This is a genomic window from Pseudonocardia sp. OZ21 (assembly GCF_059359135.1).
Genome location: NZ_JCADBN010000017.1, coordinates 115344 through 158969, shown reverse-complemented (window position 1 = coordinate 158969; position 43626 = coordinate 115344). Strand labels below are relative to the sequence as shown.

Annotated in this window: 42 protein-coding genes and 1 pseudogene; 21 read left to right on the top strand and 22 right to left on the bottom strand. The window is 72.3% G+C overall.

The window, feature by feature from the left end:
* The coding region (locus AC5L35_RS30875) for a cbb3-type cytochrome c oxidase subunit I (protein WP_495063252.1) at positions 1-1101 on the bottom strand (1101 nt) is incomplete at its 3' end.
* A 167-nt stretch (positions 1102-1268) separates the two neighbouring features.
* Positions 1269-2078 (bottom strand): PIG-L family deacetylase, encoded by an 810-nt coding sequence (locus tag AC5L35_RS30870; protein WP_495063251.1) that lies wholly within the window; start codon positions 2076-2078, stop codon positions 1269-1271.
* Between the two features lie 133 nt (positions 2079-2211).
* Here AC5L35_RS30870 and AC5L35_RS30865 point away from each other — a divergent pair, with 133 nt between their 5' ends.
* On the top strand, positions 2212-3021 hold the full coding sequence (locus tag AC5L35_RS30865) for a TIGR03619 family F420-dependent LLM class oxidoreductase (protein WP_495063250.1): 810 nt from the start codon (positions 2212-2214) through the stop codon (positions 3019-3021).
* 56 nt (positions 3022-3077) lie between these two features.
* On the opposite strand, the gene AC5L35_RS30860 is transcribed toward AC5L35_RS30865, so the two are convergent.
* Entirely contained in the window at positions 3078-4943 is a 1866-nt protein-coding gene (locus tag AC5L35_RS30860; RefSeq protein WP_495063249.1) for an AAA family ATPase, read from the bottom strand.
* 91 nt (positions 4944-5034) lie between these two features.
* Entirely contained in the window at positions 5035-6156 is a 1122-nt protein-coding gene (locus AC5L35_RS30855) for an NDMA-dependent alcohol dehydrogenase (RefSeq protein WP_495063248.1), read from the bottom strand.
* A gap of 214 nt (positions 6157-6370) precedes the next feature.
* Between AC5L35_RS30855 and AC5L35_RS30850 the strand changes: the two genes are divergently transcribed.
* Together AC5L35_RS30850 and AC5L35_RS30845 are read left to right on the top strand one after the other, a co-directional pair.
* Positions 6371-7975 carry a benzoate-CoA ligase family protein gene (locus tag AC5L35_RS30850; protein WP_495063247.1) on the top strand — a complete coding sequence of 535 codons (1605 nt, stop codon included), beginning with the start codon at positions 6371-6373 and terminating at the stop codon, positions 7973-7975.
* Positions 7972-8391 carry a GNAT family N-acetyltransferase gene (locus tag AC5L35_RS30845; protein WP_495063246.1) on the top strand — a complete coding sequence of 140 codons (420 nt, stop codon included), beginning with the start codon at positions 7972-7974 and terminating at the stop codon, positions 8389-8391. The genes AC5L35_RS30850 and AC5L35_RS30845 overlap by 4 nt, the downstream gene beginning before the upstream one ends.
* Positions 8392-8410: 19 nt before the next feature.
* On the opposite strand, the gene AC5L35_RS30840 is transcribed toward AC5L35_RS30845, so the two are convergent.
* From AC5L35_RS30840 to AC5L35_RS30830, 3 genes are read right to left on the bottom strand one after another with little or no spacing between them, the layout of a single operon-like run.
* Positions 8411-8641: a ferredoxin gene (locus AC5L35_RS30840; RefSeq protein ID WP_495063245.1), complete on the bottom strand. Its 231-nt coding sequence runs from the start codon at positions 8639-8641 to the stop codon at positions 8411-8413.
* A 5-nt stretch (positions 8642-8646) separates the two neighbouring features.
* Positions 8647-9945 carry an NADH-ubiquinone oxidoreductase-F iron-sulfur binding region domain-containing protein gene (locus tag AC5L35_RS30835; protein WP_495063244.1) on the bottom strand — a complete coding sequence of 433 codons (1299 nt, stop codon included), beginning with the start codon at positions 9943-9945 and terminating at the stop codon, positions 8647-8649.
* On the bottom strand, positions 9942-10520 hold the full coding sequence (locus AC5L35_RS30830; RefSeq protein WP_495063243.1) for a ferric reductase-like transmembrane domain-containing protein: 579 nt from the start codon (positions 10518-10520) through the stop codon (positions 9942-9944). Before AC5L35_RS30830 ends, AC5L35_RS30835 begins: the two co-directional genes overlap by 4 nt.
* Positions 10521-11388: 868 nt before the next feature.
* On the opposite strand from AC5L35_RS30830, the gene AC5L35_RS30825 reads away from it, so the two are divergent.
* The 5 genes from AC5L35_RS30825 (at position 11389) to AC5L35_RS30805 (ending at position 16754) form a co-directional block, all read left to right on the top strand.
* Positions 11389-12735, top strand: a complete 1347-nt coding sequence (locus AC5L35_RS30825) for an ABC transporter substrate-binding protein (protein ID WP_495063242.1) — start codon at positions 11389-11391, stop codon at positions 12733-12735.
* Positions 12732-13718, top strand: a complete 987-nt coding sequence (locus tag AC5L35_RS30820; RefSeq protein ID WP_495063241.1) for a carbohydrate ABC transporter permease — start codon at positions 12732-12734, stop codon at positions 13716-13718. Before AC5L35_RS30825 ends, AC5L35_RS30820 begins: the two co-directional genes overlap by 4 nt.
* Positions 13715-14605, top strand: coding sequence for a carbohydrate ABC transporter permease (locus AC5L35_RS30815; RefSeq protein WP_495063240.1), 891 nt, complete (start codon positions 13715-13717; stop codon positions 14603-14605). Before AC5L35_RS30820 ends, AC5L35_RS30815 begins: the two co-directional genes overlap by 4 nt.
* A complete protein-coding gene (locus AC5L35_RS30810) occupies positions 14602-15801 on the top strand; it encodes a Gfo/Idh/MocA family protein (protein ID WP_495063239.1) in 1200 nt (399 codons plus the stop codon). The genes AC5L35_RS30815 and AC5L35_RS30810 overlap by 4 nt, the downstream gene beginning before the upstream one ends.
* A gap of 125 nt (positions 15802-15926) precedes the next feature.
* Complete coding sequence (locus tag AC5L35_RS30805; RefSeq protein ID WP_495063238.1) at positions 15927-16754, top strand: sugar phosphate isomerase/epimerase family protein; 828 nt, start codon at positions 15927-15929, stop codon at positions 16752-16754.
* Positions 16755-16853: 99 nt separating this feature from the next.
* Here AC5L35_RS30805 and AC5L35_RS30800 read toward each other — a convergent pair whose 3' ends face one another.
* A complete protein-coding gene (locus AC5L35_RS30800) occupies positions 16854-17705 on the bottom strand; it encodes a sugar phosphate isomerase/epimerase family protein (protein WP_495063237.1) in 852 nt (283 codons plus the stop codon).
* A gap of 36 nt (positions 17706-17741) precedes the next feature.
* Positions 17742-18740 (bottom strand): LacI family DNA-binding transcriptional regulator, encoded by a 999-nt coding sequence (locus AC5L35_RS30795; protein ID WP_495063236.1) that lies wholly within the window; start codon positions 18738-18740, stop codon positions 17742-17744.
* Positions 18741-18900: 160 nt separating this feature from the next.
* On the opposite strand from AC5L35_RS30795, the gene boxC reads away from it, so the two are divergent.
* Complete coding sequence (gene boxC, locus AC5L35_RS30790) at positions 18901-20598, top strand: 2,3-epoxybenzoyl-CoA dihydrolase (protein ID WP_495063235.1); 1698 nt, start codon at positions 18901-18903, stop codon at positions 20596-20598.
* Between the two features lie 14 nt (positions 20599-20612).
* Complete coding sequence (boxB, locus tag AC5L35_RS30785) at positions 20613-22025, top strand: benzoyl-CoA 2,3-epoxidase subunit BoxB (RefSeq protein WP_495063234.1); 1413 nt, start codon at positions 20613-20615, stop codon at positions 22023-22025.
* Between the two features lie 72 nt (positions 22026-22097).
* On the opposite strand, the gene AC5L35_RS30780 is transcribed toward boxB, so the two are convergent.
* The 3 genes from AC5L35_RS30780 to AC5L35_RS30770 form a co-directional block, all read right to left on the bottom strand.
* Complete coding sequence (locus AC5L35_RS30780) at positions 22098-22529, bottom strand: VOC family protein (protein ID WP_495063233.1); 432 nt, start codon at positions 22527-22529, stop codon at positions 22098-22100.
* Between the two features lie 80 nt (positions 22530-22609).
* Positions 22610-24178 carry an alpha/beta hydrolase gene (locus AC5L35_RS30775; RefSeq protein WP_495063232.1) on the bottom strand — a complete coding sequence of 523 codons (1569 nt, stop codon included), beginning with the start codon at positions 24176-24178 and terminating at the stop codon, positions 22610-22612.
* A 279-nt stretch (positions 24179-24457) separates the two neighbouring features.
* Positions 24458-25504 carry a D-2-hydroxyacid dehydrogenase gene (locus AC5L35_RS30770; RefSeq protein ID WP_495063231.1) on the bottom strand — a complete coding sequence of 349 codons (1047 nt, stop codon included), beginning with the start codon at positions 25502-25504 and terminating at the stop codon, positions 24458-24460.
* A 128-nt stretch (positions 25505-25632) separates the two neighbouring features.
* Here AC5L35_RS30770 and AC5L35_RS30765 point away from each other — a divergent pair, with 128 nt between their 5' ends.
* The 6 genes from AC5L35_RS30765 (at position 25633) to AC5L35_RS30740 (ending at position 32226) form a co-directional block, all read left to right on the top strand.
* Positions 25633-26694: an alpha/beta fold hydrolase gene (locus tag AC5L35_RS30765; RefSeq protein ID WP_495063230.1), complete on the top strand. Its 1062-nt coding sequence runs from the start codon at positions 25633-25635 to the stop codon at positions 26692-26694.
* Positions 26695-26794: 100 nt separating this feature from the next.
* Complete coding sequence (locus AC5L35_RS30760; RefSeq protein WP_495063229.1) at positions 26795-27328, top strand: RNA polymerase sigma factor; 534 nt, start codon at positions 26795-26797, stop codon at positions 27326-27328.
* Positions 27325-28632 (top strand): VOC family protein, encoded by a 1308-nt coding sequence (locus AC5L35_RS30755; RefSeq protein ID WP_495063228.1) that lies wholly within the window; start codon positions 27325-27327, stop codon positions 28630-28632. Before AC5L35_RS30760 ends, AC5L35_RS30755 begins: the two co-directional genes overlap by 4 nt.
* A 156-nt stretch (positions 28633-28788) precedes the next feature.
* Complete coding sequence (locus AC5L35_RS30750) at positions 28789-29154, top strand: metalloregulator ArsR/SmtB family transcription factor (RefSeq protein WP_495063227.1); 366 nt, start codon at positions 28789-28791, stop codon at positions 29152-29154.
* Positions 29154-30575 carry an ABC transporter substrate-binding protein gene (locus AC5L35_RS30745; RefSeq protein WP_495063226.1) on the top strand — a complete coding sequence of 474 codons (1422 nt, stop codon included), beginning with the start codon at positions 29154-29156 and terminating at the stop codon, positions 30573-30575. Before AC5L35_RS30750 ends, AC5L35_RS30745 begins: the two co-directional genes overlap by 1 nt.
* A 103-nt stretch (positions 30576-30678) precedes the next feature.
* Complete coding sequence (locus AC5L35_RS30740) at positions 30679-32226, top strand: amidase (protein ID WP_495063225.1); 1548 nt, start codon at positions 30679-30681, stop codon at positions 32224-32226.
* Between the two features lie 60 nt (positions 32227-32286).
* Here AC5L35_RS30740 and AC5L35_RS30735 read toward each other — a convergent pair whose 3' ends face one another.
* Both AC5L35_RS30735 and AC5L35_RS30730 read right to left on the bottom strand, forming a co-directional pair.
* Positions 32287-32520: a hypothetical protein gene (locus tag AC5L35_RS30735; protein ID WP_495063224.1), complete on the bottom strand. Its 234-nt coding sequence runs from the start codon at positions 32518-32520 to the stop codon at positions 32287-32289.
* 25 nt (positions 32521-32545) lie between these two features.
* A complete protein-coding gene (locus AC5L35_RS30730) occupies positions 32546-33019 on the bottom strand; it encodes a GNAT family N-acetyltransferase (RefSeq protein WP_495063223.1) in 474 nt (157 codons plus the stop codon).
* A 63-nt stretch (positions 33020-33082) separates the two neighbouring features.
* Between AC5L35_RS30730 and AC5L35_RS30725 the strand changes: the two genes are divergently transcribed.
* From AC5L35_RS30725 to AC5L35_RS30715, 3 genes are all read left to right on the top strand, one after another.
* Positions 33083-33709 (top strand): class I SAM-dependent methyltransferase, encoded by a 627-nt coding sequence (locus tag AC5L35_RS30725; protein ID WP_495063256.1) that lies wholly within the window; start codon positions 33083-33085, stop codon positions 33707-33709.
* A 10-nt stretch (positions 33710-33719) separates the two neighbouring features.
* On the top strand, positions 33720-34547 hold the full coding sequence (locus AC5L35_RS30720) for an MOSC domain-containing protein (RefSeq protein ID WP_495063222.1): 828 nt from the start codon (positions 33720-33722) through the stop codon (positions 34545-34547).
* Positions 34548-34715: 168 nt separating this feature from the next.
* Positions 34716-35582 carry a metallophosphoesterase gene (locus AC5L35_RS30715; RefSeq protein WP_495063221.1) on the top strand — a complete coding sequence of 289 codons (867 nt, stop codon included), beginning with the start codon at positions 34716-34718 and terminating at the stop codon, positions 35580-35582.
* Positions 35583-35698: 116 nt separating this feature from the next.
* Here AC5L35_RS30715 and AC5L35_RS30710 read toward each other — a convergent pair whose 3' ends face one another.
* The 5 genes and pseudogenes from AC5L35_RS30710 to AC5L35_RS30690 all read right to left on the bottom strand — a co-directional run bounded on the left by AC5L35_RS30710 (position 35699) and on the right by AC5L35_RS30690 (position 38351).
* Positions 35699-36130 carry a hypothetical protein gene (locus tag AC5L35_RS30710; RefSeq protein WP_495063220.1) on the bottom strand — a complete coding sequence of 144 codons (432 nt, stop codon included), beginning with the start codon at positions 36128-36130 and terminating at the stop codon, positions 35699-35701.
* 6 nt (positions 36131-36136) lie between these two features.
* Positions 36137-36199, bottom strand: a pseudogene (locus tag AC5L35_RS30705) (TetR family transcriptional regulator); the annotation flags it as partial.
* A 3-nt stretch (positions 36200-36202) separates the two neighbouring features.
* Positions 36203-36328, bottom strand: a complete 126-nt coding sequence (locus AC5L35_RS30700) for a hypothetical protein (protein ID WP_495063219.1) — start codon at positions 36326-36328, stop codon at positions 36203-36205.
* A gap of 89 nt (positions 36329-36417) precedes the next feature.
* Positions 36418-37617, bottom strand: coding sequence for an alpha-D-ribose 1-methylphosphonate 5-triphosphate diphosphatase (locus AC5L35_RS30695; RefSeq protein WP_495063218.1), 1200 nt, complete (start codon positions 37615-37617; stop codon positions 36418-36420).
* Positions 37614-38351, bottom strand: coding sequence for a GntR family transcriptional regulator (locus tag AC5L35_RS30690; protein ID WP_495063217.1), 738 nt, complete (start codon positions 38349-38351; stop codon positions 37614-37616). The genes AC5L35_RS30695 and AC5L35_RS30690 overlap by 4 nt, the downstream gene beginning before the upstream one ends.
* Before the next feature lie 614 nt (positions 38352-38965).
* Here AC5L35_RS30690 and phnC point away from each other — a divergent pair.
* Together phnC and AC5L35_RS30680 are read left to right on the top strand one after the other, a co-directional pair.
* Positions 38966-39793 (top strand): phosphonate ABC transporter ATP-binding protein, encoded by an 828-nt coding sequence (gene phnC / locus AC5L35_RS30685; protein ID WP_495063216.1) that lies wholly within the window; start codon positions 38966-38968, stop codon positions 39791-39793.
* The gene (locus AC5L35_RS30680) at positions 39793-40662 is read left to right on the top strand and encodes an HD domain-containing protein (protein WP_495063215.1); all 870 of its coding nucleotides are present in this window, start codon (positions 39793-39795) and stop codon (positions 40660-40662) included. Before phnC ends, AC5L35_RS30680 begins: the two co-directional genes overlap by 1 nt.
* 7 nt (positions 40663-40669) lie before the next feature.
* On the opposite strand, the gene AC5L35_RS30675 is transcribed toward AC5L35_RS30680, so the two are convergent.
* The 3 genes from AC5L35_RS30675 to AC5L35_RS30665 form a co-directional block, all read right to left on the bottom strand.
* A complete protein-coding gene (locus AC5L35_RS30675) occupies positions 40670-40987 on the bottom strand; it encodes a hypothetical protein (RefSeq protein WP_495063214.1) in 318 nt (105 codons plus the stop codon).
* Positions 40988-41138: 151 nt separating this feature from the next.
* A complete protein-coding gene (locus AC5L35_RS30670; protein WP_495063213.1) occupies positions 41139-41897 on the bottom strand; it encodes a crotonase/enoyl-CoA hydratase family protein in 759 nt (252 codons plus the stop codon).
* The gene (locus tag AC5L35_RS30665) at positions 41894-43423 is read right to left on the bottom strand and encodes an AMP-binding protein (protein ID WP_495063212.1); all 1530 of its coding nucleotides are present in this window, start codon (positions 43421-43423) and stop codon (positions 41894-41896) included. Before AC5L35_RS30665 ends, AC5L35_RS30670 begins: the two co-directional genes overlap by 4 nt.
* Between the last annotated feature and the right edge of the window lie 203 nt (positions 43424-43626).

Genomic DNA, 43626 nt, shown 5'->3' with positions numbered 1-43626 from the left:
CAGGAACGTGACCAGGAAGCCCAGCGCGAACAGCATCGGGGCCTCGAAGGTCATGTGCCCCTTCCACAGCGTCCCGATCCAGTTCACGAACTTGACGCCCGTGGGCACCGCGATCAGGAACGTGGTGAAGGAGAAGAAGGCCAGCAGCACCGCACCGGTGGCGTACATGTGATGTGCCCATACCGCCACCGAGAGAGCCCCAATTCCAATTGTGGCGTAGATCAGGCCCTTGTAGCCGAAGAGCGGCTTACGGGAGAACACCGGGAAGACCTCGGACACGATGCCGAAGAACGGCAACGCGACGATGTAGACCTCCGGGTGCCCGAAGAACCAGAACAGGTGCTGCCACAGGATCGCCCCGCCGTTGGCCGGGTCGAACACGTGCGCTCCGAGTTGCCGGTCGGCCAGCAGGCCCAGCAGGGCGGCGGTGAGCACCGGGAACGCGATGAGGATCAGGATCGCGGTGACGAAGATGTTCCAGGTGAAGATCGGCATCCGGAACATCGTCATGCCGGGCGCGCGCATGCAGACGATCGTGGTGATGAAGTTGACGCCACCGAGGATCGTGCCGAGCCCGGAGATCGCCAGGCCCACGATCCACAGGTCGGCACCCGCTCCCGGGGTGTGGATCGCGTCGGACAGCGGCGTGTAGGCGAACCAGCCGAAGTCGGCGGCACCACCCGGGGTCAGGAAGCCCGAGAGCACCGTGAGCCCGCCGAACAGGAACAGCCAGTACGAGAACGCGTTGAGCCGCGGGAACGCGACGTCAGGAGCCCCGATCTGCAGCGGCACGATGTAGTTCGCGAAGCCGAACAGGATCGGCGTCGCGTACAGCAGCAGCATGATCGTGCCGTGCATCGTGAACAGCTGGTTGTACTGCTCGTTGGACAGGAACTGCTGCCCCGGCTCCGCCAGCTCCGCTCGCATCAGCAGTGCCATGGCTCCGCCGGCCAGGAAGAACCCGAACGACGTCACCAGGTACAGGATGGCGATGTCTTTGGGATCCGTGGTGTGCAGCATCTTGAGCAGCGTGGATCCCTTGGCCGACCGGCGTGCCGGGTACGGCCGCGCCGTGATCGGCTTGGGGGCGACGGCTGTCACTGAGCCTCCTGAGACTGCCTGGCGACTGCGTTGGTCTTGCCGAACTGGTGGGCCACTGGTCATCTGAGCCCGCCGGAATCGTAGCTCTACCCGTCGTCGAAGGCGGCGCCCGGGCCTGGTCTGCGGGCATGACCCACTCCGCGTGGGGGCGGTTTTTCCGGCATCGGCTACCGGAGCGGGATGAACAGCTCCTCGAACAGCTCCGGGGTGGACGCCGGGCTCGGCAGCGGGTCGACGACGTAGAACTCCACGCCCATCCCCATCGCGAACAGCGGGTCGGGCATCGTCAGCAGGAAGTGGTCGGGCCCGATCTGGCTCGCGTGGGCGCGCATCGACGCCTTCTTCTGCTCGACGAAGTCCACCGCGTCGACGCGGTGGGTGATCTCGGACTCCGGCTTGCCGAAGGTCGGCTCCTCGATGAGCGGTGCCTCCCAGCCCTCCGGCAGCTGCCCGGACTTCGCCATGCCGCGGACGCCGCGCGTCATCCAGTCGCGGTTGACGGTGCTCTGCGCCACGACCGGCACGGCCGCGAGCTCGGCGGCGCGCCTGCCCACGCGGTGCACCTGGATGTGGTCGGGGTGCCCGTAGCCGCCGTTGTCGTCGTAGATCGTGAGGACGTCCGGCTCCTCCTCGTCGAGGATCACCGCGAGCTCCCTGGCCGCGTGCTCGACGTCGGCGCGCCAGAAGCAGTACGGGGCGTCGTTGGCGGGCTCGCCCATCATCCCGGAGTCGGTGTAGCCGAGGAACTCGACGCGCTTGGCCCCGAGCGCCTCGGCGGAGGCGTAGCACTCCGCCGAGCGGCGCAGGACCAGCTGCTCTCCCGGCTCGAGGACACCGGGCACGGGTTCGCCCAGCTCACCGCGAGTGGCGAAGACGAGCACGACCCGGTGCCCGGCGGCCGCGGCGCGAGCGAGGGTGCCTGCCGACCCGATGGACTCGTCGTCGGGATGTGCATGGAAGGAGACGATGGTGCCCACGCCGCGAGCCTATCCGCCGCCCGGAACGGGACTTCCGTCGCGATGACGTCGATCATCCGGGCGCCGCCCTGCGCGTGACCCACCTCACGCCGCTCTTGACCACCACGTCGATGTCAGCGCAGATCATCGCTTCATGGACCTCCAGGTGGTGCTGCCCGACGAGTCGCCGGACATGGCGCCGGAGACGCTGATCGCGCTCGGGGAGGCAGCCGAACGGCTGGGCTACCAGACGGCCTGGCTGCCCGACCACCTCCTGCCGCCCGCCCCGTACGGGGACCCCTACGGCGGGGTCTACGAGCCTCTCGTGACGCTGTCCTACCTCGCCGCCCGCACATCGACGATCCGGCTGGGCACGTCCGTGCTCGTGCTGCCGATGCGCAACCCGTTCGTCGTGGCCAAGCAGGTGGCGACGCTGCACCGGCTCTCGGGCGGCCGCGTGACGCTCGGGGTGGGTGCCGGGTGGGAACGGGCCGAGTTCTCCGCTGTCGGCGCCGACTTCACCACGCGCGGAGCTCGCACCGACGAGGGGATCGCCCTGCTCCGGCACCTGTTCGGCGGGGGCGGCCCGTTCGCCGGCCGCTTCCACGGCTACGACACCGGTGTCTTCGCCCCCGACCCCGGGCCGGACGTCCCGATCATGGTCGGGGGCATGTCCGAGCACGCGCTGCGCCGGGCCGCCACGCTCGCGGACGAGTGGCAGGGCTTCGGGCTCGGACCCGAACAGTTCGCCCGCCACGTCGCCCGCCTGCGGGAGCTCACGGACCGTCCGCTGCGGGTGGGCACCCGGATCGAGTGGTGGGGCGGGCGCCCCGCGCTGCAGACGGCCGTCGACGAGACGCGTGCGCTGGCCGAGGCGGGTGCCGATGCCGTGGCGGTCTGGTTCGGCGCGGCCGCTGGGGCCGAGGAGCGGATGGCCGAGTTCGCCACGGCCGTCCGCGGCTGACCGCGCGCAGAAGGGGCGACTCGGGCGCACGGAACGGGCGACTCGCGGGGGTGGGGTCAGGCCAGGATGCGGGTGAGGGCCGGGCCCACGTCGGCGAGCCTGCGCACGGTCTGCGCCCGGCCTGCCGTCCGGGCCGCCAGCCCGGCTGCCGCGGCCTCGGCCTCCGCTCCGCCCAGCGGCACGAGCACGTGGAGGCGGTCGATGCCGGCCAGCGCCGTCGCGGGCTCGCCGCCCACGGTGTGCTTGCAGTCGGACAGCAGCACCACGAGCCGCTCGTCGGCCACCGCGCCTGCGAGCTGGCGCGACGCCTCCCGCAGCGCCGACGCCAGATCGGTGAGGCCGTGGCCGCGCAGGGCGACGAGGTCGGACAGCAGGTCCTCGGGCGGGCGGCGGACGCCCTGCGCCTGCAGCACGCGAACCCCGGCGCCGAACGCGAGCACCGAGGGCTGGAGCTTCCCCTCGGCCGCGACGACGACCCCGGCCGCGGCCACGGCGGCCAGCGCGACGGCGAGGCCCTGCATCGACCCGGAGATGTCGACGAGGAGACAGATCGCGCGGCGGTGCGCCGTCCAGGTGCGGGTGATGATGTCGTCGTGCTCCGGCCGCCGCGACGGGCCGGGCGCCCAGCCGTCGAGGGTGCGGTCGAGGTCGAGGTCGCCGTCGGCACCCTTGGCCGGTCCGAGCCTGCGGGTTCCGCGGGCCCGCGCCGGCCCGACCCGGCCGAGCTGGATGAACACGCGCCCGGCCAGCCTCCTGGCCGCGGCCCGTAGCTGCACGTCGGTGGCCACGGCGAGGTCCGCCAGCAGGGCGGCCGCCGCCTCGGGGGAGGCCGCGAGCGCCTGGTCGAAGGCCTCGGCGTCGAGGGCGCCGAGCTCCGGTGAGACCTGCGCGAACTGCTCGTGACGGGCACGCAGCTCGCCACGGCCCAGCGTCCGGTCGGCGCGGTTGCGGTGCGGGCGATCCCGGGGCCGGCCCGCCGCACCGGGCGGCGGGCCGTCAGCTTTTCCCCGGCGATCCCCGGTCTCCGGGGAGTCGGCCGGATCCGCGGGAGCCGGTCCGTCCTCGGGCCACAGCGCGTCGAGGAGTTCGTCGATCACCGACTCCGGGGTGCGGTCGACGCCGTCGGCCACGCGGATCCGCCCGGACAGAGCCGCGTAGGCGGCGTCGCGGGCCGTCTCGCGCGCCGCCACCTGCTCGCCGCGCAGCTCAGCCAGACCCGTGAGCACGAGTGCGAGGTCGATCGCCCCGCGCACCGACGACCCCATCCGCACGTCGCGGTGGGTGCGGGTGGCCCGGGTGAGCGCCACGGCGAAGTCGGTGACCCATCCGGTCACCCGGCTGACCGAGCCGGTGATCTCCCGTTCCCCGGCCTCGTCCTGGTAGCCGAGCACCACCCGGCACATCCGGTCGGCGATGGCCTGGCTGACCCGCGCGGTGCCGACCGCGTCGAAGGGGTTCATCGCGGCGATGAGCCGGAAGCGCGGGCCGGCGCGCACGGTCCCGAGCCGCGGAACCGCGATCTCGCCCTCGGTGAGCACCGTGATGAGGACGTTCAGCGTCTCCTCGGGGACCCGGTTGAGCTCCTCGAGATAGAGTAGCGCTCCCCCGCGCATCGCGGTGAGCAGCGGGCCGTCCACGAAGCTCGCCGGCAGGTAGCCCTCGGCCAGCACCTGTGACGGGTCGAACGCCCCGATCAGCCGGGCAGGTGTCAGCTCGGCGTTCCCCTCGACGAACACGACCTCCTGGACCGCGTCGCGGGCGATCGAGCGCAGCAGCGTGGACTTCCCGGTGCCGGGCGGCCCCTCGATGACGACGTGCCTGCCGGTGGCGAGCGCGACCGTCAGCACCTCCCGTTCCCGGCGCAGGCCGACGACGGGTGCGGGCACGGCAGCGTGCGACGGCGGCGCGGTCGCTGGCGTCACGGGCGGTACCACCTCCGGAGACGGCCGCGCCGGGCAGCGCGGTGGACGGTGCCCGGCGCGACCACGACTGCTGACGGTCGTCCGGCGGCGGTCAGGCGTCGGGGTCGTGGATGATCACGCCGCGGATGTTCACGCCGTTGACCAGGTCCTCGTAGCCCTTGTTGACGTCGTCCAGGCTGTAGGTGTTGGTGATCAGCTCGTCGAGCTTGAGCTGGCCGGCCTGGTACATGTCCACCAGCCGCGGGATGTCCTTGAACGGGTCGCCCGAGCCGAACAACGAGCCCTGGAGGCGCTTCTCGAACAGGGTGAGCAGGGCCCCGGGGATCTCGATGGTGGTCTTGGACGGGTCGGCCAGGCCCGTGATGACCACGGTGCCGCCCTTGCGGATGGCGTGGAACGCGCTGGTGGTGACCGCGGAGTCGACGACGCCGACGGTGATGATCGCCTTGTCGGCGCCCACCCCGTTGGTGAGCTCCTGGATCACCGCGTGGGCCTCCTCCGCGGTGGGGCAGGAGTGGGTGGCGCCCATCCGTTCGGCCATCTCGCGCTTGTTCTCCAGCGGGTCGATGGCCACGACGTTCGCCGCGCCGGCCAGCGCCGCGCCCTGCACCGCGTTGATGCCGATGCCGCCGATGCCGTAGATCGCGATGGTGTCGCCCGGCTCGGTGGCGGCGGCGTGCACCGCCGAGCCGAAGCCCGTGGGGACGCCGCACCCGATCAGCACGGCCTTGTCGAGCGGAACGTCGTCTGCGACCTTGACGCAGGAGTTCTCCGAGATCGTGGCGCGCTCGGAGAACGTGCCGAGCATGCACATCCCGCCGAGGTCCTCGCCGGAGTCGGAGTGGAAGCGATAGGTGCCGTCGGCCAGCATCCCGTCGAGGATGGTGGCGCCCATGTCGCAGAGGTTGGTCATGCCCGCGGCGCAGAACCGGCAGTGCCCGCAGACCGGCAGGAACGAGCAGATGACGTGGTCGCCCGGCTTGAGGCGGGTGACCCCGGGGCCGACGTCCTCGATGATCCCGGCACCCTCGTGGCCCCCGACGATCGGGAACCGCGGGACGATGTCGCCGTGGCGCAGATGCTCGTCGGAGTGGCAGAGCCCCGCGGCGACGTACTTGATCAGCACCTCCCCCGCCTTGGGCGGGTCGAGGGTGAGCTCCTCGATCACGAAGGGTTGGCCCACCCCGCGCAGTACCGCTGCCTTGGTCTTCATCGACCCTCCAGACATCAGCCGCCGTTGGCTGATCGTGAGTGTGAGTGGCTCCGGCATTGGTAGCAGCACGGGCAGGTCAGGGGAAGGGGCCGGAACCCGACGGAGGGGGCCGTTCGGAGGACATCCCGGCCCGAATCGATCTTCTACTGATCTGTAACGGCAATGGATCTGGATGTAGAGTCCGCCCACCCGAACCGGCAGGGGAGCCGCTTTCATGACCGACCTCTTCAACGCCGCCGAGTACCTGGTCGGACGGCGGGTGGACGCCGGCGACGGCGACCGCGTCGCGATCATCCACTCCGGCGGCACCCTCACCTACGGAGAGCTCTCGGCCGAGGTCCGCCGGGTCGCCGCCGGGCTCGTCGCGATCGGCGTGCGCCCCGAGGAACGGGTGCTGATGTGTATGGCCGACGACGTCGAGCTCGCCACCGCGATCCTCGCCGCCATGTACGTCGGGGCGGTCGCCGTGCCGTCGTCGACGATGCTGACCGGCGGGGAGCTGCGCAAGCTGGTGCTCGACTCGCGCGCCCGCGTGCTGCTGGGTGACGCCCGGTTCTCCATCGCCGTGACGGCCGCCGCGACCGACGCCCCCGACCTGCGGCACGTCGTGCTCACCGGCGACACGGCCCCGGCGGTGGCCGGTCCGGCCGCGCTCACCTGGCACGGCCTGCTCGATGCGGGCGCAGGCACCCCGGTCCCCGCGCCGTACGCGACGTGGGACGAGTCGCCCGCGCTCTGGCTCTACACCTCGGGCACCACGGGCACCCCCAAGGGCGCCATGCACCGGCACACCGACATCCGCTACGTCTGCGAGACCTACGGCACCCAGGTGCTCGGGGTCGGACCCGACGACGTCTGCCTGTCGGTGGCCAAGCTCTTCTTCGCCTACGGGATCGGCAACTCGCTGTTCTTCCCCCTGGCTGCGGGCGCCACGGCGGTGCTCGAACCGTCGCGGCCGAACCCGGCGCTGTACGCCGACCGGGTGGCCGAGCACGGCGTCACGCTCTTCTTCGGCGGCCCGAGCTTCTGGGGCCCCCTGATGGCTGCCGACCTGCCGCGGGAGCGGTTCGCGACCGTCCGCAACGGGGTCTCCGCCGGCGAGACGCTCCCGGCGCGGATGTTCCACGGCGTGCGCGAGCAGTACGGCTTCGAGATCCTCGACGGCATCGGCTCCACCGAGGCGCTGCACATCTTCATCTCCAACGTGGCGGGCAAGGTCGTCCCGGGCAGTTCCGGGTTCCCGGTGCCGGGCTACCGGGTGGAGCTGCGCCGCGGCGACGGCACCGTGATCGAGGGCCCGGGCGAGCCGGGGATGCTCTACATCGCGGGCGACTCGATCTGCACCGGGTACTGGTGCCGGACCGACGTCAACCGGGCGGTGTTCCAGGGTGAGTGGATGCGCACGGGCGACCAGTACGTGCGTGGCGAGGACGGCAGCTACACGTGCCTCGGCCGGGCCGACGACGTGTTGAAGGTGGGAGGGATCTGGGTGAGCCCCACCGAGGTGGAGACCAGGCTCCTGGAGCACCCGGCGCTGGCCGAGGCCGTGGTCGTCGGCGTGCCGGACGCCGACGGGCTCGACAAGCCGGTGGCCTATGTGGTCGCCCGGCCCGCGCAGCGGGTCGACCCGGACGAGGTGATCGCGTTCTGCCGGGCCGGGCTCGCCTCGTTCAAGCGGCCGCGGCTCGTGGTCGAGGTGGACGAGCTACCGAAGACGGCCACCGGCAAGATCCAGCGTTACCGGTTGCGCGCGCTGGCCGCCGCCACCGAGGCCCCCGTGCCCACCACGGCGGCCGACGTCGAGGAGGTGCAGTCATGAGATGGGTGCGCGACACACCAGCGCACTGGGACGCCGACAAGCAGCGGGTGCTCGGCGACCTGCCCCCTGAGCTGTTCGGGTTCGGTTCCCCCACCGACGGCGACGTGCTCGGCGACGAGTGGTGGCGCGTGGAGGACGGTGACCGCGTCGTCGGCTACGGCCGGCTCGACGACACCTGGGGCGACGCCGAGATCCTCGTACTCGTCGACCCGGAGCGGCGCGGGTCGGGGGTGGGCGCGTTCATCCTCGATCGGCTGGAGCACGAGGCCGCGGCCCGGCACCTGAACTACATCTACAACGTCGTGCCCGACCGCCATCCCGACCCGGAGCCCGTGACGGGCTGGCTCAGCGCCCACGGGTTCGTCCCGAACGACGTGGGTGAGCTGCGCAAGCAGGTACCGGCCGGAGCCGCCTGACCACACCCACCGCGCCGGCTCAGGAAGGGCGGTCCTCTGTGAGACGGCGCAGCCGGAGGGCGAGAGTGGGGCAGGCGCTCACCGCGGCCCGCGCCTGTGCCCTGAGCGACGGGGGCACCTCCTGCGAGGCGAGATGGGGATAGCCCCATTCGTCGAGCAGGACCTGCTCGGGGAGAAGCTCGGCGCAGAGCCCGTGGCCGCGGCACATGATGGGATCCACGTCGAGGCCGAGCCGCGTGTCGTCCCCCATCACTCTCACGCGCCCGGACGGGTCGGGGCGGGCACCGGCATCCACCGTGCGGCGTCCACCCACGGGCAGGGGCGGCCGGCGACGTGGTCGGCGATGTCGTCGGCGAACACGCGCAGAGCCGCGGCGGCGAGCCGGCTGGCACCGTCCGGATGTGCGCACGCGCCACGGCCCTGGATCATCCCCAGCCGGTTGCGTAGCCGGTCGAGCGTCTCCCCCGACGGGTCGCCACCACGCACGAGGGCGTCGACGTCGTCGGCGACCGCCGGCAGCCCGAACATGCACGGCCCACACTGCCCGGCCGACTCGACCGCGAGGTAGCGCAGGGTGCGGGCGGTCTCGGCGATGCCGCAGGCGCGTTCCGGCAGGGCGACGAGCGCTGCCGTGCCCATCACCGTGCCCGCTTCCCGGCAGTCCTCGTGCGCGAGTGGCAGCGCGTGCGTCTGCTCGATCGGCATCCAGCTGCCACCCAGGCCGCCCATCTGCACCGCCTGCAACGGCTCGGACTCACCGCCCGCCTCGGCCAGTACCGCACCGACCGGAGTTCCGAGCTCGACCTCGTACACGCCCGGCCTGCGCACGGCACCCCCGACGGTGACCAGCGTGGTGCCCGGGGACTCCGCCGTGCCCGCCGCCCGGAACCACTCCGCGCCGAAGCGGGTGATCAGCGCCAGGTGCGCCAGCGTCTCGACGTTGTCCACCAGCGTCGGTCGGCCGCCGACCCCTCGCTCCGCCGGACGGGGCGGTGTGACGGTGGGCCGGGCGTCCCCCGTGTTCAGGAAGTTGACCAGAGCCGACTCCTCACTGGCCACGTACCGGTGCGGCACCTGCGCCACCCGGATCGTGATCTCCTCGTGGCGCCGCGCCTGGAGGGCTGCGTAGACGTACCAGGCGTGGGCATCTCCCTCACCCACGCAGATGGTGGCCTCTTCCGCGCCGACGGCATGGCAGGCGAGCAGGACCCCGTCGATGACCAGATGGGGCGCGAACTCGAGCAGCTTCGCGTCCTTGACGGTGGCCGGGTCGCCGTCGCAGCCGTTCGCGACCACGACCGGTCGCCCCCGCCCGGCCGCGACCGTCCGCAGCTTGCGGCTCATCGGGAAACCCGCCCCGCCGCGGCCACGCAGGCCCGACCGGTCGACCAGATCGATCAGCTCAGCAGGCCCGTCCACGCCCACCGGGAGCGGGCCGTAACGGGCGAGGTGGTCGGCCCACTTGGCAGGGGCCCCGCTCTCGACCGAGCCGGCCAGCAGGCGCACGCTCCCGGTCGGCGCGTCCGGACGGGGCATCCGCGCAGCCGCGGTCATCGCCTGGCCGCCTTCGCGGCCCGTCGCGCGTCCCGGTCTGCGTCGACGCTCAGCCATCGCCGCACGATCGCTGCCGCGACCGCCACCCCGCACCCGGTGTAGATCGCCACCATCCAGCCGAGTCTCCTGTCGTTCGTACCGAGACCCAGCCCGTGCGCGATCGCCAGCGGCCAGCTCGCATACGCCATGACGTGCACGGCCCGCCAGTAGCGGAAGCCGATCCTGGGCCGCAGCACGCTGGTGACGATCGCGGCGAGCAGCAGTTCGAGCGCCACGGTTCCCATTCCGAGCCAGATCGGGTGGGGGACGGCGGAGGAGTACGGCACCAGTGCGACCGGCCAGGAGAGGCCGGAGTGGGGTTTGCCGATGGCGATCACGACGTGCATGAGGAGGAAGCCGACCGCCAGCAGCGACGCGTTGCGGTGTACGGCGTGCATGGCGAACCGGGGAAAGCTCGCGCTCGAGGCCCGTCCGGCGTGCATGGTGCCGAGCACCACCGTGACCGTCAGGAGAAGGGTCGCGACGAGCCCCGTGGCATGGCCTGCGGCCGTGAACACGTCCTCCGTCGCTACCACGCCGGTCGGGCGCGTTCCGGTTCTGCAGAACCAGTGGGGAGCAGAACTGTCGACATCCATCGGGTTGGGGTCCTGGTCATGATCGAGGGGGAGGTCCATCCGCGCGAGGGACCGACGGGGGTGCGGAGCGGGGCGCTGCTCCGCCCGGGACCACCGCCGCGGATGAGGGGCTGTCGACCCGTATCTCGTCTCGTGGGGGCGAGTAGGGCGACGCCGCGGACAGCCCCGTCTGCGTGAGCACAACCCAGAACAGGATCGCCAGCGCTGCGCTGGTGACCGCGCTCGCGGCAGTGACGAGCGCGATCAGTTTTCGGGCCCGGGCGCGGCGGAAAATGCGGCCGTGCAGGGCCGCATTCGACGGTGGAGAGTTGTCGTGACAACTACTCTCTCGCGATTTCGGGGAGCGCATTTCAGCGCCGTCGGGGAGGAGACCAGCCGGTCGGGGAGCGGCCACCACTCGATCTATATCCGGTACGTGTTCGCGCTGCCACTCATATCTCAAGCTCCTTTCTTCGATTCAGCACAACGTCCATGAGGTTAGCAACGGGTGGCCGATATCGAAAGTCTGAAGTCGATTTGATCATTCCTCCGAGCAATATTTCCAGATCCGAGGTAAAAATACTCCGACGATTTCGGCAGAATTGGGAGATTCGTCTGCAGTGCGGCCGATTCGCCCGAAGTCCAGGCCGCTGCCGGACTGCCGCCGACCACCGGGAGGGCCGGGGGCGGGCTCGCCGCGCACGCCCGGCACCGGGCCGCCACGCCGCACTGCAAATTCCTGCAAGGGATTGTGCCCGCGATGCACCCTGCCTATCTTCGGGCCAGCAGAGGCGGGTACGCGGCTGCGATCAGACAAGGAGGTCTGACGATGTCCACTCGCAGGTTCCTGGCGGTGGCGGGGGCGCTCACGGTGGCGATGTCCCTGGCAGCGTGCGGTGGCGGGTCGAGCGGCGGGGGCGACGGTGACCACGCCGGACAGACCCTGCAGGTCTACCTCAGCAGGCAGTCGCAGTACCCCGACGAGCAGCAGCAGTGGATGCAGCGCATCAAGGACGAGTTCCGGAAGAAGACCGGCGCCGACGTCGAGTTCGAGACCTACACCTCGGCCACCGAGGAGCAGCAGAAGATCCAGACCTCGGTGGTCTCGGGTCAGGGCCCCGACATCTACGAGATCGGCACGACGTTCACCCCCACCGCCTACTCCAGCGGGGCGTTCCTGAAGTTCGGTGACGAGCAGTGGAACGCCGTCGGGGGGCGGGACCGGTTCGTACCCTCCACCCTCGCGATGTCCGGCCCGGACGAGGCCGACCAGATCGCCGTGCCGTTCTCGTCGATCCCGTTCGTGCTCGTCTACAACACCCAGATGTTCGCCGCCGCCGGCATCGACGGCCCCCCGTCCACCTGGGACGAGCTGGTGGCGGATGCGAAGAAGCTGACCCAGGGCGACACGTACGGCCTCGCGATGGACTACAAGGACCCGTTCTCGCCCTGGAAGTACATCTGGATGTTCGCCCAGCAGTACGGCAACCCGCTGGTGCAGGGCACGACCGCCCGGATCGACGACCCCACGGTCGCCTGGGCCTACGACGCCTACTTCGGGTTCCTCACCAAGGACAAGATCGTGAACCCGGACGCGGTCAACTGGGCATCGGCCGACGCGACAGCCAACTTCGCCTCCGGCAAGTCCGCGATGTTCACCATGACCAGCGCGAGCGTCATCCCGACGCTCGCGAAGTCGCCGGTGGCGAGCTCGTACGCGTTCGCACCGATGCCGACCGTCCCGCCGGGTGAGAGCGCGCTGCCCGCAGGCGGAGTGCCCGCCACCACCATCGTGTCCGGCCAGAACCTGGTGGTCGCCTCCTACTCCACGCAGCAGGACCTGGCGCTGCAGTACGTCGACCTGGTCACCTCCGAGGCCGAGCAGCAGCACTTCTCTGAGGTGTTCGGGGTGCTGCCGGTCAACGCCACGGCCGCCGGCGCGGTGGCGAGCGGGAAGGAGCAGTACGCGCCGGTGCTGGAAGCGGGCAAGCAGGCCAAGCCCACCCCGTTCACCGGTGCGTGGTCGGAGATCCAGCTGGGCCTGACGAACATCACGGTGCAGGCGCTCGCCGGCCTGAGCTCCGGTTCGGTGCCCCCCGACCAGGTCCAGCGGCAGCTCACCGAGCTCCAGCAGACGGCCCAGACGGCGGTCGACAAGGCGGCGGCCGCCCGGTGAGCCTCACCAGCCCGACGGACCGCCGGCCCACCGGGACCGGACCGACCGGTGACGCGGACGGGCCGGCGCGGGCCCGCGTCCGTCCGGCCGGCCCGGCGCGGCGCCGCCAGGGACCACTCTGGTTGCTGACTCCGGGCGGCCTGCTGCTGCTCGTGGTGGTCGTCGTGCCGTTCGTGCTGGCGCTGTGGATGTCGGTCACCGACCTCGACCAGTACACGCTGCGACAGTGGGCGGGGGCGCCGTTCCTCGGCCTGGGCAACTACGCCGAGGCCGTCACCACCGGCCCACTCCTGCACAGCGTGTGGCTGAGCGTCGCGTTCAGCGTGCTGACCACCGTGCTGACGCTGCCGCTCGGGCTCGCCGCGGCGTTCGCCGCGCACGACCGGTTCCGGGGCCGGGCGCTCGTGCGCTCGATCTTCCTCATCCCCTACGTGCTGCCGACGTTCGTGGTCGGCACCGTGTGGCGCATCGCGCTCGGGCCGGACGGCGCCGTGAACACCGTGCTCGGTTCCGTCGGGATCGAGGGGGGCAACTGGCTGATCGGCGACCGCACCTTCTGGACCCTCGTGCTGGTCGACACCTGGGCGGCGTGGCCGTTCGTGTACCTGCTCTGCCTGGCAGGCCTGCAGTCCATCGGCCGGGAGGTGCACGAGGCCGTGGCCGTCGACGGGGCGACGTGGTGGCAGAAGACCGTGCACATCGTGCTGCCGAGCCTGCGCGGTCCGCTCCTGCTGGCCGTGATCATCGCGACCCTGCACCACCTCAACAACTTCACGCTGCCGTTCGTGCTGTTCGGCTCGCCCGCCCCCGACCAGGTGAACGTCCTGCCGATCGCGATCTACTCGGCCTCGTTCCAGACGTTCCGCTTCGGCCTGGCCGCGGCGATGTCGGTGGCCTCGCTGGTGCTCGTGCTGATCCCGCTGCTGTTCTACCTGCGCGCCGTGCGGCTCGACACCGGCCTGGAGAAGGGGGCACCGGCATGACGGCCGACCTGCAGACCCGCGGACGCAGGCGTTCCGGGGTGGACGCCACCGCGATCCTCCCGCCGGGCCTGCGCCGCGCGGTGATCGCCGTGCTGGTGCTGCTCGTGCTGGCGCCGTGCGCCTACATCCTCGTGGCCTCCCTGATGCCGGACATCGAGGTGGCCTCCGGCGCGGTGATCCCCAGCAGCGTGACCCTGGAGAACTGGGTCGCGATCTGGACGACAGTGCCGCTGGCGCAGGGGCTGGGCACCAGCCTGCTGGTCTGCGGGGTCGTCGCCGTGGTCTCCGCGCTGCTGGCGGTGGCCACCGCCTACGTCCTCGTCCGGTTCACGTTCGTCGGGCGCGTCACGTTCCTGCGGGCGCTGGTGGGCCTGCAGAGCGTGCCGGGCACGCTGCTGCTGCTCCCGCTGTTCGTGGTCTACGCCTCGGCGCCCACCTACCTCGGGATCACGGTGGTGGGCACGACGTGGGGCCTGATGATCACCTACCTGACGTTCGCGCTGCCGTTCGCGACCTGGGTGATGGTCACCTACCTCCGCGGCATGCCGGTCGAGCTGGAGGAGGCCGGGCTCCTGGACGGCCTCGGCCGCATCGGGGTGCTCCGCCGCATCGTGCTCCCGCTGAGCGCACCCGGTCTGATCGTCGCCGCGATCTTCTCCTTCCTGCTGGGCTGGAACGACGTGCTGTTCGCGAGCGTCCTCACCCAGCCCCGCACCCGCACCGCGGCGGTCGTCCTGCAGGCGTTCGGGGCCTCGCAGGAGGGTGGGGCGCTCCCGCTCTACGGGCAGGTCATGTCGTCCGCCCTGGTCTGCGCCGCGCCCGTCGTCGTCCTTTACCTGATCTTCCAGCGCTACCTCGTGGGTGGCCTGACCGGAGGGCTGAAGTGAACGATTCCGTGCCTGCACCCGTGCGGTTCGCCGTCGTCGGCTGCGGGGTGATCGGACGCCTGCACGCTGAGGTCATCGCCGCGGGGCACGACACCGCGCTCAGCGTGCTCGTGGACACCGACCTCGCTGCCGCCGACGCCGTCGCCGACCACGTGGCGGGGCTGTTCGGCGAGCGTCCCGCCGTCACCACGTCGCTGGCCGAGGCGCTGGCCCGCGACGACGTCGACGCCGTGGCCGTCGCCGTGCCCAGCGGCGCGCACGCCGCCGTCTCGATCCCGGTGCTCGAGTCCGGGCGCCACCTCGTGGTGGAGAAGCCGCTCGACGTCAGCGTGGCCGCCGGCCGCGACGTCGCCGAGGCCGCGGCGCGGCACCCCGGTCTCGTCGCCGCCGTGATCAGCCAGCACCGGTTCGACCCGGCGAGCATCGCCGTCCACGACGCCGTCACGCGCGGGGAGCTGGGGCGGGTCACCTCGGCCGTCGCAACGGTGTCGTGGTGGCGCAGCCAGGGCTACTACGACTCGGGCGACTGGCGCGGCACCTGGGCGCTCGACGGGGGCGGCGCGCTGATGAACCAGGGCGTCCACACCGTCGACCTGCTGCTGTGGTTCCTCGGCACACCGATCGACGTGGTGGCCCACACGGCGCTGCTCGCCCACGAGCGGGTGGAGGTGGAGGACACGGTGGCCGCCGTGGTGCGCTTCGAGTCCGGCGCGCTCGCGACGCTGCACGCCACCACGGCGGCCTACCCCGGCCTCACCGTCCGCCTGCAGGTGATGGGGGACGCCGGCTCCGCGGTCGTGGACAACGACCGGCTCTACTACTTCCACAGCGCCCGTCGCGCCACCGAGGAGGCGGCGGGCGACGCCGGCGTCGGACCCAACCGCGGGGTCGGCGGCGACGGCAACCAGGCGGCCCAGCTCCTCGCCGAGGAGGAGACCGGGCGGCACGTCGGAGGCGGGCCGGGCACCAGCGCCATGTTCGACGGTCACCACCGCCAGTACCTCGACGTCCTCGAGGCGATCCGGACGGGCGGCACGCCCGGCGTGACCGTGGCCGACGCCCTGCTGGCGCTGGCCACCGTGCAGGCCGTCTACGAGTCGGCCCGCACCGGCGCCCCGGTCCTGATCGCCGACGTCCTGGAGGGGCGGGTCGTGCCTGCCCCCGAACCCCCTCGGCGGCCCGCCGCCGTCAGCTAGTGCGGTGGCCACGAACGTTGCCGGGTTGATCGCGGGATCCAGGTGGTTCCTCGCAAGGCGCCGCCCGCAGCTCATACCCGGGGTATTTCCGCACTAACCCCGACCCCGACCAGAGGAGCCCAGCCGTGTGGACCCTGTCCGGCTTCGCCGACGAGATCTCCCCCGACCTGGACGAGCAGGTCCGCGTGCTCACCGAGCTGGGAATGTCCCAGCTGGAGCTGCGCGGCGCCTGGGACACGAACGTCGCCGACTTCGACGACGAGCAGGTGGAGCGCATCGCCCGCACCCTCGACGGCGCCGGCATCGCGGTGTCGTCGATCGGCTCCCCCATCGGCAAGGTGCCGGTGACCGCCGACCTGGACGAGCACGTGGCCCGCTTCCGCCGCTGCGCGCAGGTGGGTCGCCGGCTCGGTGCCCCGTACGTGCGGGTCTTCTCCTTCTACCCGAGCGACCCGAAGGACCCCGCCGCCGACCGTGACACCGTGCTGAGCGGCATGTCGGCGCTGGCGGCAGCGGCCGAGCAGGAGGGCGTGGTGCTGCTGCACGAGAACGAGAAGGCGATCTACGGGGACGTTCCCGAGCGCTGCCTCGACCTCGTCGAGTCCGTGGGCTCGCCCGCGCTGCGCCTCACCTGGGACCCCGCCAACTTCGTGCAGTGCGGCGTCCGGCCGTTCACCGAGGGCTACGAGATGCTGCGCCCGTACGTGGACTACATCCAGATCAAGGACGCGATCGCCGCGACCGGCGAGGTGGTGCCCGCCGGGAAGGGGGACGGCGAGGTGGCGCAGACCGTGACGGCCCTGCGCGCCGACGGTTTCGACGGGTGCTTCTCGCTGGAGCCGCACCTGGCGCAGGCCCACACCCGCGGCGGTTTCAGCGGGCCGGAGCTGTTCGCCACGGCCCACGCGGCGTTCACCGGGCTGTTGCGCGAGCAGGACATCCCGTTCCGCTGACGCGCTCCCGCGTTGCGGCGCCCTCCCTCGTCGCAGCAAAGCCACTTTGCTGCAACGAGGTTGCGGCAACGTGGCTTTGCTGCAATCCGGCGGCCCCGGTCAGGCGGGCACGGCCGCCCGGGCGGCGCGCAGGTAGGCGAGGTTGGCGGCCGTCCGCTCGGCCAGCGGCCGGTCGGTGGAGAAGTCCTCGACGGTGACCCAGCCGTCGTAGCCCAGCTCCGTCAGGTGCCGCAGGTAGTCGGCCACATCGGCCTGGCCGGTGGGCAGCTCCGCCCACGCGTGCTCCCAGCGGACGGTGCCGTCCACCTCCGTCTCCGCCGGTCGCCAGGCGCAGTTCTTCACGTGCACGTGCGCCAGGTACGGGCCGAGCATCTCCAGGCCGGCCCGGATGTCCTCCCCGCCCTCGATCACGAGGTTGCCGAGGTCGTGGATCACCCCGACGGCGTCCGGGTCCACCCCCTCGAGCAGGCGCAGCGCGGCCGAGGAGCTGGAGACGACGGTCTGGTGGTGCAGCTCGACGAGGACCTTGACGTCGTGGCGGGCGGCGCGCACGGCGATGTCGGCGAAGCTGCGGCGGGCCTGGGCGAACAGCTCGGGGTAGGGCGCCGCCCCGAGGGCGGGCGTGCGCACGCGCACCTGCCCGGCACCGAGGGCGGCGGTGGCGGCGAGCAGCCGGTCGACGTCGGCGTGCTCGTCGCACAGGGCGTAGCCGCCGATCCCGGAGAACGCCAGGCCGGCGCCAACGGTCAGCTCGCGGATCCGCGGCACGTCGTCCTCGAGGGTGGCCAGCGGCCAGGTGCAGCGGTTCCCGGCCCAGAAGCCCGGTTGCAGGGCGTCCTGCTGGTCGACCACGCGCCACTCGATGCCGTCCCAGCCCTGCGCGGCCAGCTGCTCGACGGCCTCCTGGGGCGTCCACTGCGGCAGTGCTGCGGTGAAGACCGAGAACCTCAAGGTTCCTCCTGTGTCACTGAATCCTGATCCGGGGTGTCACTGCTGTCGTGTCGTCCGGGTGGGGGCGGGTCCGGTCGAGCCGCGGATCGTCAGCACGGCGGGCACGGTGTGCACGCGCGGCGGGGGCGGCACCGGCCGCAGCTGCTCCAGCAGCATGTCCGTGGCCAGCCGCCCGACCTGCTCGATGGAGGCGGTGATGGTGGTGAGCGGGGGGTGGCAGAAGTCGGCGCCGAAGGTGTCGTCGCACCCCACCACGCTCATGTCGTCCGGCACCGCGAGCCCGCGGGCGAACAGCCGCTGCAGCACGCCCAGCGCGATGAGGTCGTTGAAGGCCAGCACCGCCGTGACCCCGGCGTGCACGGCGGCGTCGGCCGCGGCCGCACCGGCGGCCCGGGTGGGCGGGAACGGCCCGAGGCGCCGGACCGACAGCCCGTCCCGGCGCGCCGCCATCTGCACGGCCCGCCAGCGGCGCCCGTTGGACCACGAGGAACGCGGGCCGGAGAGGTAGGCGACGTCGCGATGACCGAGCGAGGCCAGGTGGTGCAGGGCCTGGACCATGCCGGACGGGGTGTCGATGACCACCGAGGCCACGCCGGGCGTGCTGCGGTTGACGGCGGTGAGGGGTACCGACCTGGCCGCCTCGCGCAGCGCGTCGTCGCTCAGCCGCGACGCACCCAGCACCAACCCGTCGGTGCCCCTCGCCGCGGTCGCGATGTGGTGGTGCTCCAGCTCCACCGACTCGTCGGTGTCGATCAGGATCTGGCTGTAGCCGGCGGCGGCCGCCTGGGCCTGGGTGCCGCGGACCAGGTCGAAGAAGAACGGGTTGGTGATGTCGGGGACGAGCAGTGCGAGCGTCATGGATCGGCCCGTCATCAGCGACCGGGCGGCGGTGCTCGGCCGGTAGTCCAGCTCGGCGACCGCGGCGAGCACCCGCTCCCGGGTGGCCGCGTTGACGAGGTCCGGCCGGGAGATCGCGCGCGAGACCGTGGAGATGGAGACGCCGCAGGCGCTGGCCACGTCGTGGATGGTCGCCATGCCCCCGCCCTGCTCGCGTCATTGCGACGAGCGGGAGAGGGTCCCGCCCGTGACTGCACGTTAGTGCAAGCGCTTGCCTCGGGTAACCCTCTTCAAGTTCTACAGCTATAGCACGCTTCGACTTGATGTTGTAGAGTATCGACGACCTCCGGAGGAGCCGATGACGACCACCGCAGATCCCGACCAGGCCGCGATCCCGGCGGTCTCGTTCGACACCGACCCGTCGTCCTACCGGCACTGGGCGCTCGACATCGACGGCGAGGTCGCCTACCTGCGCCTCGACGTCGACGAGTCGGGCGGCATCGTCCCGGGCTACGAGCTCAAGATGAACAGCTACGACCTGGGCGTCGACATCGAGCTCTACGACGCCACGCAGCGGCTGCGCTTCGAGCATCCCGAGGTGCGTGCCGTGGTGGTCACCAGCGCGAAGGACCGCAACTTCTGCGCAGGCGCCAACATCCGGATGCTCGCGCAGAGCTCGCACCCGTGGAAGGTGAACTTCTGCAAGTTCACCAACGAGACCCGCAACGGCATCGAGGACGCCGGGGAGAACTCCGGCCAGACCTACCTCGCGGCCGTCAACGGCACCGCGGCGGGCGGCGGGTACGAGCTCGCGCTCGCCTGCGACCAGATCCTGCTGATCGACGACAACTCCTCGGCGGTGTCGCTGCCCGAGGTACCACTGCTGGGGGTGCTCCCCGGCACCGGCGGGCTCACCCGCATCGTCGACAAGCGGCGGGTGCGCAAGGACCGCGCCGACGTGTTCGCCACGAGGTCCGAAGGTGTGCGCGGCAAGCAGGCGGTCGAGTGGAAGCTCGTCGACGAGGTGATCCCGAAGCGGGTGTGGGACGAGACCGTCCGCGAACGGGCTGCCGCCGCGGCGGCGCGCTCCACCCGGCCCGCCGGCGCACAGGGCATCTCCCTCCCCCCGCTGCAGCGGGAGGAGACCGAGCAGGGCATCCGCTACCGGCACGTCGAAGCCCGTTTCGACCGTGACCTGGGCGTCGTCGAGATCACCGTCCACGGCCCCGAGGGCGACCTGCCCGACACGGTCGAGCGCGTGCACGAGCTCGGCGCCGGCTTCTGGCCGCTGGCCATGACCAGGGAGCTCGACGACCTCGTCCTGCGCCTGCGGGCCAACGAGCTCGAGCTGGGCACCTGGCTCATCCGCACGAAGGGTGACGTCGAGGACGCGCTGGCTTTCGAGCGGGTGATCGCCGAGCACTCGCGCGGCGACTGGCTGGTCAACGAGATCCGCCACTACTTCAAGCGCGTGCTCAAGCGCCTCGACGTCACCTCGCGGTCGTTGATCGCGCTGATCGAGCCGGGGTCGTGCTTCGCGGGTGCGCTGCTGGAGCTGGCGCTCGCGTGCGACCGGCAGTACATGTTGGAGGGCTTCCTCGAGGAGGACGCGCAGGAGGGTGAGCCGGCGCAGATCGTCCTGTCGGAGTCCAACTTCGGCGCGTTCCCGATGAGCAACGGGCTCTCCCGGCTCGGGTCGCGGTTCTACGGCGATGACGACCACGTCGCCAAGCTCCACCAGGAGACCGGACGCCGGATCGAGGCCGTGGAGGCGATGGAGCTGGGCCTCGTCACCGACGCGCCGGACGACATCGACTGGGAGGACGAGATCCGGATCATGCTGGAGGAGCGCGCCTCCCTCTCCCCCGACGCGCTCACCGGCATGGAGGCCAACCACCGGTTCGTCGGACCGGAGACCATGGAGTCGCGCATCTTCTCGCGGCTCACCGCATGGCAGAACTGGATCTTCGTTCGACCCAACGCATCGGGCCCCGACGGCGCGCTGCGCAGGTACGGCACGGGACGCAAGGCCGACTTCGACCGCAAGCGAGTCTGAGAGCAGAGCGAATCATGTCAATCGACTACTCCGAGAAGATCCCGAACAACGTCGATCTGGCCGGTGACCGCAAGCTCCAGCGCGCGCTGGAGAGCTGGCAGCCCAACTTCCTCACCTGGTGGAAGACGATGGGGCCCGCTGTCCCGACCGAGGACGTCTACCTGCGCACGGCGGTCGCCGTCGGACGGGAGGGATGGGCGCACTTCGACCACGTCGCGATGGAGGAGTACCGCTGGGGCGTGTTCCTCGCCGAGCGCAACGCCGACCGTCGCATCGCGTTCGGGGAGCAGAAGGGCCAGCCCGTCTGGCAGCAGGTCCCCGGCGAGTACCGCGCCGACCTGCAGCGCCTCATCGTCATCCAGGGCGACACCGAGCCCGCGTCGGTCGAGCAGCAGCGCAGGCTCGGCGAGACCGCGCCGTCGCTCTACGACCTCCGCAACCTCTTCCAGGTCAACGTGGAGGAGGGCCGCCACCTCTGGGCGATGGTCTACCTGCTGCACGCCTACTTCGGGCGCAACGGGCGCGAGGAGGCCGAGGCGTTGCTGCAGCGCAACTCCGGCGACCTCGACAGCCCGCGGATCCTCGGGGCGTTCAACGAGGAGACGCCGGACTGGCTGTCGTTCTTCATGTTCACCTACTTCACCGACCGCGACGGGAAGTACCAGCTCGGCACGCTGAAGGAGTCCGCCTTCGATCCCCTGAGCCGCACCTGCGAGTTCATGCTCAAGGAAGAGGCGCACCACATGTTCGTCGGCACCACGGGTGTCGACCGCGTGGTGGCGCGTAGCGCCGAACTCATGCGCGAGCACGACACCGAGGACATCGCCCCGCACGGCGGCATCCCGCTCGACGTGATCCAGAAGTACATCAACTTCCACTACTCGGTGTCGCTGGACCTCTTCGGCTCCGAGCAGTCCACCAACGCCGCCAACTACTTCACCGCGGGCCTCAAGGGGCGCTGGCAGGAGGAGCGGCGCAAGGACGACCACGTCCTCACCGAGGACGCGGCCCAGATCGAGCTCGTGCGCGACGGCGAGCTCATCACCGACGAGTTCCCGGCACTGCTGGCGCTGAACAACGACCTGCGCACGGAGTACGTCTCCGACTGCCAGAGCGGGCTCAAGCGCTGGAACCGGGTGCTCGAACAGGGCGGCGTCGACCGGCGGCTGTCCTTGCCGCACGTCGGCTTCAACCGGGACGTCGGCCTGTTCTCCGAGCACCACATCACGCCGAAGGGCGACCTCGTCGGCCCCGACGTCTGGGAGGCCAACCGCGACCGGTGGCTGCCCACCGAGGCCGACAAGACCCACGTCCGGTCCCTGATGCGGCCGGTCTACGAGCCCGGCAAGATCGCCGGCTGGATCGCCCCGCCGTCCCACGGGATCAACGACAAGCCCTTCGAGTACGAGTACGTGCACTTCCCCTGACCCCCGCCCCGTTGCAGCAAAGCCACGTTCATGCCATCTGGTTGCGTGAACGTGGCTTTGCTGCAATCCGGGCTAGAGGGGTGCCGTGAGCTCGAGGTGGACGCCGTCCGGGTCGTCGAACGACAGGATCGAGATCCCGAAGTCGGTGAGGTCCTTGACCGAGCCGTGCGGGACCCCGTGCTCCTCCAGCCGGTCCGCGGCCTCCACCAGGGCCTCGCGGGTGGGCACGGTGAAGCTGAGGTGGTCGAGCCCGACCCGCTCGGCCACGAACCGGTCGGTGCCGGACGCGACGGGGCGCAGCCCGAACAGCATCCCGTGGTAGCGGAGCACCACACCGCCGTAGAGCCGGCCGGGATCCCGCAGCACCGCGGGATCGTCCGGGCTGCCGTCCGACTCCGCTGCCACCTCGAAACCGAGCACCTCGGAGTAGAACGCCCGGGAACGCTCCAGGTCGGTGACGGTGAGCCGGAGATGGTGGATGCCGGCGGTGTCGATCAGTCCCATCACTCCAGTGTCCGCCCGCCCGGCACCGGGCCGGGTCGAGCGGCGTGTGGGACCGGGTACACCCGACGGCCGGGGTACCCCTAGGCGGGGCCTGCTGCCGCCGACGCCGTGGGGGTCGGCTGCGGGAGCGGGTCGCACCGCGCGTCGGATCCGTCTCCCGGCACGCGCTTGGGCAGCACGCCCTTGCCGAGATAGTCGGCGACGTGGTTGTCCACGCACTGGTCACCCGAGAGCGACGCCGCGTGCGTGGTGCCTCCCACCCCCTCGACCAGCGCGGAGTTCGGGAACAGGCGGCGCGCCTCGAGACTGCCCTCGAACGGCGTGGCGCCGTCGAGCGTCTCGCTGATCAGCAGCAGGCTCTTCACCTTGCTGCCGTCGATCTGCACCGGCTTGCCCGGCTTCACGGGCCAGAAGGCGCACGGCGCGTTGTACCAGGCGTTGGCCCAGGTCTCGAACGGCGCTTGCACGTCGACCTTCGCGTTGTCCTCGCGCCACTGGTTCCAGTCGGCCGGCCACGGAGCGTCGGTGCACTGCACGGCGAGGTAGACGGCGTAGTTGTTGTCGTCGGTCGGCGACGCCGACCCGTCGTAGACGGCCTTGAGCGGCGCAGGGTCACCGCTCTTGACCCACACGGAGAACGCGCTCGCGACCTTCTCCCAGTTGCGGACGTCGTAGCCGGCGGCGAGGAAGAGGTCGGTCCACTCGGACGGCCCGATCAGCCCACCGGCCGGCTTCTGGCGCAGCTTGTCCTTCTCGCTGTAGAAGAGCTTCTCGATGTCCTCGCCGTTGTTGCCCAGCCGGTAGATGTCGTCGTGCTTGGCGATCCAGTCGAAGAAGATCTTGATGTTGCGGTCGAACGCGACGTCCTGGGCGAGGTTGGCCTGGTACCAGACGTTCCGCTCGTCGACCACGCCGTCGAGGACCATCCGCCGCACCCGGTCCGGGAACAGCGTGGCGTACACCTGGCCGATGTAGGTGCCGTAGGAGTAGCCGTAGTAGTTGATCTGGTCGGCGCCGACCGCCTTCCGGATGCTCTCCATGTCGTCGATGGTGTCGACGGTCGTGATGTGCTTGAGGAGATCGCCGCCCTTCGCGCCGCACGCCTTCGCGTAGGACTCGGCGCGTTTCAGCCAGGCGGACTCGGCGCCGGGGGTCTCCGGGTCGTAGTCCGGACGGTTGTAGCCGGCGTAGTCGGGCACGCAGCTCAGGGCCGGCCGGCTCGAACCCACGCCGCGCGGGTCGAAACCGATCCAGTCGTAGCTCGCGCCGACGTTGTCCGGCACCGCGGAACCGAGGAGGGAGAGCCCGAACCCGGAGCCGCCCGGCCCGCCGGGGTTGACGAGCATGACGCCCTGGTACTGGCTCTGCGGGGTGGTGTGCTTCACCATCGACACCGCGAGCTTGATCTTCGTCTGCTGGGGTGCCGAGTAGTCGAGCGGAACCTCGACGAAGCCGCACTGGGCCGAGACGGCCTGGAGCTGGACCGCGGAGCAGGGGCCCCACGCGATGGGCGGGGGCGTGTAGTCGGGCTCGGGATCGGCGGCGGCCGCGACCTCCGTGACCGGGGCCGCCACGGCATGCGCCGTCAGATCGGGACGCGCCGTGGGCGCGATGGCCGCGCCGACCAGCACGAGGCCGACAGCCGCCATGATCGTCACAATTCTCCGCACGCATGCCCCCCAGTCCCGCCCGGGAACGAGCGGAAAGACCCCTCAGACGAGTGACTTGTCACTGTGCGCTATCAACCGTCAAACCTCAATCGGGGGCGGGACCGCACGAGAGTGTTCAGCGCCACGTAGCGCGCAGACGTCCGGTCCGGTCCGGACAACAGGAACAAACCGCCGGTCAGGGGGTCGGGACGGCGCACAGAGGGGTGCGCGGCCGGGGCCGTAGCGATCACGGTGGCCCCCGGTCGCGCCGTGGAGCACCTAGTAGAACTCGACGGTGTTGACCACGTTCCGCAGCGGCCGCCCGTCGAGCAGCCTGCCGGCGTTCTCGGCGAAGAGCTCGGCGATCCGGCGGTCCTCGGCCGGTGTCAGAGTGGCGGTGTGCGGGCTGATCAGCACGTTCGGCAGGTGCCACAGCGGGCTCGCCGGGTCGAGGGGCTCGGCGGCGAACACGTCGAGCGCCGCGAAGCCGATCCGACCGTCATCCAGTGCCTCGACCAGCGCGTCCTCGTCGATCACCGTGCCGCGCCCGACGTTGACGAGTGTGGTGCCGGGCCGGACGGCCGCGAGCACCTCGGCGCTCACCAGCTTCTCGGTGGCGGCCGTGCCGGGCAGGGTGACGACGACGGCGTCGACCCGCGGGACGACGGTGGCGAGCTCGTCGGGGTGCACCAGTTCGTCGACGCCGTCGACGGGTTCGCCGCGCCTGCTCGTGCCGATCACCGTGGCGCCCAGCGCCGCGAGCACCCTGGCCACCTCGCTGCCGATCCCGCCGAGCCCGACCAGCAGCACGGTCTGCTCGCGCAGCTGACCCATCGGCCAGCGATCCCACTGGCGCGTTGCCTTGTCGGCGAGCAGCTTCGGCAGGTTCTTCGCCCCCGCCAGCAACCCGAGGAGGGCGAACTCCGTGAGCGGGGCCGCGTGGACCCCCGCCGACGTCGTGAACGTGACGCGGTCGAGCTGCTCCTGGGTGAGCTCTGCCGCCTTGACGTGGGCACCGCCTCCGGCGGCCATCGTCTGCACCCACCGCAGGCCGGGATTGGCCTCGACCGCCCGGCGCAGCTCGGCGGGCTTGTCGTCCGGGATCCCGTAGAGCGCCTCCGCCTCGGCGAGCATCTTCTCGAAGCGCTCCTGCTGCTCCGGGGTGCGGACGAACGACGGGTCGCCGGAGTGGTCGGCCGGGTACCGGACGGGCGGCAGCAACTCCTGGTCGCGCACCAGTTCGATGCGCGGTTCCAGCTGCTCGATCAGCCCGCACAGCTCCTCGCTCAGGGGTGTCGCCACCGCGACCCGGAGCCGATCCTGCACCTGCCACCTCCCGTTCGGACCACCGCTGCCGACCACGGCAGCGTGCACAAGCCTGACACGACCGGCCGCCCTCGCCACCGGCCGCTCCCGACCTTGCCGGGGGCGCCGGGACCGACGAGCATCCGGACATGACCAAGTCCCCGGTGCCGTTGCTCCCCGGCGTCCGTTCCGCGACCGTCGACACCGGCCGCATCCGGACGCACTACCTGGAGTCGGGCCCGGCCGATGCCGCGCCGATCCTGATGGTGCACGGCAACCTCTCCACCGGCCGCTTCTTCGAGCACCTGATGCCGGAGCTGCCGCAGTACCGCGTCATCGCCCCGGACATGCGGGGCTTCGGCGACTCCGAACCCGCTCCGGTGGACGCGACCCGCGGCCTCGGCGACTGGGCGGACGACCTCGTCGCGCTGACCCGCGCCCTGCGGATCGACCGGCCACCGCATCTCGTCGGCTGGTCGACGGCGGCCGCGGCGATCGCCCGGTACGCGATGGAGCGGCCGGTCGCGTCGCTGACGTTCCTCGACCCCGTCCCGCCCCACGGCTACGGGGGTGTCCGCGCCGACGGCACACCGTGCTTCCCCGACTTCGCCGGGTCCGGCGGCCGCACCGTCGAGCCGGAGATCGCGCGGCGCATCGCCGCGGGCGACGACTCCGCCGACAGTCCCTTCTCCATCCGCAACGTGCTGAACACCTTCTACTTCGCACCGACCCACCGGGAGCCGCCGGAACGCGAGGACCTGCTCGTCGCGGAGATCCTGAAGACCGTCACCGGGGACGCCAACTTCCCGGGCGACTCCACCGCCTCGCCGAACTGGCCGGGCATGGCGCCCGGCACCTCCGGCCTCATCAACGCCCTGTCGCCGAAGTACTGCGACTGGACGGGCATCGTCGACATCGACCCCAAGCCACCCGTCCTGTGGACGCACGGCAGCGCCGACCTCGTGGTGGCCGACGGATCGCCGCTGGAGCTGGGCACCCTCGGCGCGTCGGGTGCCGTCCCGGGGTGGCCGGGGCCGGACGTGTTCCCCCCGCAGCCGATGGTGACCCAGATCCGGGACGTGCTGCAGCGCTACGCCGACGCAGGCGGGGTGGTGCGGACCGAGATCTTCGACGGCGCGGGGCACGGCCCCCACCTCGACTCCCGCGAGAAGTGGCTGGCGGTGTTCGCCGAGTTCCTCACGTCCGCCTGACCCGCGAGTCGCCCGTTCTGCACGCGCGAGTCGCCTCTTCTTGCTGCTCCGATGGGGTGAAACACCGTCGGAGAACCGGCGCTTCGGCCGATGAAGAGGTGTGCAGAACAGCAGCGGGAGGACCCGGCCGGACGCCGGCTCCGCGCTGCTCGATCTGTACGACGAGGCGCTCCGCGAGGTGTACGGATATCTGCTCGCCCGCTGCGGCTGGCAGGCCCTCGCCGAGGACCTGACGGCCGAGACGTTCCTGAGCGCCGTCGCCGCCTGCCTCGGCGACCGGCCCCCGACGCCCAGCACGGCATGGCTGGTGGGCATCGCCCGGCACAAGCTCGCGGACCACTGGCGCGCGGCCGAACGCGAGCAGCGGAACCTGCGCTCCGTCGACGGCGGGCCGACACCGGTCGACGACCCGTGGGACGAACGGCTCGACGCGATGCTCGCGCACGAGGTGCTGGACGCGCAGTCCGGCACCCACCGCGCCGTGCTGACCCTGCGGTACCTTGACGGGCTGCCGGTGCCGGAGGTGGCACAGGTGCTGGGACGCACCGTGCACGCCACCGAGGCGCTGCTCGTGCGGGCCCGAGCGGCATTCCGCCGCAGCTACTCCACTCGGGGGGAGGACGGCCCGCGATGACCGACGCCTTCGACGCCCTCCGCATCCCCGACGCCCCGGCCACCCCCGACCCGGAGTTCGCCGACGGCCTGCGCACCCACCTCGAGCGAGCGATGCTGGACCAGCCGGAGGACACCGTCCCCGCCACCGAGGCGACCGCCGGCGGAGCGACCATCACCGAGGCGACCGGCCCCGAGCCGACCACCATCACCGACACCACCGCCGGCAAGGCCGCGGCCCTGCCGCTGCACACCGTCACGCCCTACCTGGCGGTGTCGGACGCGCGCGCCGCCGTGGAGTTCTACGTCGGCGCGTTCGGAGCGGCACGCCGCGGCGAGCCGGTGCTGATGCCGGACGGCCGGATCGGCCACGTCGAGGTCATGCTCGGCGACAGCGTGCTGATGATGGCCGACGAGTTCCCCGAACTGGATCTGCTGGCCCCGGTGACGCGCGGTGGTTCCACCCAGTCGCTGCGCCTCGAGGTCACCGACCCCGACGCGGTGGTCGAGCGTGCGCTCGCGGCCGGTGGCGTGCTGGAGCGTCCTGTCACCGACTCGCCCTACGGCCGCGGCGGCGTCGTGCTCGACCCGTTCGGGCACCGGTGGATGGTGTCGCGGGAACCGGCGAGACCGCGTACCGGCGACGTCGTCCACGCCAGCATCTGGACGGTCGACGTCGAGCGCGCCGAACGCTTCTACGCCGCCGTACTCGGCTGGACGGTGGAGCCAGGCTCCGGGCCGCAGCACCGCCGGGTGACGAACGCGGGCACCCGGCTGGGACTGTCCGGCGGCCACGACCGGAGCACGCTCATGCTCTGCTTCGCCGTGCCCGACGTCGACGCCGCCGTCGCGGTGGTTCGCGCGGCGGGCGGCACGGCGGGCGAACCGGAGGACCAGCCCTACGGCCGCGTCGCGGACTGCGTGGACGACCTGGAGGTGCCCTTCGCGCTCTGGAGCGGACCGCCCGGTCCCCCGCCCGAGGCCGACGGCGCGATCGCCCACCTCGTGCTGCGGGTGCCCGAAGCCGCCCGGGCCAGGGCGTTCTACGGCACGGTCCTCGGCTGGGGGTTCGCGCCCGCCCGCGTCGCCAACGGGTGGAACGTGCGCACGGCGGCAGGTGAGCCGCGACCCCGCACGTCGATCTGGGGCGGGCGGTCCGAGCCCGCGGTGGTGGTGCCGTCGTTCGCCGTTCCGGATCTCGCCGCCGCGGTGCAGGCCGTCCGGGCCGCGGGCGGCACCGGCGCCGAACCCGAGCGGCGCCCGTTCGGCAGGGCGGCCGAGTGCGCCGACGACCAGGGCGGCCGGTTCCAGCTCGTCGAACGCTGAGATCGGCTCGGTCGTCCGGTCCGATCGGACTGGGAGGAGGCCACCGGGACCCGATCGGGCTACCCTCATCCGGCGGGGCCGGCGGACGCTCGCTCCACGGCACCACATCAGGGGAGCGCTCAGGGGGTGCGGTAGTGGCCAGGGGGGACGACCGACATGGGTGCTGACGCGGCGTTCGACGCCCTCGCGGATCCGGTTCGCCGCGAGATCCTCACGCTGTTGGCCCAGCGCGACGAGTGCAGCGCGGGCGAGCTGTCCGAGCACATCAACCGGGTGGGACGCACCGCCGTGTCCAGCCACCTCCGCGTGCTGCGCACCGCGGGCCTCATCACCGAACGCCGCACCGGCCGCTTCCGCTACTACTCCGTGGACGCCACCGGTCCCGCGCAGGAGGTGATCCAGCTGCTGCAGGAGCTGTTCCAGGGGTCGCTCGACGCCACCAAGGCCGCCGCGGAACTGGGCGCGGCGAACGATCTGGACACCGGTACCGCCGCGGACGGGCCTGTTCGCAGAGCCATGTGATGAGTCAGCTCGCCCTCACGGCCGAACAGCACGTCGACGCAGCGCCCGAGGCGGTGTTCGCCCTGTTCGGCGCGGGCACGGGCGCGGGGTGGGTCTTCGACGCCGTGTGCGACCGGGTCGGGGTGGGTGCTGTCGTCACGTTGAACGCGCCGATGTTCGGTGCGACCGCCGGGCCCGTGGAGATCCTCGGCCGGATCTCCGCCGTCCGTTCGCCGTCGCGCATCGAGATCCGGCACGACCAGCCGTGGCGCGGGCGCCTGCGGGTGCACATCGACCCGAACGACGGCGGCACCAGGGTGCGCCTGATCGCCGACCTCGACGATGCGGGTCTGCACTGGCTGATGCGCCGCCGCGGCTTCCCCGTGCCCGACGGGCCCGTGGCGGGCACCCATCCGGTGGGCCTGTTGACGAGCAAGTCCGGCTCGGCCAGCGTGTTCGCCTCGGCCACCGAGAACCTCGCGGCGATGGCCGTCGAGGAGATCAACGCCGACGGTGGCATCGAGGGCAGGCCGATGCGGCTCATGGTCGGGGACGACGCCACCGACCCCCGGCTCGGCACCATCGAGGCGTGGCGGCTGGTGCACGCGGGCTGCCGGGTGATCATGGCGAGCACGACGTCGGCCACCTTCGCCCGCGCCGCGCACGAGCTGCGCGACTCCGGCGTGCTGATGGTGCAGCCGGTCATGAACGAGGGTGGCATCGGCGGCGGCCTGCGGGTCCAGCTCGGGGAGCGCCCCGAGCACCAGCTGCGCGCCGCGGCGGGCCCGATGATGCAGGTGGCAGGTGGGAGGCGCTGGTTCCTCGCCGGCAACGACTACGTGTGGCCGCGCGCGGTGCACACGGCAGCCCGGCGGGTGCTGGTCGACGACGGCGGCACGGTGGTGGGCGAGGGCTTCGCGCCGCTGGGCACCCGCGACTTCGCGCCGCTGATCGAGAGCATCCTGCGTTCGGGTGCGGACGTCGTCCTGTCCTCCTTGGTGGGTGCCGATCTCGTGCACTTCGAGCGGCAGTGCCACGCGATGGGGGTCCGCGACCGGTGCCGGTCGCTCGCCCTCGCCCTCGACGAGCCCACCCGCGAACGCATCGGCGACGACGCCGCAGCGGGGATGTGGGGCGTCTCCGGCTACTTCGAACAGCTCCCCGGCCCCGTCAACGAGGCGTTCCTGCAGCGCTACCGCACCACGTTCGGGCAGTTCGCGCCGCCGGTCTCGAGCATCTCGGAGTCGGTCTACGAGGCGATGCACCTCTACGCGGCGGCCGTCCGGCGGACCGGTGCCGACCATCTCGACACCACGGCGCGGGAGCTGCGCAACGGCCGGGAGGACTTCCCCCGCGGCGAGACCGCCGCCGGCCCGGAGGCGCAGCGCATGTTCCTGGCCGAGGCCACGACCGGCGGTTTCCTCGTGGATCCCCCGCGGTGACGACCGCGTGACCCACCCTGCCCGATCACGTGCCACCTTTCGTTGACGAGTTGATCTCCCGGTCATTACGGTGCGTAGGCCACCGACCGCGAGGAGACCGCCGATGCCCGTTCAGCCCCCTGACCAGTCGGAGATCGCCGAGGTGGCCGCGGGCTACGGCCTGGGCCTGACCGACGCCGACGTCGAGTCGTTCGCCCCGCTGGTGCACGGGGTGCTCGCCTCGTGGGACGCCGTCGAGGCGCTCCACGCGGAGGTGGAGCCCGTCCGGCCCGACCGGGCCTGGGCGCGGCCCGAGGCCGCCGACAACCCGCTGAACGCCTGGTACGTCACCTGCAGCGTCACCGAGAACAGCGAGGGACCGCTCGCCGGCCGCACCGTGGCGGTCAAGGACAACACCGCGGTGGCCGGTGTGCCGATGATGAACGGCTCCGCCACCCTGGAGGGCTTCGTCCCCTCCTGGGACGCCACGATCGTGTCCCGGATGCTGGCAGCGGGCGCCACGATCGCCGGCAAGGCCGTCTGCGAGGACCTCTGTTTCTCCGGCGGCTCGCACACCTCGCGTACCGGCCCGGTGCAGAACCCGTGGGACCCCAGCCGGACGTCGGGCGGGTCGTCGAGCGGAAGTGCCGCGCTCGTCGCGTCCGGCGTCGTCGACTTCGCCACGGGCGGCGACCAGGGCGGATCCATCCGCATGCCCGCCTCCTTCAGCGGGATCGTCGGCCACAAGCCCACCCACGGTCTCGTGCCCTACACCGGCGCGTTCCCCATCGAGCAGACGATCGACCACGTCGGCCCCATGACCCGCACGGTGGCCGACGCCGCGCTGCTGCTCGGTGTCATCGCCGGACCCGACGGGCACGACCCGCGCCAGCCGGGCGACCTCGTCGTCCAGGACTACGTGGCCGCGCTCGCGCAGCCGGCTGCCGGGCTGCGGGTCGGTGTGGTCGGCGAGGGATTCGGCCACCCCGGCTCCGACCCCGCCGTGGACGACGCGGTGCGCGCGGCGGTCGAGACGCTGCGCGAGGCGGGCCTCACCGCCGAGGACGTCTCGATCCCCTGGCACCTGCACGGCCTGAAGATCTGGGACGTCATCTCCATCGAGGGCGCCACGGCGCAGATGGTGGACGGCAACGGCTACGGCCTGAACTGGCAGGGCCGCTACGACCCCGAACTCATGGAGTTCTACGGCAACAAGTGGCGCGAGGACGGCAGCCGGTTCTCCGAGACCGTCAAGCTCGTGCTGCTCTCCGGCCGCTACGCGCTCGACCGCCACCGCGGCAAGCACTACGCGATGGCCCGCAACCTGGCCCCCCGGCTGCGCGCGGCCTACGACGAGGCGCTGGCCCGCTACGACGTGTTGGTCATGCCCACCACACCGATCCAGGCCTCGCTCATCCCGGCCGGGGACGCCCCGCGCGCTGAGCAGATCGCGCGGGCGCTGGAGATGGTGACCAACTGCGCGCCGCTGGACGTCTCGGGGCACCCGGCGTGCAGCGTGCCCGCCGGGCAGGCCAACGGCCTCCCGACCGGGATGATGATCATCGGCAAGCGTTTCGACGACGCCACCGTGCTGCGCGTGGCCCACACCTTCGAGCAGGCGGTCGGGGGGTTCCCGGTGCCGCAGGCCGCAGCGGTGGCCGACGCGAGCTGACGAGCTACGGCATGCTCGCCCGTCCCCTACCGGGCGAGCATGCCGTTCCCCGGCGACAGCTCAGCTGCGGGCGAACCACGGAGTGCCGGGCCTGCCCGACCCCTCCGGGTCGGGCTCCTCGGGCTCCTGGGCTTCCGCCGGCCGCGGCGGCGGCACCACGGCGAGCAGCGGAAGCTGACCGTCCTCGGCGATGGTGGGGCGCCGGACGTGGGCGACCACCCAGCCGGTGGCCCGCGCGTGCCCGTGGACGAACGACACGGTCATCACCTCCCTGCCCAGTGGAGCACGGGGCACCGACAGGACGCTCGACCGGACCTGCCTATCCCAGCGTGCGGGCCATGCAGAGGCTCAACGGCGAGTCGGCGTACTCCCCGAAACACTCGATCTCGGCGTACCCGGCGCGCCGGTAGAGCTCGACGGCCTCCACCTGCCGCGCACCGGTCTCCAGCACCACCCGGTCGGCGAACAGCGCCGCCGCCTCCGCCTCGAGCGCGGCCAGCAGCGCCCTGCCGACCCCGCGGCCCCGTGCCTCCGGCCGGACGTACATCCGCTTGATCTCGCCGACGCCGGGCTCGCGCAGCCGCACGGCTCCGCACCCGAGCAGGGCGCCCGTCGTGTCCTCGACCGCGCCGAGGAGCACCCCGCTGCCCGGCGCCACCTCGGCCGGGTCGAGACGGTCGTGGACCGCACCCTCCTCCGGATAGATGTCATGCAACTCGGCGTCGAGCTCACCGATCAGCTCCCGGACCACCGGCTCGTCGAGGGCGACGGACTCGATCCGTACGGACGACATCGGCGCAGGATATCGAGGCGACCATGAACCCGAGGGTCACCTACCATCCCGCCGGTGACCGACATGGCTGCCGCCTTCGACGCCGCTGCCCCCACCTACGACGACGACCTGCACCACGTCACGATCGCCGACCGGTTGGTGCGCGGACTGCAGCCGGCCACCCCGCCTGCCCTGGTCGTCGACGTCGCCACCGGCACCGGGTTCGCCGCCTTCGCCGCCGTGGCCCTGCTCGACGCGCGCCGGGTGGTGGGCGTCGACATCTCACGGGGCATGCTCGAACGGGCGCGGGCGAAGGCCGTGCACGACGATCCCGACGGCCGGATCGAGTGGCGACACTCACCGGCGGTGCCGCTCGATCTCGGTGACGGCGTTGCCGATGTGGTGCTCTGCGCGTCGGCGCTGCACATCGTCGGCCGCGACGCGTTGCACGAGTGGCGGCGTGTGCTGCGTCCCGGTGGGCAGGTGGCGTTCAGCGTGCCGATGGCGGCCGACTTCCACCCGTCTCCCGAGTTCCGCCGCGTGGTCGAGGGCCACCTGGCCATCCCCGCGGACGATCGAGCCGCGGCCGAGATCGCGATCGAGGCCGGGTTCGTCACGGCCCGGACACAGATCACCGCCCCGGCAACGGGCGAGCGCACCCGCCGGTCGTTCCTCGTATGGGCCCAGGTCCCTGCGGCTCCGCGACGGTAGCGTGGTCGGGGTGGCCAGGGTCGCGTCGCTGCTGCATTATCCGATCAAGGGCTGTGCCGGCACGGCGGCGCACGAGTCCGTCCTGACCGCCGCGGGGATCGCCCACGATCGGTCCTTCATGATCGTCGACGCTCAGGGCGTCTTCCGCTCGCAGCGCCGGGAACCGCGCCTTGCGCAGATCCGGCCGGAGGTCGACGGCGACGTCGACCTGCTCACGCTCAGCGGCCCCGGCATCGACGCGCTGCCCGTCGAGGTGCGCACCGACGGGCCGCGCACCGCCGTCGAGCTGTTCGGCGTGCCGTACACGGGCATCGACCAGGGCGAGCGAGCTGCCGAGTGGGTGACGGCGGTGCTCGGTGCCCCGAGCCGGCTGGTGCGGGTGCCGCCCGAGCACGGCCGCGTCACCGGCGGGGAGACCCCGGGCACCGCGGGCTACGCCGACAGCTCAGCCCTGCTCATGACCAGCCTCGCGTCGTTTGACCTGCTGCACGCGCGGCTCGTCGAGCAGGGCGGGGAGCCGGTGCCGATGAACAGGTTCCGGCCCAACATCGTGGTCGACGGATGGGACGAGCCGCACACCGAGGACCAGGCCCGGCAGGTGGCGATCGGCGACGCGCTGCTCGGCTACGCCAAGCTCGCCGTCCGGTGCGCCGTCACGACGGTGGACCAGGAGACCGGCACCCCGGTGGGCCCGGAGCCGCTGCGCACGCTCGCCGGCTACCGCCGCGCCGAGGGCGGCGGGGTGACCTTCGGCGCGAAGTTCGCCGTGCTGCGGCCGGGCAAGCTCTCGGTGGGTGACGAGGTGCTCGTCGAGCGCTGGGCGGAAGCGGAGCGCTAGCCCCGACGGCACACACCCCGTGGCCACCGCACACACGTCCTGCGGTGTGCGCCGTGGCCACCGGATGTGTGCGGTCACTGCGCGCCTGTCGCGGGGCACGCGGCGGACGCCGGGAGTTCATCCGGAGTCGCTTGTCCCCGCTCGTCACCGCGGCCGAGGATCGACGCCGTGACGCCGGCGCCCGAGCACACGCTGATCCAGTTCACCGACCTGCATCTCGTGGCCGACGGCGTCCGCCACGCCATCGACCCGGCCGCAGCGCTCGCCCGCGCCCTGGCCGCCGTGGAGGAGTCGGGGGTGGCACCGACCGCGCTGCTGTTCACCGGCGACCTCACCGACGAGGGCGAGCCCGCCGCGTACGAGCGGCTGCGGGAGCTCGTCGAGCCGGTGGCCGCACGCCTCGGTGCGCCCGCCCTGTTCGTCATGGGCAACCACGACGACCGCGCCGCGCTGCGGACGCACCTGCTGGGCATCCGCCCCACCGGCGGACCGGCCGACACGGCCCCGCTCGACCACGTCACCCGGATCGGCGGCCTGCGGATCATCGTGCTCGACAGCACCGTGCCCGGACACGCCCACGGCGAGCTCACCCCTGACCAGCTCGCCTGGCTGGAGGGCGAGCTGACCGAGCCGGCGCCGGCAGGCACCGTGCTGGCGCTGCACCATCCGCCGCTGCCGTCACCGTCGCGGCTGACCGCGGCCATCGAACTGCAGCGCCGCACCACGCTGGGCGCGGTCATCTCCGGCACCGACGTGCGCATCGTGCTCGCCGGCCACACCCACCTCGTGAGCGCAGGCGCGGTGGCCGGCGTCCCGGTGTGGACCGGTGGGGCCACGTCGTACGTGTCCGACGCGCTCGTCCCGACAGGCGAGGAGCGGGCGCTCGACGCACAGACCGTCAGCCGGATCGACCTGTTCGCCGACTCCGTGGTGGCCGCCGCCGTGCCCGTCGGCGCGGTCCGTCGCGGCACCCTCTCCGCCGCCGAGGTGGAACAGCGGGTCGCGGACCTCCGCTCCCGGACAGACGCCGCCTGACCCGCCCCCGCCCCCCGCGAGTCGCCCGTCCCAACCCCGCGAGTCGCCCGTTCCAGCCCCGCGAGTCGCCCGTCCCAACCCCGCGAGTCGCCCGTTGTGCGGGCGGTTCTCCGTGGTCAGCCCGACGGGCGGCGGAAGACCCCGTACCACTGGGAGAGGGCGAGCTCCCGAGCGATCACCGCGTCGGTGCTCGGATCTCCGCCCGCGACGTGCCGGGAGACCACCTGCGCACCGCCCACCGAGAGGGTCCAGCCCGCGACCACCGGGTCGACGTCCGGCGCCAGCCGGCCCGCCTCCCGCTCCTCCTGCAGGTGAGCCACCGCCCGCTTGGAGAACCGGTCGATCTCCTCGGTCCAGTAGTCCCGCACGACCGTGTCGTAGGCGGCCGTCTCGCTGATCGCGGCGAGCACCGCGCCGTGGTCGCGGTGGTAGCGGATCATGCGCTCGTACAGCGCCGTGAGCTCGTCCGGGCCGCCGCCCGGCCCCATCGGGCGCCAGTCCTCCCCGAGGTCGAACAGCTGCTCCTTGAGTGACCCCGCGAGCCGCACCAGCAGCTCCGTCTTGTCGCGGAAGTAGAGGTAGAACGTCGAGCGGGCGATGCCGGCCTCGGTGGCGATGCGCTACACGCCGAGCTCGGTGAACGGGGCACCCTCGACGAGCAGCTTCTCCGTGGCGGCCAGCACCTGGGCCCCGACGGCAGCGCGACGGCCGGGCCCCTGCGGGCGTGGTCGCGTGATCGAGGGCACCCGGGGATCCTAGGGCGACCGCGCACACCGGACGGCCACCGTGCACACGTCAGGACGTGTGCACGGTGGCCACGAGGTGTGCGCGGTGGCTAGGGCGTCTCCGCGCGCAGCACCGACCGGACAACCGGCCACGGTTCTCCCGACTCGACCAGCACGAGGTCGGCCCGTGTCCCGGCGCCGAGCCGGCCGCGGTCGTCGAGCCCCGCCACCTCCGCGGGCCCCGCCGTCACCAGCGCCACCGCGGCAGGCAGCGACACCACGCCGCGGGCGGCGAGCAGGAACGCGGCCGGGACGAGACCGGACGGGAGGTAGTCCGATGCCAGCGCGGTGAGCAGGCCGCGGGCCGCGAGCTCACCCCCCGACACGTTGCCGGCGTGCGACCGGCCACGCAGGACGTTGGGCGCCCCGGCCACCACTGGCAGGCCCCGCTCCCGTGCCGCCGCCGCGGCCTCCAGGGTGGTCGGGAACTCGGCGACCGCCCCGCCCCTCGCCACCAGGCCGTCGATCTCGGCGGCAGTCGCGGGGTCGTGCCCGAGCAGCCGGATCGCCCCCGACCGCGCGAGCCCACCGAGCCAGTCGAGGGCCTCCGCGCGGATCGGCAGCCGGTCGTCACGCTCGACGATCAGCCGGTCGACGTGCTCCCTCGCCTCACCGTCGGACAGGCCGCGGGTGCCCGCCACGTACCGCTCGTAGTGGGTGCGGTCGACGTACTGCCCCTGCCCCGGGGTGTGGTCCTCGTGGGAGACCAGCGCGGGCACGTCACCCGGGGACGCCCCGGCGAGCCGCTCCTGCAGCGCGGCCAGCCCTTCCGGGGAGCGGACGTCGAGGCGGTGCAGGATGCGGTGGTCGACGGCCGCGACCCCGCGCTCCGCGACGGCGGCGCACAGCTCACGCGTGGTCGCGACCGTGCGGACGGTGGACGGTGAGGTGCCCTCCTCGAACGACGCGCCGTGGAACACCGTGGTGACCCCCGCGGCGCGCAGCTTGCCCTCGAAGGACAGGATCGCGAATTCCCACGGCAGCCGCGCGCCCGGCCGGGGCAGCACCTCCCGCTCGAGTCCGTCGGAGTGCACGTCCACCACGCCGGGCACGCACAGCAGGCCGGCCCCGTCCACATCGGCCTCCGACCCGGGCGGATGCGGCCCGACCTCGGCGATCCTGCCGTCGCGGACGGCGACCCGGGCGTCGTCGACGACCCGGTCCGGCAGCACGGCCCGGACGTGGCCGAGCACGTAGTCGAGCGGGGGCGCCCCGAGCGTCCACCGCACCGCGGTACCGGCGTGACTCATCCCCGTCCTTCCCCGAGCTCCACGACCACGCGGAGTGCGTCCGCGCGCATCCATGAACTGCTGCACATCACCGGGAGGCCGGTCTCGCCGTCCCGGCTGAGGCTCTCCACGAGCCACACAGGTGCCGTCGACTCCATCCGCAGGCCCACGATCACGTCGACGGGTGGCACGTCGAGGCTCACCCGGCTCCACGACCGCACCGGCTGGACCCGGCCGACCTGGCGCAGGACCAGGTCGACGGACTCGGCCGCGTGCAACGCCGCACCCAGCTCCGGAACGGTCGCCACCGGGATCCACTCGTGCGACGTGGCGGCCAGCAGGTCGTCGATGTAGGACTGCCGGCGCAACCGGTGCGCAGGCGTGCCGGGCGGCAGGTCGAGCAGAGCCGCCGGCTCCTCCGGCAGGGCCACCACGTCGACGCCGAGAACCACCGTGCGGGGCTGTGCCCCCGCGGCGGCGACCGTCTCGTGCCATGACGGGCGCCGGTCGTGGGAGATGACGTAGTCGATCCGCCGGTTGACGAAGGTGCCGGCGCCCTGGATCCGGCGCACCAGCAGCCGGCGCTCCAGTTCCTGCAGTGCCGCACGTGCCGCCGCTCTGCCGACGCCGAACCTCAGGGTGATGTCGTGCTCCCCGGCGACGCGCGCTCCTGTCGGCAGGTCGGCCAGCTCGGTGGCGAGCTGCTCGGCGATGTCCAGGTAGCGCGTTCCGCGCGAGGTGATGGTCGTACCCACGTTCACGTCCCTTCCGAGGTGACGTTCCGCGACCTGACGCTGCCCCGCCGACTTGTCCGGACAACTCCACCGACGCGAACGGCAGAAGGTCGCTGGGTGAACCCCGACGGCTGTTGTCACGACCAGGTGGGCAAACGGGATCAGCCGGGAGTTGAGCGGCCATGACTGGGGAACCGTTGCTGCGCGTTCAGCCTGCCGCCACCCGGGGGACCGGCCGTCAGCATCGCTGTCTCGGAGCCTGAGTTGTGATGTCGGAAGCCGGACGGTCCGACGTATCGCGCCCCTGGACAGGGAGACCCGACCTGCCATGAACCGCACTCTCCGCCGCGTGCTCCCCGCCGTGGCTGCTGTGCTCCTCACGACCGCACTCGCCGCCCGCGGCGAGAGCGCCGCCTCCGCCTCTCCCTCGCCCAGTCCAAGGGCTCCGCGATCACTCCGGTCGGCGCGCAGATCACCACCAACACCGACTACCTCAAGGCGAACGGCTACTGCTCCGGCGCCTGCACGGTCGGCGACGGCGGCTACTGGGGGTACGCGCCGGTGAACAACGCGTTCTACGACCCGATCCGCAAGGTCTGTGACGAGACCAAGAACAAGAACTGCACCTCCGCGTCGTGACGGTCAGGGGGAGGACCAACGGCAGCACGCGACACGCAGCCACCCCGCCGGTGGTCGAGTTCGCCGGGGTCACGAAACAGTTCGGTCCGGACGTGCTCGGTCTCGACGACGTCTCCCTGACGGTGCACGCGGGTGAGGTCGTCGTCCTGCTCGGCCTGTCGGGCTCGGGGAAGTCGACCCTGCTGCGCCACGTCGACGGCCTGCACCTGCCCACCTCGGGCAGCGTGCGGGTGCTCGGCGTGGACGTCGAGTCGGCACGCGGGGGTGCGCTGCGGGCGCTGCGCCGCCGCATCGGCTTCGTCTTCCAGCAGTTCGACCTGGTGGGCAGCCGCACGGTCCTCGAGAACGTGTGCACCGGTGCCCTCGGTCGCCTCCGTGGGCCCCGCCTCGGCCTGTCGACCTACCCGAGGGCGCTGCGCCGCGAGGCGCTGGAACACCTCGACCGGGTGGGGCTGGCCGACCGGGCGTTCCAGCGGGCGGACACCCTGTCCGGCGGGCAGCAGCAGCGGGTGGCGGTGGCCCGCGCCCTGATGCAGCGGCCCGAGGTGCTGCTGGCCGACGAGCCGGTGGCGTCGCTGGACCCCGAGTCGTCGGCGCAGGTGATGACCCTGCTGAAGACGATCAGCCGGGAGAACTCGCTCACGGTGGTGTGCAGCCTGCACCAGGTGGATCTCGCCCTCGGCTGGGGCGACCGGATCATCGGCCTGCGGACCGGTCGCACCGTGCTCGACCTGCCGACCGCGGGCCTGGACCGCGACCAGGTGATGGCCGTGTACTCGCGCGTCGGTGCCGACGCGAGCGCGCTGCTGGCGACCGCAGGCTGATGGCCGTCCGCGCGCCGTCGGCTCCGGCGCCCCGCCCGCCGACGCGCGTGCGGCTCGCGACGCGGCCGTCGGCGGGGACGGCGGCCGCGTCGCTCGTGCTGCTCGTGCTGCTGGCCGCGGCGCTGTGGTCGTTCACCGAGCTACGCATCAACGTCGCGACGTTCGTCGACGGCTCGCACCAGGCGGTGGCGTTCGTCCACCGGACGCTGCCGCTGGACTTCCCGCCACTGCTGCCCGCCCGCGCCGACGATCCTGATCATGATCTTCGCCACCGTGATGCTGGTCGAGCTGCTGGCGATCTGGCGGCGCGACCGGTTCTGACCACCAGTTCCCGAGGAAGGACGCTTTCCATGACCACCCGCGACACCATGCGCAGCGATCTGCTGGCGATGGCCGACCTGCCCTACGACGGCGAGGACGTCGACCAGCTCGCCCACGCCCTGCAGGCCGGCACCCTCGCCGTGGCAGCGGGCAGCCGTCCCGCACTGGTGGCCGCCGCGCTGCTGCACGACGTGGGCAGGCTGCCGCACGTGGAGGCCACGTTGCCACACGCCCCGCACGAGCGGGCGGGCGCCGCGTACGTCACCGGCCTGCTGGGCGCCGAGGCCGGCTGGCTGGTGGGGTCGCACGTGCTGGCCAAGCGGGCGCTGGTGGCCACCGACCCCGCCTACCTCGCCCTGCTCTCTCCCACCTCGGTGCGCACACTCGCCGAGCAGGGCGGGCCCGCGAGCGGGGGCGAGGTGGAGCGTTTCCTGCGCCACCGGCTGGCCGCCGACGCGATGCACCTGCGACGGTGGGACGACCGGGCCAAGGACCCGGCCGCCCGCACGCTGCCGATCGAGCAGCTGTTGGACGCCGCGCTCGGCTGAGCCCCGCTCAGGGCCGTACGCGCACCACGACCTCGGCGTCGGTGACCCGCTCCACACCGACCGTGAAGCCCTGGGCCTGGGTCTCCCCGCCCACCGGCACGGAGATCTGCTGCCCGGCGACCTCCAGCTGCGCCGTGCCACCCTCGACACCGACGACCCTGGCCTCGATGCCCAGCACCGACACGGCGACGGCACCGTCGCGCGGGAAGGTGACGGTGCAGCCGTCGAGCCCGCAGTCGGTCTGCGAGCCGGTGCCCCCGCATCCGGCGACGAGGACGAGCGCGATCAGGGCGGTCAGGACGGGCGCGGTCGCGCGGCGGGTCATGATCCGATCGTACGTGGCGGCTGGTCCGTTTTGTCCGGTGCCCGTGCGGGTCCACCCCGTCGGGCTTGCGAGCCCCCGTCGAGTTCAGGAAAGCCACTTTCCTGCCCTGAGAGTTCCGGAAAGTGGCTTTCCTGAACCTGGGGCGGTCGCCTCACGTGCCGTGGCGGCCCGCTCCGTTCGTGAACCGGGCGGCTCCGGCCAGCGCGTCGGCCGCGAGCGACACCTGCCCGTGCGCGAACTCCACGTCCAGCGCATCGGCCTCCGGCAGCCCCTCCTGATCCAGCACCGACAGCCGGTCGTGCCGCAGGCAGGTCTGCGGGAGACCCGCCAGCTGCGCGGCGAGCTCCCGGGCGGCGGCGAGGGCCTCCCCGGCCGGCACGACCCGGTTGGCCAGCCCGATCGCCAACGCCTCCGCCGCGTCGACCGGCCGCCCGGTGAGGATCAGGTCCATCGCGCGGCCGGCGCCGATCAACCGGGGCAGCCGCACCGTGCCACCGTCGATCAGCGGGACGCCCCAGCGGCGGCAGAAGACACCGAACACGGCGGTCTCGTCGGCGACCCGAAGGTCGCACCACAGAGCCAGCTCCAGCCCGCCGGCGACGGCGTGGCCGGACACCGCGGCGATCACCGGCTTCGACAGCCGCATCCGGGTCGGGCCCATCGGGCCGTCACCGTCGGGGGCGACGCGGTTGCCGCGCTCGGTGCCCACGGCGGTCAGGTCCGCACCCGCACAGAAGACGCCGCCCTCTCCGTGCAGCACGGCGACCGCGGCCCCGTCGTCGGCGTCGAACGCGCGGAACGCGTCGGCCAGCGCGGCGGCGGTGGCGCCGTCCACGGCGTTGCGCCGGCCGGGACGGTGCAGGAACACCGTGGTGACCGGCCCGTCGCGCTCCACCCGGACCGCGGTCACGACCGCCCCCAGAGCGGGTCGCGCAGCGCCCGGCGCAGCACCTTGCCCACCGGCGACACCGGGAGCGAGTCGACGACGTGCACCTGTTTCGGCACCTTGTACCCGGCGAGCCGGGACCGGACCACGGCCCGCAGCTCGTCGGGCGGGGGCGGTGGCGCACCAGGCCGGAGCGTGACGAACGCCGTGACCGCCTCGACCCAGGTGTCGTCCGGTGCGCCCACCACGGCGGCGGCAGCAACGGCCGGGTGCGCCAGCAGCGCGTCCTCGACCTCCCGCGGGTATACGTTGTACCCGCCGGTGATGATCATGTCGCTGGTGCGGTCCACCAGGGTCACGTAGCCGCGATCGTCGATGAACCCGAGGTCACGGGTGCGTACCCAGCCGTCCGGGGTGACGGTCTCGGCCGTCAGCTCCGGCGCGTCGTGGTAGCCGGCCATCGCGAAGGGCGCGCGCAGCCGCAGCTCACCGACGTCACCCACGGCGAGCGGGGTGCCATCGGGGGCGGTCACCCGCACCTCGGCATCCACCGACGGCTGCCCGCAGCTGCCCCGCAGCATCGGATCGGTGTGGTCCAGCGCGTCGAGCACCGTGATCGCGAGCGGCGCCTCGGTCTGGCCGTAGTACTGCACGAGGCGCGGCCCCCACAGGTCGAGCACCTGCTCCAGCAGCGGCCCGGGCATCGGACTCGCCCCGTACAGGGCGGTGCGCAGGCTGGAGACGTCAGCACGTTCGGCGGCGCCCGACGCCACGAGCATCCCGAGCATCGTCGGCACCAGGTTGATCTCGGTGGCCCGGTGCGCGGCGAGGGCGTCGAGGTAGGCGGCCGGGTCGAAGCCGGGCAGCACGGCGGCGGTGCCGCCCCGGACCCAGTACGGGAGCACGAACGTGCCGCTCGCGTGGATCAGCGACGCCGCGTGCAGCATCACCGAGCCGGGCCCGGGCGAGACGAGGTTGGCCAGGATGTTGGCCGTGATCGCGGCGAAGCTGCCCTGGGTGTGCACCACGGCTTTGAGCACGCCCGTCGTGCCGGAGGTGTAGATCACCAGGAGGGGGTCGGCGGGCGCGGCGGGCAACACCGGGTCGGCGGCCGAGGCGGACTCCATCTCGACGAGCAGATCGGGAGCGTCGACGGCGCCGGCCGGCCCCAGGCTCGCCAGCCGGAGCCCGTCGAGCCCCGCCGCCAGCTCGCCCGCCCGCTCCGCCAGCGCGGCGCTGTGCACGAGCAGCCGCACGTCGGTGGCCGCGAGCATCCGGGCCTGCTCATCGACGGCGAGCCGCGAGTTGAGCGGTACGCGGACAGCACCGGCCTTGGCACACGCGAAGTCGATCGGCACCGACCACAGACCGTTGTCGACCAGCAACCCGATCCGCGCGCCCCGGCCGGCCCCGAGACCCGTCAGCACGTGGGCGAGCCGGTTGGCAGCGGCGTCGACCTCCGCGAAGGTCAGCGACTCCGCTCCGGAGATCACCGCGGTGCGGCCCCGGTGCCGCGCCGCCCCCCGGCGCATCAGATCCACGGCCAGCATCCGGACCCCCTCCTCGTCGAGGCGTCAGCAACATGATCAGTGAAACCCACATGTGCTCGGCAGAGAAGAACCGGCGCCGCACGAGCTGATGAGCACCGGGCATTGCATCTGTCGACGGCATCGGTGGCCTCCGGACGCCGCGCAGCGCCGAGCCCCATCCGGGTGAACATGGTCTCCCCGCCGAACGGATCGTCCGGGCCGGA

Bases quoted from the DNA above. Each gene is read 5' to 3' on its own strand.
- AC5L35_RS30865 (WP_495063250.1), top strand. From the start codon at position 2,212: ATGGACCTCCAGGTGGTGCTGCCCGACGAGTCGCCGGACATGGCGCCG.
- AC5L35_RS30855 (WP_495063248.1), bottom strand. From the start codon at position 6,156: ATGAAGACCAAGGCAGCGGTACTGCGCGGGGTGGGCCAACCCTTCGTG.
- AC5L35_RS30850 (WP_495063247.1), top strand. From the start codon at position 6,371: ATGACCGACCTCTTCAACGCCGCCGAGTACCTGGTCGGACGGCGGGTG.
- AC5L35_RS30845 (WP_495063246.1), top strand. From the start codon at position 7,972: ATGAGATGGGTGCGCGACACACCAGCGCACTGGGACGCCGACAAGCAG.
- AC5L35_RS30840 (WP_495063245.1), bottom strand. From the start codon at position 8,641: ATGGGGGACGACACGCGGCTCGGCCTCGACGTGGATCCCATCATGTGC.
- AC5L35_RS30835 (WP_495063244.1), bottom strand. From the start codon at position 9,945: ATGACCGCGGCTGCGCGGATGCCCCGTCCGGACGCGCCGACCGGGAGC.
- AC5L35_RS30825 (WP_495063242.1), top strand. From the start codon at position 11,389: ATGTCCACTCGCAGGTTCCTGGCGGTGGCGGGGGCGCTCACGGTGGCG.
- AC5L35_RS30815 (WP_495063240.1), top strand. From the start codon at position 13,715: ATGACGGCCGACCTGCAGACCCGCGGACGCAGGCGTTCCGGGGTGGAC.
- AC5L35_RS30795 (WP_495063236.1), bottom strand. From the start codon at position 18,740: ATGGCGACCATCCACGACGTGGCCAGCGCCTGCGGCGTCTCCATCTCC.
- boxC (WP_495063235.1), top strand. From the start codon at position 18,901: ATGACGACCACCGCAGATCCCGACCAGGCCGCGATCCCGGCGGTCTCG.
- boxB (WP_495063234.1), top strand. From the start codon at position 20,613: ATGTCAATCGACTACTCCGAGAAGATCCCGAACAACGTCGATCTGGCC.
- AC5L35_RS30780 (WP_495063233.1), bottom strand. From the start codon at position 22,529: ATGGGACTGATCGACACCGCCGGCATCCACCATCTCCGGCTCACCGTC.
- AC5L35_RS30775 (WP_495063232.1), bottom strand. From the start codon at position 24,178: ATGGCGGCTGTCGGCCTCGTGCTGGTCGGCGCGGCCATCGCGCCCACG.
- AC5L35_RS30765 (WP_495063230.1), top strand. From the start codon at position 25,633: ATGACCAAGTCCCCGGTGCCGTTGCTCCCCGGCGTCCGTTCCGCGACC.
- AC5L35_RS30755 (WP_495063228.1), top strand. From the start codon at position 27,325: ATGACCGACGCCTTCGACGCCCTCCGCATCCCCGACGCCCCGGCCACC.
- AC5L35_RS30750 (WP_495063227.1), top strand. From the start codon at position 28,789: ATGGGTGCTGACGCGGCGTTCGACGCCCTCGCGGATCCGGTTCGCCGC.
- AC5L35_RS30745 (WP_495063226.1), top strand. From the start codon at position 29,154: ATGAGTCAGCTCGCCCTCACGGCCGAACAGCACGTCGACGCAGCGCCC.
- AC5L35_RS30740 (WP_495063225.1), top strand. From the start codon at position 30,679: ATGCCCGTTCAGCCCCCTGACCAGTCGGAGATCGCCGAGGTGGCCGCG.
- AC5L35_RS30730 (WP_495063223.1), bottom strand. From the start codon at position 33,019: ATGTCGTCCGTACGGATCGAGTCCGTCGCCCTCGACGAGCCGGTGGTC.
- AC5L35_RS30725 (WP_495063256.1), top strand. From the start codon at position 33,083: ATGGCTGCCGCCTTCGACGCCGCTGCCCCCACCTACGACGACGACCTG.
- AC5L35_RS30695 (WP_495063218.1), bottom strand. From the start codon at position 37,617: ATGAGTCACGCCGGTACCGCGGTGCGGTGGACGCTCGGGGCGCCCCCG.
- AC5L35_RS30680 (WP_495063215.1), top strand. From the start codon at position 39,793: ATGGCCGTCCGCGCGCCGTCGGCTCCGGCGCCCCGCCCGCCGACGCGC.
- AC5L35_RS30675 (WP_495063214.1), bottom strand. From the start codon at position 40,987: ATGACCCGCCGCGCGACCGCGCCCGTCCTGACCGCCCTGATCGCGCTC.
- AC5L35_RS30665 (WP_495063212.1), bottom strand. From the start codon at position 43,423: ATGCTGGCCGTGGATCTGATGCGCCGGGGGGCGGCGCGGCACCGGGGC.